Here is a 54102-nt window from a genome sequence, read left to right as displayed (position 1 = left end):
GATCACCGAAAGGGTGATGGCGAAAGGCCCGGCTGGAAACAGCCGGGCCTTTTTCTATGTGGCTTTGTAAGGCGACAGTTCCTCGGTCATCGCCGCCATCTCGGCCTGCATCGCCGGGCGTTCGCCTTCCAGATAGCGGGCGACGGGATCGCGCAGGGCGGGGTCGGCGATGAAATGGGCGGAATAGACGGGGGAGGGCAGGTAGCCGCGCGCGATCTTGTGGTCGCCCTGGGCGCCGGCTTCGACGCGGGATAGGCCACGCGAAATGGCGAAAGCGATGGCCTGATAATAGCAAAGCTCGAAGTGCAGGAACGGCACGTCTTCCAGCGTGCCCCACTGACGACCGTAAAGCGCGTCTCGGCCGATGAAGTTCAGAGCGCCGGCGATGGGCGTCTCGCCGCGAAACGCCATGACCAGGGCGATCCGGTCGGCCATGGTCGCGCCGATGCGACTGAAGAAGTCGCGTGTTAGATAGGGCCGGCCCCATTTGCGGGAGCCGGTGTCCATGTAGAAGGCGAAGAAGGCGTTCCAGTGGGCCTCGGTGATGTCGGCGCCGGTCAGGACGCGGATATCCAGATCGGCCTGGGCGTCGCGGCGCTCGCGCTTGATGGTTTTGCGGCGGTTGGCCGACAGGGCGGCCAGGAAATCGTCGAAGGTCCGATAGCCGTTATTGCGCCAGATAAACTGGATGTCCTGGCGCGGCAGCAGGTCCGCCTCGGTCATGGCGGACCAGTCGGCTTCGGTCGGGAAGTTGACGTGCAGGGAGGAGACGCCCAGCCGTTCGACCAAGGTCACCGCCCCCTGGATCAGGGCCTGACGCACGGTGGCGGCGTCGGCGTCGGGATAGTTCAGGAAGCGCGGGCCGGTCGCGGGCGTAAAGGGCACGGCGCCCAGTAGCTTGGGATAATACCGGCCGCCGGCCCGTTCGTAAGTGTCGGCCCAGCTGTGGTCGAAGACATATTCGCCCTGGCTGTTGCCCTTCAGATAGAGGGGCATGACGCCCAGCACCGCGTTGTCTTCACCCCTCAGGGCCAAGTGGCGTGGGGCCCAGCCCTGGCGCGGCGCGGCGCTGCCCGAGGCCTCGCACGCATGCAGGAAATCATAGGAGACAAAGGGATCGCCGGTGGGCCGCGCGCACGCGTCCCAAGCCTCACGGCCGATGTCGGCGATCCCTTCGTGAACCGAGATCTGAAAGATCAGCGGATCTCCACGATCGCATCGATCTCGACGGCGAAGCCGAGCGGCAGCTTGTACACGCCGACGGCCGAGCGGGCGTGCTTGCCTGCGTCGCCGAAGACCTCGACCATCATGTCCGAGCAGCCGTTGATGACGGCGGGAATGGCGGTGAAGTCGGGACCGGCCTGAACGAAGCCGCCCAGTTTAACGATGCGGACCACTCGGTCCAGATCGCCATCGCAGGCCGCCTTGATCTGGGCGATCAGGTTCAGACCGCACAGACGCGCGGCTTCCAGGGCCTGCTCCGGCGTCACGTCGACGCCGACCGTGCCCTTGATCCCGCCGTTCGCGTCGTTCGACAGCTGGCCCGAGATGGTGACCTGATTACCCGAGCGGACATAAGAGACATAGCTGGCCACCGGCTTGGCGGGTTCCGGCAGGGTGAGGCCGAGTTCGGCAATGCGGGCTTCGATGCTCATGGGGGCTCCTGTTTATCTGGGCGCGGTTTAGCGCGGGGCAAGGGCGGCGTCACCCGTTCGGCGCGCTTTAAAGGTTCGCCAACCGCGCCGTGTCATGGTGCGATCATGGATATGCATCTGACCCCCGACGTCGCCGCCTTCCATGCCGTGCTGCCGCGGTTGTCCCCCGACGACCGCGCGCGCGTGGACGCCGCCGCAATCCCGGCCGCGCAGAAGGCCGCCGAGGCCGCGCCGCATTGGGACTTCGAAATGCCGGCCAAGGCGGTTGATGCGCTGTTGGGCGCTGATGCGTCGGACGATGTGCGTCGCGGCCTGGTCGCCGCCTGGGCGCTGCAACTGCCCGACCGTGCGGCGGCGATGAACCTGCCGGCCGAGGTCATGGCCCTCTATCCCTACTGGATCGAACAGTTGGCGGGTTTTCTGGAGAAGGCCGAGGGCGACTATGTTTTCGACCACTGGTCCAAGGACGTGCGCTTCACCCTGGCGCTCAGCGTGCCGGGCGCGAAAAGTCAGGTGATCGACCTGTCGTCGCCGGTCGGGCCGGGCCAGATCGTCAAACACGTCCGCGACGGCTGGGGCGTTAAACCGCTGTTCCGCTATCTGGCGGCGGGCGCCAAGCGTGAGCCTTGGCTGGAGGTTCACACCGAGAGCCGCTGGCTGCGCGGCTTCAACGAGGATGGCTGGAACGAGGCCTGGGCGACAGGGGCGGAACTGTGCCGCGCGCGGCCCGAACTGGCCGGCATGATCGGCTCCAGCTGGTTCTACGACCCGCCCCTGACCGAGATCAGCCCTCGACTTGCGCACCTGCGGCTCAACCCGCTGAAGGGCGGCGCCTTCATGGTCCACCAAGGACCGGGCGAGATCCACACCGAACGGGCGGCGACGGCGTCGGCGTCGCGCAAGGCGCTGATCGACAGCGGGGAATACACTGCCCGGTCATGGCTGATGATCTGGCCCCGCAAGGAGCTGATCGCCTGGGCTGATCGGCGCAAGGCCGCCTGATCCCTCAGGCTGTCGCCATCCGCCACGCCGCCACGACCGGTTGAATGTCCAAGTCGGCCGCGCTTGCCAGTCGGATCAACCGATCGATGTCCTCCGGACGGCAACCATACGGCGTCGGGGCGTCGCTGACGTCGTGGCCATAGGCGATCAGCCAGCCCTTGGATGAAGCCGTCTGCGCCACCAGCGCCTCTAGGTCGTAGCCGGGCAGACGACGGCTCTCCAGGCCGATGGCCTGCAGCAGATTGCGATCCGAACGCCCGGCGTTGATCCCGTCGCGCACCCCACGCCCGCACAGGAAACGGCGGTCGATCACGGCTTTCGATCCCAGGGCGCAATCCCCGAACGGATAGGCGAAGGTCTGCATTTCGTATCCGTCCAGCCGCTCGGCCACCCAGGCGGCGTTGCGGGCCAGGCTGGCGTCCAGTTCGGTCGGCGACAGGGTCAGGGCCGAGACATGCTCATAGGTGTGGCATCCGACTTCGTGCCCGGCCTCATGGAGGGCTTGCAGATGCTCCACCTCAAACTGGGGCAGGTTCAGATTGCGACCGCCTGACAGGCCGCCGCAGACATAGTAGGTCGCTTTGACCCTGTGCTGGGCCAGAATCGGTCCGGCCTCGGTCCAGGCCGATGCCGGGATGTCGTCGAACGACAGGCTGAGGACGCCGCGCGCGGGCCGCACGTCGGCAGGACGGACATCGAGATAGCGGCCGGCGCGGCGACGCATCTTGTCGAGAAAGGCGCTCATGCCCGCCTTGTCGCACGGCGGGCTTAAGGCCGGGTTTCAGACCGTGACGGGTTGGGCGGTCAGACCGCGCACGCCGAAGACACGGCGATAGCGTTCGATCTCGACGGGATCTCCGACCGCTTTCGCGGGATTGTCTGACAGTTTGATGGCGGGGCGACCGCCGGCCTCGACCACCTTGCAGACCAGGGAGATCGGCTCCAGCTCCGGCGCATAGGCGGGCGAACAATCGCGGAGATCATTGGTCAGATTGGTGCCCCAGCCGAAGCTGAGCCGAGCGCGGCCGTGGAAATGGGCGTGGGTCGCCTCGATCCCGTCGATGTCCATCCCGTCCGAGAAGATCAGCAGCTTCTCCCTTGGGTCTCGCCCATGCGCGCGCCACCAGTCGATCAGGCGGTCGCCGGCCGGTATGGGCGGGGCCGAGTCCGGCCGGAAACCGGTCCAGTCCGCGACCCAGTCCGGCGCCTGCTCCAGAAACGCCTCGGTGCCGAAGGCGTCGGGCAACACGATCAGCAGATTGCCCGCATAGTGCCTGCGCCATTCGTCCAGCACCGCATACGGCACCTGGGCCAGCGCTGCGTCGTCGGGCGCCAGGGCCGCCAGAACCATCGGCAGTTCGTGGCCGTTGGTGCCGATGGCTTCCAGGTCGTTCTCCATGGCGTGCAGGACGTTGGACGTGCCGATGAAGGATTTGCCCAGCCCCTCCTTCAACGCCTGAATGCACCAGCGTTGCCACAGGAAGCCGTGCCGCCGCCGCGTGCCGAAGTCGGACAGGGCGAGGTCGGGCAGAGCGCGAAGCCGCTCGATCTTGGACCACAGCCGCGTCTTGGCGCGCGAATACAGGATGTCCAGTTCGAACCGGCCCAGCCGTCGCATTCCGACGCGGCAGCGCAGCTCGTTCAGGATCGCCAGCGCCGGGATCTCCCACAGCGTCACCTCGGCCCAGGCGCCGGAGAAGGTCAGCACATACTGCCCGTCCTGAACCGACAGGTCGTAGTCTGGCAGGCGATAATCGGTCAGCCAGGCGATGAAGTCGGGCGAGAATATCTGCTTCACGCCATAGAAGCTGTTGCCCGCCAGCCAGACCAGTTCCTTGTTGGTGAAGCTGAGGGATCGGGCATGATCCAGCTGTTCGCGCAGCGCGTCGATATCGATCTCGTCGGCCAGACGCACAGCCTTGGTGCGGTTGATGACCTGGAAGACGACCGGAACGTCGCGATGCTCGCGCCAGATCATCTGCAGCATCAGCAGCTTGTAGAAGTCCGTGTCCAGCAGACTGCGGACGATCGGGTCCAGGCGAAAGCCATGGTCATAGGCGCGTTTGGCGAGATCCATGCCCTGTCCTACGGCTTCAGCGCACGGCCCGCCACCACTGCGTCCTTGCCGAACTTTTCGCGCAGCACGTCGATGGCGCGCTCTGTCTTCAAGGCGCGCGTCTCACTGGTTTGGAACAGGCCGGCGGGCGCGTCCTCCGCGTCCTGCACGTCCGCCATGCCGATGCCGATCAGGCGATAGGGGCGGCCCAGCTCCGGCTTCAGCAGATCGCGCCCCGCAGAGAACAGGGCGCGCGCCGTCTGCACCGGATCGGGAAGGGTGACGCGTCGGGTCACGATCTTGAAGTCGGTGCGGCGCAGCTTGAGCACCAGCACCCGGCTGGCGACCCCGTCGCGCCGGGCTTTGGACGCCAGCTTCTCGCACAGGGGCCATAGCTCGGCCTCCAGCGCTTCGGCCGACGTCAGGTCTTCGTTGAAGGTGGTTTCGGCGCTCATCCCTTTGCGATCGCGCTCGGGGTTCACGGCGCGCGCGTCGCGGGCGTGGGCCAAATCGTGCAGGCGCAGACCGGATTCGCCGTAGCGTTTGACCAGGTCGCGCACGTCGGCCCGCGCCAGATCGCCGATGGTCGAATAGCCGTCGCTGCGCAATGCCTTGCCGAATACAGGCCCGACGCCGGGCAGGGCGGTGACGGGTCGCGGCGCGAGCAGGGCCTGGGCGTTGGCGGCGCCGACGACGGAGAAGCCGCGCGGCTTGTCCATCTCCGACGCCATCTTGGCCAGGAAGCGGTTGGGGGCCAGGCCGATGGAGACGGTCAGGCCGGTCTCGTCCTCGATCTGTTTCTGGAACCGGATCAGCTGCAGCGCCGGCGGGCCGCCGTTCAGTCGCTCTGTGCCCGACAGATCGACCCAGGCCTCATCCAGCGACAAGGGCTGGATCAAGGGCGTCATCTGTCCCAACGCCCCCAGAATGCGCTGCGATTCGAAGACGTATTTGGTGAAGTCCGGCCTGATCACAACGGCCTCGGGACAGGCCTTCAGCGCCTTGAACATGGGCATGGCGGAGCCGACGCCATACTGACGCGCGACATAGCAGGCGGTGGAGACCACGCCGCGCTTTCCGCCGCCGACGATCACCGGCTTGTCGCGCAACTCTGGCCGGTCGCGCTTCTCCACCGAGGCGTAGAAGGCGTCGCAGTCCATGTGGGCGATCGACAACTGGTCCAGTTCGGCGTCTGCGACCACGCGCCGAGATCCGCACGCCGGACAGCGGTTCTCGCGCGGCCCGGCGGGATCTTCGCCGGTCCACAGGCAGTCGCGACAGATGGCCTTGATGGCCACGCTTAAGGTCTCCGTAAGGTTGGCTTCACCCCAACTTAAGACTGGGCGCCTACGAATGCGACCAACGAGGCGTCCAGCGTTCGAGGGGCGCGCAGGTCAGGTGATGATGTCCAAGAAAGTCCTCATCGTCGAGGATAACGAGCTGAACATGAAGCTTTTTCATGATCTGCTCGATTCCCAGGGCTATGAGACCCTGCAGACCCGCGAGGGCTTGCAGGCGCTCGCCTTGGCGCGCGCCCATCATCCTGACCTGATCCTGATGGATATCCAGTTGCCCGAAATCTCGGGCCTGGAGGTCACCAAATGGCTGAAGGACGACGAGGAGCTGAACCACATCCCCGTCATCGCCGTCACCGCCTTCGCCATGAAGGGCGATGAGGAGCGGATCCGTCAGGGCGGCTGCGAGGCCTATATCTCCAAGCCGATCTCGGTCATGCATTTCCTCGAAACCATCCGGCAGCACCTCGGATGAGCGCCCGTATCCTCGTCGTCGACGATGTGGACGTGAACGTCCGCCTGCTCGAAGCCAAGCTGACCATCGAATATTACGATGTGCTGACCTGCAACGACGGCCTGTCGGCCCTGACCATCGCCGCCGAGCACCAGCCGGACCTGATCCTGCTTGACGTCATGATGCCTGGCATGGACGGGTTCGAGACGTGCCGACGGCTGAAGGCCCAAGCCGAGACGCGCCATATCCCCGTTGTACTGGTCACGGCGCTGGACGGGCGCGAGGATCGGATCAAGGGGCTTGAGGCTGGCGCCGACGATTTCCTGACCAAGCCCATCGACGACGTCATCCTGTTCGCGCGGGTCAAGTCGCTGACGCGGCTGAAGCACGTCATGGACGAACTGCGCGAGCGAGAGGAAAGCGGCCGTCGCTTGGGCGTCGATTCGGACAATGCCGCGCGGCTGCGTAGCGAGGGCGGGCGCGTTCTGATCGTCGACGACGACCAGCGTCAGGCCGAGAAGATCGCCCAGGAACTCGGCGGCGAACATCGCGTCGCCATCGAAACCGATCCCGAGGCGGCGCTGGTCGCGGCCAAGGGCGCGCTGGATTTGATCATCGTCAACGTCGCCGCCGCCAGCTTCGACGGCCTTCGGATCGTCGCCCAGGCCAAGTCGGGCGATGCCCGCCGCGCGCCGATCCTGGCGATCGTGGAGCCGACCGAACGGCCACGCATGATCAAGGCGCTGGAACTGGGCGCCGCCGACATCCTACCGCGCCCCGTTGATACCGAAGAACTGTCGGCGCGGGTTCGCACCCAGATCCGGCGCAAACGCTACACCGATTTCCTGCGCCAGAAGCTGGACAGCAGCATGGAAATGGCCGTCACCGACGCCCTGACCGGCCTGCATAACCGGCGCTACATGACTGGCCAGCTACAGGCGCTCGTGGGTCGTGCGGCCCAGGGCGGCGCTCAGGTGGCCGTGCTGGTTCTGGACATCGACCACTTCAAGTCGGTCAACGACAGCTTCGGCCACGACGCCGGCGACGAGGTGCTGGTGGAGTTCGCCGTGCGCCTGGCCACCAATGTCCGGGCCGTGGACCTGCCGTGCCGCATGGGCGGCGAGGAGTTCGTGGTGGTCATGCCGGGCGCCAGTCTGGAAGACGCCGGCCGCGTCGCCGAACGGATTCGCCGCGACGTCGCCTCCGCGCCGTTCCGCGTCATGGGCGGCAAGGAGCAGATCACCATCACCATCTCGATCGGCGTGGCCGCGACGACCGGCGACGGCGATACGCCCGAAGGCCTGCTGAAGCGCGCCGACGAGGGGGTCTATGAGGCCAAGGCCGCGGGCCGCAACCGGGTCATCGCCAAGGCGGCGTGAGCCCACCTCGAGACAACGAAAAACGCCCGGCTGGAGACCAGCCGGGCGTTTTCAATTCTCAGCGGATCAAGGACTTACTTGATCTTGCCTTCCTTGAACTCGACGTGCTTGCGCACGACGGGGTCGTACTTCTTGACGACCATTTTCTCGGTCATGGTGCGGGCGTTCTTCTTGGTGACATAGAAGAAGCCGGTGTCGGCCGTGGAGTTCAGGCGGATCTTGATGGAAGCCGGTTTGGCCATCGGAATTACCTCTGCGACGGCGAAAGCCGCTTAAAATAAGAGGCGCGGAACATACTCAGGATCGCCCCAAAGTCAACGGGCGCGATGCCACGTTGATGAGGCGGAACGCACATATAGTCTAACCGCATGAAAATCGCATCCGTGCTGGCCGCTGCGGCCCTGATGTCCTTGTCGTGCGTCGGCGTCGCTACGGCCGATCCGGCTCAGTCCCAGGACGATTTCCTGGCGCGGTTGAACGCCCTGTGCGGCCAACGATTCGAAGGCCGGGTCGTCACCACCGACGCCGCCGACGCCAAGTTCGCCAGCGAGCGGCTGGTCATGCAGGTCCGCGACTGTTCGCCGGATGAGGTGCGTATTCCCTTCGCCGTGGGGTCGGATCGTTCGCGCACCTGGGTCGTGACCAAGACCGACACGGGCCTTCGGCTGAAGCACGATCATCGACACGCGGACGGCACGACCGACGTGCTGCACTGGTATGGCGGCGACACGGTCAAAGCCGGCACGGCCGAGCGTCAGGAATTCCCTGTCGACGCCGAATCGATCGCCCTGTTCAATGAAAACGACGCGGCCGTCTCGACCACCAATGTTTGGGCGATGGAGGTTCATCCCGACCGAGTGTTCGCCTACGAACTGCGTCGTCCCAACCGGCATTTCCGCGTCGAGTTCGACCTGACCAAGCCGATGGCCGACTAGGGTCAGATGGCGCGCCAGGCCTGGATCGGCCGCACTGTGGCGCAGGCGGGGCCGCCGTCCTTGGCGCGCCCGGGCAGGACGACTTCCAGCACCTCGCCTTGGCGCGCCTGGGCCAGCAGATCGGGCGGAATGTCGTGGACGTCGATCTTGGCGCGTCGGCTCCATTCGCTGGCGTGCTGGCCTGCCGACGTGCCGATCGCGATATAGACGAACCGCCGCGTTGCGCCCTCGCGCCGTACGAAGGGGCCGGTCAGGCGGCCATCCTCGGACAGGGTGACGGGCGCGTCGAAGCTGATCGGGCCGTCGGCGGCGATGCGCGGCTCGACCGGCATGTTCGCCTTGTCCTGCAGGCTGTAGGCGACGCCCGCGACCGGATTGGCGATCGTCAGGCGCAGGGTGATCCCCGTTCCGGCCATGTCAGTCCCTGTGTTCGACCGTGTGCCGACCCCGCACCATCCGCACGAAGGGCAGGGGGCGGTTCGGGTGTTCCAAACGCTCGGCCAGTTCACCCAGCACAAACCGGGTGATGGCGGGCAGGTCCAGCGCGCGCGCCTCTTCCAACGGCAGCCAGGCGATCTCGTCCAGTTCACCCGACCCTGCGGTCGGCTCCGGGCTCAGCAGGGCCTCGGCCGGGGCCATGAAGAACCGGGCGTCGAACCGCCGGGTCCGGCCGGGAGGCGTAATGGCGCGCGCTATATAGGACAGGACCGACAGATCGGGCAGGGCGCCCGCTTGGCGATACTCACGCCACGGACCGGCGACGGAGGCGGGGGGCGCCGGCCGCCCTAGAATGAGCCCTGTCTCCTCGAACGTCTCGCGCACCGCCGTCAGGGCCAGGGCGCGCGCACGGCGAGCGGGCAGTTCGCCTTCCAGTCGCCGCGCAACCTCGCCCGACAACTTACCCGTCGAAGCGGCGGTGAAGTCGCTGCGATCGATCCGCCCACCCGGAAACACCCACTTCGACGCCATGAACACATGGCCCGGCGCGCGACGCCCCATCAGCACCTCGGGCCGATCGCCGCCGCGCGTCAGGATCAGCGTCGCCGCATCCTTCAGCCGCTGAGCCCCGCCGACACGCGGCGCGTCGGCCAGATCCTGAGCGGCGTCGAAGGGGGTCACTTGCGCTTGCCCTTCCTTACACCCCTCAGGCCGCCGGAGGGTTTGGAGCCGTTGCGGGGCTTGGGGCCGCCGGGGCGGTTCTTGCCGCGCATCGGCGGGCCGTCGCCGCCGCGTCCGCGAATGCCATACCGGGGCGCGGGGGCGTTGGGATCGCGGGGTTCGGGCTCGCTGAGCATTTCGAACACCAGGCCGCCGGTAACGGGCGTGGCTTCGCGCAGCTTGACCTCGACCATGCGGCCCAGGGTGAAGCGTTTGCCGGTGCGTTCGCCGACCAGGGCGTGGGCGCGGTCGTCATGGGTGAAGTATTCGCTGCCGAGCGTGGAGACTGGCACCAGGCCGTCCGCGCCCGTGTCCTCCAGACGAATGAACAGGCCGAACCGCGTCACGCCTGTGATCCGCCCGGCGAAGGTCGCGCCGACGTGCTCTTCCAGATAGGCGGCGATGTAGCGATCCATGGCGTCGCGCTCGGCGGCCATCGACCGGCGCTCGGTCATGGTCACGCCCTCGGCGATGGCCGGCAGTTCGGCGATCTCGCGGTCGGTCAGTCCGTCCTTACCCAAGCCCAGCGCCCGGATCAGGCCGCGGTGGACGATCAGGTCGGAATAACGCCGGATCGGCGAGGTGAAGTGGGCGTAGCGATCCAGGTTCAGGCCGAAGTGGCCGATGTTCTCAGGAGAGTAGATCGCCTGCATCTGGCTGCGCAGGACCACCTCGTTGACGACATCGGCGTGTTCGGTGTCGCGCGTTTCGTCCAGCAGCTTGTTGAACCGCTTGGTCGTGCCGGGCTCGCCCTTGTTCCAGGGCTTGCCGATGGTCGACAGGAAGTCAGCCAGGTTGAAGATCTTCTCCTGGCTGGGCGTATCGTGGACGCGGTAGATCAGCGGCGTCTTCTTCTGCTCCAGCGTTTCGGCGGCGCAGACGTTGGCCTGGATCATCATCTCTTCGATCAGCCGGTGCGCCTCCAGCGAAGCGCGCTTTTCGATGGAGGCGATGCCGCCCCCTCCTTGTTCATTGGCGGGCGCCATGCGGATGCGGCGTTCGGCCGATTCGATCTGCAGCGGGCTGCGCTTCAGCCGGCCCTTTAGCATGGCGTGATAGGCGTTCCACAGCGGATAGAGGATCGCCTCCATGATCGGGCCGGTCGTGTCGTCAGTTTGCCCATCAATGGCGGCCTGCGCCTGCTCGTAGCTGAGCTTGGCGTGCGACCGCATCAGGCCGCGCACGAACCGGTGGCCGGTCTTTCGGCCGTCCTTATTGAAGACCATGCGCACAGCGAGACAGGCGCGGTTCTCGCCCTCCTTCAGGCTGCATAGGCCGTTCGACAGCACCTCCGGCAGCATCGGCTCGACGCGGTCGGGGAAATAGGTCGAGTTGCCCTTGTCGCGCGCCTCGCGGTCCAGCTGGCTGCCGGGGCGGACGTAGGCGGCGACGTCGGCGATGGCGACCCAGACGATCCAGCCGCCTTCATTCTTCGGATCCTCGTCGCGCGCCGCATAGACGGCGTCGTCGTGGTCGCGCGCATCGGCGGGGTCGATGGTGATGAAGGGGACCTCGCGCAGGTCTTCGCGCCCCTTCAGCGTCGGCAGGGCCTGATCCTCGGCCTCGCGTTCGACCGCTTCGGAGAAGCCGGTCGGGACGCCGTGGGCATGGATAGCGATCAGGGAGGCGGCGCGGGGGTCGTCTTCCTTGCCGATGTGCTCCAGGATTTTGCCGCGCTTGGGGCCGTAGCGTTGGTCGCCCTTTTCAATCGCGGCCAGGACCAGGTCGCCGTCACGCAGGTCGCCGGACTGGGCCTGGGGCACCAGCAGGACGTCCTTGGAGCGGCGGTCGACCGGCTCGACGCGTGTTTCGCGCGCCGACTTGCGGATCACGCCAAGAACGCGGTTGGAGCCCACGTCCAGCTTCTTGATCAGCCGGGCTTCCCAACCCTCCGCGCCGCGCTGGAACTTCACCAGCACGCGGTCGCCCAGGCCAGGGGCGGCCTTGGACTTGTCGGGCATCAGAATGGCGCGCGGGGCGTCCGGACTGGCCTCGACAAGGCGCACATACAGTTCGCCGTCCCCGTCGCGTTCGATCACATCGGCGACGCCGACGGGGGGCAGGGCGCCGGCTTCGGAAAAGCTCTTGCGACCGCGTTTGCCCAGTCGCCCTTCGGCTTCCAGCTCGCGGATCATTTCGCGCAGGGCCCGGCGGTCACCGCCTTTCAGCCCGAAATGGCGCGCGATGTCGGTCTTCTCGGCCGATCCGGCCTCGCGCAGAAAGGCGACGAGGGTGTCTTTGTCGGGCAGACCGGCGGGCGGCCTATTGGATGATTTGGTCATTATGTCTTTCGTAGCGCGGAACCGCGCCCTTGAGTAAATCTTGAGGGGTCAAATCTTGCGTGAGTTGACCACGTGACGGCGGGGCTTCAGCTTCCGCCCGCCCCGAATGGAGTTTTCGATGTCCCTGACCGCCCCCGCCCTGAGCGCGACCGTCTCGTCGCCGCTGGATCTGATCGGCAAGACGCCGATGGTGGAGGTGACGAAGATCGACACCGGCCCGTGCCGCCTGCTGCTGAAGCTAGAGTCCCAGAACCCCGGCGGTTCGATTAAGGACCGGATCGCCATCTCGATGCTAGACGCCGCCGAGCGCGAAGGCTTCCTGAAAGAGGGCGGCACCATCGTGGAGGCGACGGCGGGCAATACCGGCCTGGCGCTGACGCTGGTCGGTCGGGCCAGGGGATATAAGGTGCTTCTGGTCATCCCGGACAAGATGTCCAAGGAAAAGATCCAGCATCTCAGGGCGATGGGCGCCGATGTTCGTCTGACGCGTTCGGACGTCCCGCATGGCCATCCGGAATATTACACAGACATGGCCGAGCGTCTGGCCCAGGGCATTCCCGGCGGCTTCTACGTCAATCAGTTCGCCAACGCCGCCAACGCCGAGGCCCATGTGAAGACGACAGGTCCCGAAATCTGGGAGCAGACGGGCGGCGACATCGACGCCTTCGTCGCCGGCATCGGCTCGGGAGGCACCATCACGGGCGTGGCGCAGTTTCTGAAGAGCGTTGGCTCGAAGGCCCAGATCATCTTGGCCGATCCGGTCGGCTCGACCCTCGCCGGCATCGTCAACGACGGCGTGCCGGGGCCGGAAGGCAGCTACTCCGTCGAGGGAATCGGTCAGAACTTCGTGCCCGACACGGCGGACATGAGCCTGATCGACAAGGCCTATTCGATCCCCGACGCCGAGGCGATCGCCACGGCGCGCGAACTGTTGCTGAAGGAAGGTATTCTGGCTGGATCGTCCTCGGGCACCCTGATCGCCTCGGCCCTGCGCTGGTGCCGCGAACAGACCGAGGCCAAGACCTGCGTCACCTTCGTCTGCGACACCGGGGCCAAGTATCTGTCGAAGGTCTATAACGACGCCTGGCTGGCCGATCAGGGCCTGGGCGAGCGCGAGCTGCACGGCGACCTGTCGGACCTGATCAACCGCAAATACGAGAAGGGCGATGTCGTCGTCGCCGGGCCGGGCGATACCCTGGACACCGCCTTCAAGCGGATGAAGGGCGCCGACGTATCGCAACTGCCGATCATCGAAGACGGCCGGCTGGTCGGGATCTTGGACGAAAGCGACCTGATCCGCATCATGAACACTGACGAGATCACGCGGAAGGAGCGGTTCGCCAAGCCGGTGGCCTCGGCCATGACCCGCGATCTGGACACGCTTCAGGTTAATGAGCCTCTGGACGCTCTGATCCCTGTCTTCGACCGCGACCGGGTGGCCATCGTGTTGGACGGAGAGCGGTTCGTCGGCCTGATCACCCGCACCGACCTGATCAACCACCTCAGCCTGAACCGGTAAGTCCATGAGCGACAAGAAGAACAGCCAGGGCTTTTCGACCCGCGCCATCCATGCGGGCCAACATCCTGACCCGACGACGGGCGCGGTGATGACGCCGATCTACGCCACCTCGACATACGCCCAGGAAAGCCCGGGCGTGAACAAGGGTTATGAGTATGCGCGGGGCAAGAACCCGACGCGCGAGGCGTTCGAGGCCTGTATCGCGGACCTCGAGGGCGGCACGCACGGGTTCGGCTTCGGCTCGGGCATGGCTGCGACCTCGACGGCGCTGGAGTTGCTGGATGCGGGCGATCACATCGTCACGGGCGACGACCTGTATGGCGGCTCGTGGAGGCTGTTCGAGCGGGTGCGTCGGCGAACCATGGGGCTGGACTTCGCCTATGTGGACCTGAGCGACATCGCGGCGGTCGAGGCGGCGATCACGCCCAAGACCAAGATGCTGTGGGTCGAGACGCCCACCAATCCCCTGATGAAGCTGGCCGATATCGCCGCCCTGTCGAAGGTGGCCAAGGCGAACGGTCTGCTGCTGGTCGTGGACAACACCTTCGCCACCCCCTTCTGCCAGCAGCCGCTGAGCCTGGGGGCGGACGTGGTGATGCACTCGGCGACCAAATACCTGAACGGCCATTCGGACATCATCGGCGGCGTGCTGGTGACGGCCGACGCCGAGTTGGCGACGCGGATCAAGTTCCTGCAGAACTCGGTCGGCGGCATCATGGGGCCGTTCGACGCCTTCCTGGCCAACCGGGGGCTGAAGACGCTGGCGCTGCGGATGAAGGCGCACTGCGAGAACGCGCTGACCATTGCGCGCTGGCTCGAGGCGCGCGCGGGGATCGCCAAGGTCATCTATCCCGGCCTGATCGCCCACCCGCAGCATGAGCTGGCCGCGCGCCAGATGAGCGGCGGTTTTGGCGGCATGGTGACGGTGATACTGGACGGCGATCTGGAGCGCACCAAGCGGGTGCTGGAGCGGGTTCAGGTCTTCACCCTGGCCGAGTCGCTAGGCGGGGTCGAAAGTCTAGTGAACCACCCGGCCATCATGACCCACGCCAGCGTGCCCAAGGAGGTGCGCGAGGCGGGCGGCGTGACCGACAACCTGATCCGGCTGTCGGTCGGGGTCGAGAATGTCGAGGACCTGATCGCCGATCTGGATCAGGCCCTGGGCTGATCTCAGCTGGAGGGAAGGGCTGTCTGGTGTCCGGTGACAGGTGGCAGCTTCTTCTTGGGGGCGGCGCGCTTGACCGGGGCCTTTGCGGGCTTGGGCAGGGCCGCGCGGCGAGCCATTTCGGTGTCGATGACCGGGATGATGTCGCTGGCGGCCATGACCTGGGTCGAGGCGCCGTGTTCGACCAGGCGGGCGGCGTTGGCGCGCAGCGTCGTCAGGTCGGCGTCGGTCATCGCGGGGATCATGTCGGCGAGCGGGGTCATGTCGGCATCCGTATGCAGAAGCCTCAGGGCTGGCGCGACAGGCGCCAGCCCTTCAGCTGATTGAAGGCGATTTCCACCGTCACGCGGTCGCCCAGCAGCGAGACGCCCGTCTGGGCGCCCAGCGAGGGCAGGACCGTGATCAGGTGGCCGTTGTCCAGGCGAACACGACGGCCGCCGAGCGGCATCAGTTTGATGACCTCGCCGTCGAAGGCGATCACGTCGGCCCTGGTTGGGGCCGGCTCATTCGTGTTGGACGCTTGGAGCGTGTCCTACTCCGCCGCCGTAAGGCGACCGGCGGACTCTTTGCCGGAGCGCGAATCGCGCTCGATTTCGTAAGAAATCTTCTGGCCTTCGTTCAGCGAGCCGACGCTCGAGGTTTCGACGGCCGAGGCGTGGACGAAGACGTCCTTGCCGCCGTCATCAGGCGCGATGAAGCCGTAGCCTTTGGTGGGGTTGTACCATTTTACAGTGCCGGTAGCCATTTGGAGACCTCCGTCTGGCGTTGACCGCAGGGAGGGATCCCTGGTCGGCCTGTCGGGTCTGAATGGGATCGGCTTTTGGACCTCGGTGCGTGATGCAAAGGGAGCAGCGGCGTTACGCAGAGAGATCGACCAAACCTAGATGGGCGCCCGACAACCGTTACGCAAGGGGCTGGCGATCAGAAGGCGTAGGCGACCTCGGCGACCAGGGCGTCCTCATATTGTTCGCCGAAGGTGTGGGCGTCCGTGTCGTAGTAGCGAAGGTCCAGCTCTAAGGCGTCGGTGAGGGCGTAGGTCACGCCGGCGTTCCAGCCGGTGTAATCGGGCGCGCCGTTCTGCTCGCGACGACCGACGGCGACTGTGCCGGTCAGCTGGGGCGTGAAGTCCCAGCCCAGGCGGCCCTCGACCCAGGTGAAGCTGTCGGTCGAGCCGGCGGCGTCGGGCGAATACTGGACCTGCAGTCGCGCGCTGGCCGGGCCGATCGAGCGGCTGGCGTTGCCGGTGATCTCCCAGGCGTCCTGATCATAGCCGGCTTCGGCGTCGAGGCGGTTCTTGTAGGCGACATTGAAGTCGAACCGATAGCCGAAGGCCTCTGGCTGATAGCCGACCACGAACTCGGCCTCGACGTTGGAGCCGCCGGCCTGGATCGTCTGGAAGCCGGGGCCGACGTAGAACAGGCCGTCCGCGCTTTCCCAGGTCGCCGAGCCGAAGGCGTAGCCGTCGTTGCCGGACTTGGACGCGTCCTTGGAGCGGTTGTCCGTGCCCGCGCCCAGTTCGAAGGACCAGGCGTCGCGCGCGGACGTCGGGGCGGATCCAGGCGCTGACTGGGCGGCGGCCGGCAGCGCAACGGCGAGCGCGGAGACGGAGAGGGCGGCGAGGATGGTCGTGCGGATCATGGGGGCTCCAGCGCGAGAGAAGCGGATTTGCGCCGCCTTTAGCGTGCTCCGGCCTTGATGGCGAATTCCTCCGTGGCCTGAGCGAACTCTTGTCGCAGGCGCGCGACCAGTTCGGCGGTCGGCAGGACGTCGTGGATGGCGCCCGCGCCCTGGCCGGCGGACCAGACGGTCTTCCAGGCCTTGGCCTCGTCGCCCATGTCCAGCTTGTGCTCTGGCAAGGTCTTCGGATCGATGCCGTTTTCGATCAGCGACTTGCTCATGAAGTTGGCGGGGATGCCGGACACGGCGGGCGTGTGGACGATGTCGGTCGCGCCGCTGTCGATGACCATCTGCTTGTAGGCGTCGGCGGCCATGGCCTCGGTCGTGTTGATGAAGCGCGTGCCCATATAGGCGAAGTCCGCGCCCAGCATCAGGGCGGCCGCCACGTCCTGACCCGTCGAAAGCGCGCCCGACAGGATGATGGTCCCCTTGAAGAAGTTGCGAACCTCATTGACCAGGGCGAAGGGGTTGATGATGCCCGCATGGCCGCCCGCGCCGTTGGCAACCAGGATCAGACCATCGACGCCCGCCTCGGCCGCCTTTCGCGCATGGCGAATGTTGGCGATGTCATGGAAGACCTGACCGCCGTAGCCATGGACCGCGTCGACCACGTCGCGCACGGCGCCCAAGGAGGTGATGATCAGCGGCACCTTCTCCTCGACCGACACCATCATGTCGGCCATCAGCCGGGGGTTGGTCGGGTGGACGATGTGGTTGACACCGAAAGCCGCGGCCTCGGGCTTCAGCCGGCCTTTGATTTCATGAATCCAGTCGCGATAGCCCTCGGTCGTGCGCTGGTTCAGCGACGGGAAGGTGCCGATCACGCCCGCATTGCAGGCCTCGACCACCAGATCCGGTCCGGACACCAGGAACATCGGCGCCGAAATGATCGGCAGGATCAGACCTTTTTGCAGCGAAGCGGGAATGGCCACGGGCGTCTCCTTTGGTTGTCTTTCGCTACGCTTAGCGGGCTGTCGCCGGGGAAGGCAATCGCGGGGATTTCAGACGGTGGCGCGAAAAAATGAGTCTAATTCGTCTAATCTCGGGTCGGGGGCGGGGTGAAATAGGGCGGTGGCCGGCGTCGGGTGAAAACCGGCCATCATACGGCGGTTCGGGCGTAGGGTCGGTCGATTGACGCTGGTCGCGGCGAAGGCGTTGAAAGGGCGAGAGAAGCCGTCCGGGATTAGGACGGCTGGCTGATCGCCTTCCTTCTCCCGTTGGGAGAAGGTGGCCCGGAGGGCCGGATGAGGGTCGGTCGGTTGGCCAGATCGCGCCATCCGACCCTCACCCTTTCGCGCAATGACGCCGGCTGACGCCGCCGTGCGCTCAAGCCCTCTCCCAATGGGAGAGGGAAGTGCAGCGGGGGAGGATTTTCATCTGAGCGGCAAGCGCCTAAATGCCCGGCATGACCCACTACACCGACAACCTCAGCCAGCTCGGCGCCCAAACCGCCGCTCCGACCAGTCCCGAGACGGCGGTGCTGGAGCGGGTGCCGAACCCGCATGCGGACACGCTATATCTGGCCCGGTTCACGGCGCCGGAGTTCACCAGCCTGTGCCCGGTGACGGGCCAGCCGGATTTCGCCCACATCGTCATCGACTATGCGCCGGGCGACTGGCTGGTCGAATCCAAGAGCCTGAAGCTGTATCTGACCAGCTTCCGCAATCACGGCGCCTTCCACGAGGACTGCACCGTCGCCATCGGCCGTAAGCTGGCGGACTTGCTGGAACCCAAGTGGCTGAGGATCGGCGGATACTGGTATCCGCGCGGCGGCATCCCGATCGACGTCTTCTGGCAGACCGGTGCGCCGCCCGAGGGGCTGTGGCTGCCGGACCAGGGCGTGCCGACCTATCGCGGGCGGGGATAGTCAGAGGTCGCGCGGCCGCCGTTCAGCGGCGGGCGCGTGGCGATCAGGCGCTTAGGGCCACAGGCGCAGCCTGGTCAGGCCAGGCGACAGGAGACAAGGCTTCCAGCGCCGGCTTCGCCAGCAGATAGCCCTGCATCAGATCGACGCCGAGATCGCGCAGGACATCATGTTCGGCCAGGGTCTCGATGCCTTCGCAGACGGGCTGGATGCCCAGGTCCCACAGCATGTTCAGCGTGTTGCGCACGATGGTGCGCTTGACCGTGTTGGTGTCGATGTCGCGCACCAGGGCCATGTCCAGCTTGACGATGTCGGGCTGGAACAGGCTGAGCAGGCCTAGACCCGCATAGCAGGCACCGAAGTCGTCGATGGCGGTCTTGAAGCCCATGGCGCGATAGGATCGCAGGATGTTCAGGATGTGGTCGGTGTCCATCACCTCGCTCTCGGTGAACTCGAAGATGATCCGATCCACCGGGAAGTTGGTGCGCATCGCCGCCGCCAGGGTGGCGCGGATGCAGGCGCGCGGCTCATAGACGGCGTTGGGCAGGAAGTTGATCGACAGGCTGGCGCCGCCCGCCGTCATATCCAGACCGGCGGCGAGATCGATGGCGGTCGTGCGGCACAGCTGATCGAAGGCATAGCGGTTGTCGTGGGAGATATGCGACAGAACCTGACCCGCGCCCCGGCCGTCCTTGCCCCGCACCAGGGCCTCGTAGGCGAAGACCGTCTGGGTCGTCACATCGACGATCGGCTGGAACGCCATGGTGATCGGCAGGTCAAACCCCGCCCCATCCTTACAGCCTGCGCAAGACATAAGCTTCTCCTACTGGCCGGCAAGTCTAAGGCGGCAGGCGTTAAAGACTGATGTCGAACAGGAAATTCGCTCTCGGGTTCCTTTAATGCGGTTGAAACTCCGCAGCGCGGGAACGGTCCGCTCTTGAAGTTTTTCGCTGCGCCGTCACGGGTAATGCGATGAACCACGCACTTCCGCTCGAAGCCTGGGGGCGCCGTCTGATGACGCGGGCCGAGGCGTGGGCGGATCGGTCGTGGGCGCGGCGCAAGGCCTATGAGTTCTTGTGGTTCGGGCTGAAGCAGGGGTGGGCGTGTCTGTTCGGGGGGGCTGATGCTGGCCTTGATCCTGGGGACGTTTCTGCTTTGGCCGGAGAGGGCGCCGGTGTCCCGTTACGATTTCCTGGCGGTCGGGGCGGTGGTGATCCAGGCGGCGATGCTGATCTTCCGGCTGGAGAGCTGGGAAGAGGCGCGGGTGATCTTCCTGTTCCATGTGGCGGGGACGATCATGGAGCTATTCAAGACCGCGCACGGGTCGTGGGTTTATCCAGAGGATAGTCTGCTGCGGATCGGGGCAGTGCCGTTGTTCTCGGGCTTCATGTATGCGGCGGTCGGCAGCTATATCGCGCGGGTGCAGCGCATCTTTCATATTCGGGTGCGGAGGTATCCGCCGCTGTGGACGACCTGGGTGCTGGCGGCGGCGATCTACGTCAACTTCTTCGTCCATCACTGGCTTCCGGACGTGCGCATCGCGCTGTTCATCGCGACCGCCGTTTTGTTCGGGCGGGGATGGTTCTATTTCACGGCGGACCGGAAGCGGCGGTCGATGCCGCTGCTGCTGGGTTATTTCCTGGTGGCGCTGTTCATCTGGTTCGCCGAGAACCTGGGCACGCTGGGGCGGGCCTGGGTGTATCCGGGGCAGGCGGACGGGTGGGAGATGGTGTCCCTGGCCAAGCTGGGCAGCTGGTTCCTGCTGATGATCATCTCGGTGGTGCTGGTCTCGTTGGTGCACCGACCGGAAGAGGAACCTAGCGGCCCTGCAGCGCTCCGCGCATGACGGCGGACTTGCGGCTCATGCGGGCCTTCACCAGGCGATAGATCACGGCGACGATCAGGATGGTCACGGCGAGGGCGCCGATCAGAAGGGTGGGGCCGTGGGCCTCGCTGAGGACTTCCATCTTCGCCAGGCCCTGGGCGGCGAGATAGCCCGGCGCCAGCATGGCCAGCACCCAGACGATCCCGGATGTGACATTGCCGAACTGGAAGGCGCGCTGACGCATCCTGAGCATGCCCAGGGTCAGCGGCACGAAGGCGCGCAACGGACCGAAGAAGCGGCCGACGAAGATCGACATGACGCCGTAGCGACGGCAGTACAGGCGCGTCCAGGCGATGCGGCGGCGGTGCGCCTTGAACATCGGGCGCTGGAGGAAGCGCACGCCCAGTCGACGTCCGGCCCAGTAGGAGATGGCGTCGCCGATCACCGCGCCGATGACGCAACCGACGATGACATTGACGGGGTCCAGCACGCCGGCCGCGATCAGGCCGCCCGCCGCGACCAGCAGGCCGGTGGCGGGCACGAAGGCGCCGACGACGGCCAGCGATTCGACGAACACGACCAGGCCCAACATGACGCCGGCCCACATATGGTTGCGGGCGACGAAATCGCCCACGGCTTGCAATAGGGAATCCATACGAAGGCCTTGGGGGAGGAAGGCGGGGTAGGTCGAGGTCAAACCGACGTAGGGCGACCTTATGTCACCCGCTTACGGCAGGCGTGTGACCTTGGCGGCCAGGTCGGGACGGGGGCGTTCCAGCGCGGGTTCGTTCAGGGTGCCGATGTGGATAAAGCCGGCGACGCTCTCGCCCTCGGTCAGGCCGAACAGGGCGGTTGCCTGGGGGTCGTAGCTGTACCAGTCGGTGATCCAGCTGGACGAATAGCCGAAGCCGGAGGCGGCGTGTTCCAGGTTCATGCAGACGGCGCCGGCCGACAGGTGCTGCTCCCAGATCGGCTTGGATCCTTCGACCGGCGTCGAGACGACCAGGATGGTGACGGGCGCGGCGGTCAGTTTGGCGAGCACGGCCTGATCTTTGGCCGGGCCGTTGCGCAGTTCGACCAACACGGCGAGGCGGGCGGCGATGTCGGCGCGCGATTGCGGACCCAGGACCACGAACCGCCACGGAAACAGCTTGCCGTGGTCGGGCGTGCGGGCGCCCAGCGTCAGGATCTCGTCCAGTTCGGCCTCGGACGGGCCGGGCGCGACCAGGGCCTGGGCCGGGGCGGAGCGCCGCTGGGCCAGGCGGTCGCGGAAATCTTTCGACGGAACGGGCGGGGGCAGGGGTTCGTTGAGGGCGACCATGCCGTCTAGCTAGGCTTTCATCCCCGTCTTCGCCATAGGTGTCCTGTGCGCAAATCCGACGAACCGAAATGGGCCGAGGGGCTGGCGAAACCGCCGGCGTGGCGCAGCGACGGAACCGAGACGGTGTTCGACAGCCCTTGGATGGCGCTGACCCGGCATCCGGCGACGGCGCCGACCGGGATGAAGGCTGACTATGCCGTCGTGCGGTTCAAGAACGTCGGGACCGGCGTTTTGCCCGTGCACGACGACGGGACGGTGACCCTGGTGGGCCAGCAGCGGTTCGCCCACGCTAACTACAGCTGGGAAATGCCCGAGGGCGGTGCGCCGCTGGATGAGGATCCTTTCAACGGCATCCGGCGCGAACTGGCCGAAGAGGCGGGATTGCAGGCCGAACACTGGCTGCCGGCGCTGAAGGTCGAGATGTCGAACTCCATCACCGACGAGATCGGCATGACCTGGATCGCCTGGGGCCTGTCGCCCGCGCCGATCGATCCCGATCCCACCGAGATCATCGCCGTGGCGCGGGTGCCGTTCCTGGATCTGCTGGACGAGATCGGGCGGGGAACGGTGCGCGACAGCCTGACGGTGGCGACAGCCTATAAAGCCTATCATATGGCGATGAACGGCGAACTGCCCGAGGCGCTGGCGCGCGCCTTGCTGGGGCGCGTATGATGTCGCCGAAGGAGCTGGTCATGGCCAAGCTGGAAGTCGTTGCGGAAACCGAAATCGACAGCGTGTGGCGTCAGCTGCGCGCCTCGGCCGAGGCGGCGTCGCGCGAGGAGCCGCAGCTGGGCTCGCAGATGAATGCGGTGATCCTGTCGCACGACGACCTGGCGGGCGCGCTGAGCTTCCAGATCGCGCGCAAGCTGGCGGACGGCGAGATGAGCGCCATGTCGGTGCGCGAGGTCTGTCTGTCGGCGTTCAAGGCCGATCCGTCGATGGTCGAGGCGGCCGAGGCGGATCTGCAGGCTGTGGCCGAACGCGACCCGGCGATCCGCAACCTGTTGCAGCCCTTCCTGTATTTCAAGGGCTTCCAGGCCCTACAGGGCTGGCGCGTGGCCCATTGGCTGTGGGGACAGGGGCGCGAGACGCTGGCCTTCCACTTCCAGAGCCGGATCTCCGAACTTTTCCAGCTGGACATCCATCCGGCCGCGCGGCTGGGCAAGGGGCTGTTTCTGGATCACGGCACGGGAATTGTCATCGGCGAGACAGCGGTGGTCGGCGACGATGTGTCGATGCTGCATGGGGTGACCCTGGGCGGCACGGGCGCCGAGCGCGGCGACCGCCATCCCAAGATCGGCAAGGGCGTCCTGCTGGGCGCCGGGGCCAAAGTGCTGGGCAATATCCACGTCGGCGACTACGCCAAGGTGGCGTCCGGCTCGGTGGTGCTGAAGGCCGTGCCGTCTGGCTGCACCGTGGCGGGGGTGCCGGCCCGGCTGGTCAACTGCCCGACCAACGCCGAACCGGCCCGCACCATGGATCACACCCTGGCCGATGTGGTGTACGACTTCGTCATCTGAGCCGACGCTTCACAGGGCGATCCTGAGCGAGGCGCGGACGCTGCGCGGGGCGCCGGGGTAGATCCACAGGGCGCTGTAGGAGCTGGCGGCGTAACGCTCGTCGAACAGGTTGTCGACCTCAACGCGGGCGGTGACCTGGGGCGTCAGGTCGTAGTCCAGCGCCGCCTTGGCCTTCCAATAGGCGGGCAGTTCGGGCGCGCCGAGCGCCAGGCCGCCGGCCCGGTCGCCGACGTAGGCCGCGCCGGTCATGAATGACCAGGTCGTGCCGTGGATGGTGGGGAAGCGACCGATCACGAACAGCGAGCCGGAATGTTCGGGCACGTTCAGCACGGCGTCGGTGGCGAATGCGCTGTCGTCGGCCTTCGCGTCGGTCCAGCCGTAGTTGGCGACCACCTGCCAGGCGTCGTCGATCTTCAACGCGCCGTCCAGCTCGATCCCGCGCGTCGTCAGCTTGCCCACCGGAGCCAGGAAGTTGGGATCGACGGGATCGGTCGTCAGAATGGCCGACTTCTCGATGTCGAAGACGGTGGCGGCGAGGTCCAGTCCGTCCCAGGCCCCGGCCAGGCCGATCTCATAGCCCTTGCCATCCTCGGGCGCGAAGCCGGAGCCGTCGCGGCCCGTGCCCGAGTTCAGCACGAACGATTGACCATAGCTGGCGTGGGCGGTCAGGTTGTCGTTCAGGCGATAGCGGGCGGCGAAGCGGTATTTCAAGGGCGTGTCGCTGGCCTCGCCGACGGCGCCGGTGCGGTTGTTTCGGATGGTCTGGTCGTAGTCGTCGAACCGCAGCCCGGCCAGCAGGCTGAGACGATCGTTCACCTCCCACAGATCCTGTGCGTACAGGGTGACGACGTCGCGCGTTTCCAGATTGTCGGTGAAGGGCAGGGGCGTCGGCGGCGTGACCGCGCCATAGACGGGATTGAGGACATCGATCGGATAGGGATTGGCCGCAGTCGGATTGATGCGCAGCCACTTCTCGCCATAGGTCAGCTGATAGGCCTTCACCCCGAAAGCGAGGTTGTGAACGCCCAGCCCCGTCTCGACCACGCCGTTCAGCTCGAGCCGGGCCGACAGGTCCTCGACCGAAAAGTCGCGTCCGCGACGCTGACGCCACAGCTGGTCGCCGACCAGGCGCGACTGATCGCTGGACAGACCCTTCAGCGAGCCGCCGCGCCAGGCGACGCCGCCGTTCAGGCTCCAGTCGTCATTGATCCGGTATTCGCCGGTGATCTGATGCCGTTCGTTCCGGAAGCGGGTCACGCCGTCGCCGGGCTCGCCGTAGTAGTTCGAGGGTGGCAGGAACAGGGCGTCGCCGTTGATCGCCGGCATCCCCCGGTCGAACAGGGTCGTGAAGGTGGTGAACTCGCCCACATAGGTCAGGCGCAGGTCGTCGGTGGGACGCCAGGTCAGGGACGGCGCCACCACGGTGCGGTCCAGGCCGACATAGTCGCGCCAGCCGTTCGAGGTCTCGCCCGCCACCACAAGCCGTCCGGCCAGGGTGTCGTTGATCGGGCCGGTCACGTCCAGCTCGCCGCGACGCAGGCCGAATGATCCCACCGTGGCGGTGAAAGCGGCGGCGGCGGCGAAGCGCGGGGTCTTGGAGACGATATTGATGCGGCCCGCCGGATCAATATCGCCGAATAGGGCGCCGGACGGCCCCTTCAGCACCTCGATCCGCTCGGACGTCGCCGGGTCGCGGGGCGGGGCCATGCCGCGATTGGCCAGAAAGCCGTCGACATAATATTCCGCCCCGCCGTCGGGCGTGCCCAGGAAGCCGCGGATGGCGAAGTTGTCCATGACGCCGCCGCGATTGTTCTGCTGGCTGACGCCGCTGACCAGTTCCAGCGCATCAGCCAGGCGCGTCGCGCCCACGGCCTTGATCAGATCGTTCTCGATAGAGCGGCTGGACGGCGACATGGCCTCGGTGATCGATCCTGCGCCCAGGGTCAGATCACGCGGCGCCGAGCGGCGGCCCAGAACGACGATCTCCCCCACCGTCTCAGGCTCGACCGCCTCGACAGCGACGGGGGCGGGGGCGTTGGCGGCGACCAGCAGGCACGCGCTGGCGCAGCTCAGAAGGAGGGACAAGGCAGGCTCCGTTTGAAATGTTATACTGTATCGGCTATCCGCTTCCGCCTGATGATGTCAACCGCTGCAACGCTTGTTCCCGCCTCCGCTTCTTCGACTGCCGCGCCAAGCCGCGCGGTCGGTCGGATCCGATCCATCGACGCCCTGCGCGGGCTGGTCATCCTGCTGATGCTGGTCGATCACGCGCGGGAGTTCTTCTTCATCCACGCCCAGGTCTCGGACCCGATGAATGTGGAGACGACCTCGCCGGCGTTGTTCTTCACCCGGCTGTCGGCCCATCTGTGCGCGCCGGTGTTCGTGGCGCTGACGGGGTTGGGGGCCTGGCTGTACGGAAACAAGCAGGCGCGCGGCGGAAACGGAGCCGGCGCGGCATCGGCCTTCCTGCTGAAACGCGGTCTGTTTCTGGTCGTGCTGGAGCTGACGGTGGTCAACTTCGCCTGGACCTTCTCGATGACGCCCGAGTTGATCTATCTGCAGGTGATCTGGGCCATCGGCCTGTCGATGATCGCGCTGGCGGCCCTGGTGCATCTGCCGCGCCCGGTGTTGATCGCCGCGGGGCTGGTCATCGTTCTGGGTCACAATCTGCTGGACCCGATCACCATCGCGGCGGGACAGCCGGGACATGCGATCTGGGCCGTGCTGCATGATCGCGGATTTATAGACTTACCTTGGAGCGGTCAGGCGAGGACCTCCTATCCGCTGCTGCCGTGGATCGGCGTGGCGGCCCTGGGCTACGCCATCGGGCCGTGGTTCGCAGGCGAGCAGAAGACGCGGCTGAGGCGGCTGGTGCTGATCGGAGTGGGCGCGCTCGCCCTGTTCGTCGTGCTGCGGGCGATCAATGTCTATGGGGATGCGCCGTGGGCCGTGCAGGCGACGCCGATCCAGACGGTGATGAGCGTTCTGAACCTGACTAAATATCCGCCGTCGGCCGACTTTTTGCTGCTGACGCTGGGGATTGGCGCGCTGATCCTGGCGGGGCTGGAAAGAGCGCCGGAGCGGTTGGTCGGCGTGCTGGCGGTCTTTGGCGGAGCGCCGCTGTTCTTCTATCTGATCCACCTCTATGGGCTGCATCTGCTGAATCTGGCGGCCCTGATGCTGTTCGGCGCCAATCAGGGCGAGGGCTTCGGCGTGCCCGGCGTCGGCTGGGTATGGCTGCTGGCGGCCGTGGTCGCCGTGCCCTGCTGGTTCGCCTGCCGCTGGTTCGGCGGGGTCAAGCGGCGCAGTTCGCAATGGTGGATGAAGTATCTCTGAGACGGGAAAATGCGCGGCGCCAGTTTCCCTGAACCGCCGATGTCTCTAGGGTCCGCCGCCAACGTCCAGACCATGAGGCCCCCCGTGAAAGACACCGACCTGAAGCGCATCGAGGCGCACCTCAAGCGCACCTTCAACACCGGCGGCATCATCGTGAAGGCCCGCCCCAAGCAGAATGACTCGGCCGAGGTCTATGTCGGCGACGAGTTCATCGGCATCGTTTTCGAGGATGAGGACGAGGAAGGCTCGTTCATGTTCGAAATGGCGATCCTGGCCGAAGACCTTCCGGCCTAAAACGCCGACCGATCCAACCGCCCGGCGTGAATGCGCCGGGCGGTTTTCGTTTGCGCCGACCCGTTCAGCGATGCGGGCCGGTCAGCGCGTCGGGGCCGCGCGTTCGAGGCCATACAGCGCCTCGACGATGTCCTCGGCCTTTTGCTGGACCAGTTGCTGGGCGTCGTGGACGCCGCGATTGTAGAAGGCGCCGCCGATCTCCGTGCCGATGAAGTCCAGCAGCATCTCGGCCGGAAGCTGGCCGAGTTCCTGATCCAGTTCGCGGGCGAAGTAGTCGCGCAGTTTGGCGGTGATCGCCGCGCGTTCTTCCTTGGAGAACTCGATCGGTTTCATGCGACCTCCGCCAGGGCTTCTTCGGCGGCGACCCAGGCGGCTTCGGCGGCGGCCAGATCGGCCTCGGTCTTGGCGCGGGCGCGGGTCAGGCCTTCGAGGGCTTTGGGATTGCTGACCGAGGCGGTGGCCATGTCGTCGTCGATGCGGGCGATCTCGGCCGTCAGGCGGGTCATGGTCTCCTCGGCCTTCTTGACCGCATGGCGCAGGGTCGAGGGCGAGGGGCCGGATCGCTTCTTGTTGCCCCTATCGTTCGCGCCGCGGGCGCTCTCTGCTTGAGGGGCGCCTGAGTTCGCCTTGGCCTCCTCCTTCTTGATCTGGCTAGGCTTGGCGATGGCCTGTTTCGCGCGGTCGAGGACGAACTTGGCGTAGTCGTCCATGTCGCCGTCAAAGGGTTTCACCGTGCCGTCGGCGGCCAGCCACAGGCGATCCGCCACCATTTCCATCAGCGAGCGGTCGTGGGTGATCAGGATGACGGCGCCGTTGTAGTCGTTCAGCGCGTCCAGCAGCGCGCGACGGCTGTCGATATCCAGGTGGTTGGTCGGTTCGTCCAGGATCAGGACGTGGGGCGCGTCCATCGCCACCATGTTCAGCAGCAGCCGCGCGCGCTCGCCGCCCGACAGGCTGTCGACCGTGGTTTCCTGCTTTTCATAACCCAGGCCGAACTGGGCCAGTTTGGAGCGGCGGGCGCTTTCGGGCGCATCCGGCATGGCGCGGCGGATGATTTCCAGCGGCGTGTCGGTCGGGTCCATGGCCTCGATCTGGTGCTGGTGGAACCAGCCGACGCGCATCTTCCTGTCGCGGTGAAGCTCGCCCTCGGACACGTCCAGAGCGCCGGCGATCATCTTGGCGAAGGTCGACTTGCCGGCGCCGTTGACGCCCAGCAGGCCAATGCGGTCGTCCAGGTCCATGCGCAGGTTCAGATTGCGCAGGATCGGCTTGCCCGGCTCATAGCCGACATTGGCCCGCTCCAGCCGGATCAACGGCGGCGCCAGCGGACGCGGCGGCGAGGGCAGGGTGAAGGGGGCGACGCGTTCCTCGATCGTGGTGGCGACCGGCTGCATCTTCTCCAGCCGCTTCATGCGCGACTGGGCCTGGGCGGCCTTGGAGGCCTTGGCCTTGAAGCGATCGACGAAGGCCTGAAGGTGGGCGCGCTCGGCGTCCTGCTTGGCCTTGGCCGACAGCTGCAGCCGGGCCTTTTCGGCGCGGGCCTTTTCGAAGGCGTCGTAGTTGCCGGTGTAGAGGGTCAGGGTGTGGTTCGCGAGGTGCAGGATATGGGTGCAGACCTCGTTCAGCATCTCGCGGTCGTGGGAGATGATGAGGGCGGTGTGCGGGTATTTCTTCAGCCGCGCCTCCAGCCACAGAGCGCCTTCCAGGTCGAGGTAGTTGGTCGGTTCGTCCAGCAACAACATGTCCGGCTCGGCGAACAGGGCGGCGGCCAGGGCGACGCGCATCCGCCAGCCGCCCGAGAACTCCGACATCGGCCGGGCCTGGTTTTCCTGGTCGAAGCCCAGACCGACCAGGATTTCGGCGGCGCGCGCGGGCGCAGCGTCGGCGTCGATCTCGATCAGGCGGGACCAGATCTCACCCATCTCTTCCGGTTCGGCGGTCTCAAGCCGGCCCAGCAGGGTGTGGCGTTCGACGTCGGCCTCAAGGATGGTGTCGATGACGCTGACGGGGGTCGCCGGATGCTCCTGATCGACCGAGCCGATACGGGCGGTCTTGGGCAGGCTGATCTCGTCGCCGGCGGCGTGAAGTTCGCCCAGGATCAGCTTGAACAGGGTCGACTTGCCGATGCCGTTGCGGCCGACCAGGCCGACCTTGGAGCCGGGCGGCAGGCTGACGGAGGCGTCCACGAGAAACTTGCGGCCCCAGGCGTTGAAGGTCAGGTCGGTGATCTGGAGCATTGCGGCGAAGGTTCTTCGATTGGTCGGCGTCCCTCAATCGGCAGGTCGCCATGCGGCGTGCGTCAGGGATGCAAAAAGGGACGGTTGGAAACGCGGGAGGTGGTCGCTATAAGCCCGCGACACTCAATCTCCCAACAAGAAGTCAATTCCCATGACCGAACGTACCTTCTCGATCATCAAGCCCGACGCCACGCGCCGCAACCTGACCGGCGCGATCAACGCCGTGATCGAAGGCGCCGGCCTGCGCATCGTGGCCCAGCGTCGCGTCAAGCTGACGACCGAACAAGCCAAGAAATTCTACGAAGTGCACGCCGAGCGCCCGTTCTACGGCGAGCTGGTCGAGCAGATGACGGCCGAGCCGGTCGTCGTTCAGGTGCTGGAAGGCGACAACGCCGTCGCCGCCTATCGTGAAGTCATGGGCGCCACCAACCCGGAACAGGCCGCCGAAGGCACCATCCGCAAGCAGTTCGCCCTGTCGATCGGTGAAAACTCGGTCCACGGTTCGGACAGCCAGGACAACGCCAAGATCGAGATCGCCCAGTTCTTCACCGACGACCAGATCGTCGGCTAAGGCGCTCAAGTTGCGAGGAACCGCGTTCCGAGCGTAGCGCGAGCACAAGGCGCTCAAGTTGCGAGGAACCGCGTTCCGAGCGTAGCGCAAGAAAGAGGAGCTATGTGAGAGCGAAGCCTCTCGCATAGCGTGACTATATAGGCCCGCGCCCGGAACCGGACGCGGGCCTTGTCGTTTGGTTGTTATTATCTCGTTCGTCTCCCGGAGAAGACCCATGAAGACCATGATCAAACTGGCCCCCGTCATCGGCGTCGTGGCCCTGCTGGCCGCCTGCGGCCAGACGATGGAACAACGCGCCGCCACCGGCGCCTTGGGCGGCGCCGTCGCCGGTCAGGTCATCGGCGGCAACACGGGTTCGACCGTGGCCGGCGCCGCCATCGGCGCCGTCGCCGGCGCGGCGACCAAGCCCCGCTAAATCAGGCTCAGTCTGGGGCGAAAGCCCGGATGACAAAAAGGCCCGGAGCGTTCGCTCCGGGCCTTTTCTACGTCTGACGTCCGGCGCCCTTACCAGATGCGGGCGCGGGCCTCGGGCGCAATATACTCCTTCTGGTCCGGCGAGACGCCGAAGGCCGCATACCAGGCTTCGATATTGCGCGGCGAGGTCGCAGCGCGCACCGGGCCGGGCGAGTGCGGATCGGTGGTCAACTGCTCCTTCAGCGCCGCCTCGCGCGACTTCTCGCGCCAGACCTGCGCCCAGCCCAGGAAGACGCGCTGATCGCCCGTCAGGCCATCGATGACCGGCGCCGGCTGGCCGTTCAGAGACTTGTGATAAGCGTCCAGGGCCAGCAGCAGGCCGCCCAGGTCGGCGATGTTCTCGCCCATCGTCAGGTCGCCGTTGACGTGCACGCCGGGGATCGGCTCCAGCTTGTCATAGATGTCGCCCAGCACCTTGGCGCGCGCCTCGAAGCGGGCGGCGTCTTCCGGCGTCCACCAGTCGCGCAGCACGCCGTCGCCGTCCGACTTGCGGCCCTGATCGTCGAAGCCGTGGGTGATCTCGTGGCCGATGACCGCGCCGATGCCGCCGTAGTTGACGGCCGGGTCCGCGTTCGGATCGAAGAAGGGCGCCTGCAGGATGGCGGCCGGGAAGACGATCTCGTTGCGCGGCGGGTTATAGTAGGCGTTCACCGTCTGGGGCGTCATGCCCCATTCCAGTGGATCGACCGGCTTGCCGATCTTGCCACGCTTGTAGGCCCATTCAAAGGCCGACGAGCGTTCGACGTTGCCGTACAGGTCGTCGGCCTTCAGCTCTAGGCCGTCATACGAGCGCCATTTGTCGGGATAGCCGATCTTCACGCCGAACTTGGACATCTTGTACAGGGCTTGTTCGCGCGTGGGCTCGCTCATCCAGTCCAGGGTCTTCAGCCGCTCGGTCATGGCGTCGCGGATGTTGCCGACCAAGGCCTCCATCTGGGCCTTTGACGAGGCGGGGAAGTGCAGGCGAACGTATTCCTGGGCCAGGACCTCGCCCAGCTGGCCGTCGACCAGGGCCACGCCCCGGTTCCAGCGGGGACGGTTTTCGGGCTGACCGCGCAGCGTCTTGCCGCGGAAGTCGAAGCGGGCGTCGACGAAGGCCTTGGACAGATAGGGGCTGGCCTGATCGACGACGTTGAACGCCTGCCAGGCCTTCAGGGTCTCGATTGGGGTGTCGGCGAACACCTGGGCGATAGCGGGAATGGCGGTGTTTTCCATCAGCACCAAGGTGTCGACATCCGACACCTGGGCGCCGGCCAGGAAGCCGGCCCAGTCGAAGCCGGGAGCCAGGGTCGCCAGGTCCGAGGCCTTGGCCGGGTTGTACAGCTTGTCGATCTGGCGACGCTCGACCGTCGTCCACTGCTTGTCGGCGACCTTGGTTTCGAAGGCCAGGATGTCGGCGGCGGTTTTGGCCGGGTCGGCCCAGCCGATGGCGGTCAGGGTGGTCGCCAGATAGGCCAGATAGGCCTCGCGCTGGGCGGCGAAGTCGGCCTTCAGATAGTAGTCGCGGTCCGGCAGGCCCAGCGATCCCTGACCCAGGTAGGCCGAGTTCAGATTGGGGTTCTTCAGGTCTTCGAACACGTCGATGCCGAACAAGGAGCCGCCGAAGCCCGAATGGCTCTCGCCCATCAGGCGCGCCATGCCGGCGTGGTCGGTGACCGCCTTGACGGCGGCGAGGTCGGCGGCCAGCGGCGTCGCGCCCAGCTGCTCGATCTTCACCTCGTCCATGAAGCTGGCGTACAGGGCGCCGACCTTGCGGGCGTTCTCGTTGGCGGGATTGGCGGCGCTGGTTTCGATGATCGATTTCAGCTGGGCCTGGGCGTTCTCATACAGGACGTCGAACGGGCCGAATCGCGACTTGTCGGCCGGAATCTCGGTCGTGCGCAGATAGGTCCCGTTGGCGTATTCGTTGAAGTCGTCGCCGGGCTTCACCGAGGTGTCGCGACCGGCCAGATCAAAGCCCCAGGCGCCGAAGGGGCTGTGGGCCGCGCCGGCTGTGCCGTGCGAATGCTGGGCCGAAGCGTCCTGGGCCGAGGCCGCGCCGCCGGTCAGAGCGACGACGATACAGGCCGAACAGGCGGCCATCAGACGAATGCGAGTCATGGATGAAGAAGGTCCCGATTGAGGTCGGGCGCACCATTGCGCCGGTGCGGCGGTCTGTCGCATGACGTTTTTGTAATCTTCGCGCCGCTAAGGGCGGAGAAGGTCTCGGCAGAAATCGGACAGCACCTGCGGGTAAAGCTGATGCTCCGCCGTCTTGACCCGTTCGGCCAGGGCCTCAGCCGTGTCGCCCTCTACGATCGGCACGCGCGCTTGGCCCAGGATCGGGCCCTCGTCCACGCCCTCGGTCACCAGATGGACCGTGCAGCCGGCCTCGGCGTCGCCGGCGGTGATGGCGCGGGCGTGGGTGTCCAGACCCGGATAGAGGGGCAGCAGGCTGGGGTGGATGTTCAGCATCCGCTCGCGCCAGCCGCCGACCAGCCAGGGCGTCAGAACGCGCATATAGCCGGCCAGAGCCAGAACCTCGGCGCCAGCGTCGCGCAGGACGGCGTCCACCGCCCGCTCATGCGCCTCACGGTCCTTGCCGAACGGTTTGTGCGCCACGGTCGCCGTCGCCACGCCCTTGGCCGCCGCGATCGCCAGGCCGCCCGCGCCTTCGACGTTCGACAGCACCAGCACGACCTCATAGCCGCTGTCCGGCGCCTGACCGGCGTCGATCAGAGCCGCCATGTTGGAGCCCGCCCCCGAGATCAGGACGGCGACGCGGACGGGCGGGGCGGCTTGGGGCGACATGGCGCCTCGCATGACGGGGCGGGCGACCATTGGCAAGTTTCAAACGCGATCCGCCCTTGTTGTCGGCTGGATTCGGGCGTTAGCGTGTAACGCCGACCGCATGGCGAGGGGTCGTGGGTCGGCGCGTACAGGGGACTATCGCATGAAGAGATTGATCTGCCTCGCGGCCATCGCCGCGATGCTGGGCGCGCCCGTGGCGGCGCTGGCCCAGGAAAGCGGGACCAACAGCAGCAGCAACAATGGCGGGGGCGCCGCGATGCGATCCGCAACCGACCGGTTCCGCAACGCCAACGCCGAGGCGATCGAAAAGGACTGGGCGCGCGCACCGGTCGAGGAGACCGAAGTCACGACGGCCCATTCGGTCAACGCCCACGGCAAGACGCTGCGCTACAAGGCGACGGCGGGCACGCTGACGATCCGCGATGACTCGGGGATGCCGACCGCCAGCCTGTTCTACACCGCCTATAGGCTGGACGGTCAGCCGGTTGGGACGCGGCCGGTGACCTATCTCTACAACGGGGGACCAGGCTCGCCGACCGTGTGGCTGCATATGGGCTCGTTTGGGCCGATGCGGGTCCAGACCGATGAGCCGACCGTGGTGCGGCCGGCGCCCTTCGCCTTCGGCCCGAACGACCAGACTCTGCTGGATCAGACGGACCTGGTTTTCATCGACATGGTAGGCGCGGGCTTCTCGCGTCCGTTGGGCGAGACGCCGGGTTCGACCTTCTGGGGCGTGGACGGAGACGCCGACGCCTTCGCTCGCGCCATCATGCGCTACACGACCAAGTTCAGCCGTTGGTCCAGCCCGAAATACATTATCGGCGAATCCTACGGCACGCTGCGCACCGGTGCGGTGGCGTTCCAGCTTGAAGATCGCGGGATGTCGCTGAACGGCGTGGTGCTGCTGTCGTCGATCATGAACTATGGCGTGCGTCAGCCAGGCTATCCGCAGAACTTCGTCACCCTGTTGCCGACCTATGCGGCGACGGCCTGGTATCATCGCAAGCTGACGAATCCGGCCGCGACGGTCGAGGAACAGGTCCAGCGGGCACGCGACTTCGCGTTGGGACCGTATGCCTCTGCTCTGGCCAAGGGGCACATGATCTCTGACGCCGAGCGCGCCGATATCGTGCGTCAGATGAGCGACCTGACCGGCCTGTCGACCACCTTCATCGACAACGCGAATATGCGCGTGGATCTCGGCGCCTTCCGCAAGGAACTGCTGCGCGACCGGCGCCAGACGATCGGGCGGCTGGACACCCGCTACATGGGTCTGGATGAAGATGCGGCGGGCGGCGAGCCGGAGGATGATCCGTCCAGCTCGGCCGTGACGGGGGCCTATTTCGGCATCTTCCGCGACTACGTGGCCAATGAACTGAACTACAAGACCGACGTCGAATACCGAATGTCGGCGCGGGGCCTGCCGGGCTTCAACTGGAACTGGAGCCACCGTCCGCCGGTGGGAGGGCCGCAAACCACGCCGAACACGGCCATCGATCTGGCCACGGCGATGCGACGAAATCCGTATCTGAAGGTGATGTCGCTGAACGGCTATTATGACGCCGCCACGCCCTTCTTCTCGACCGAGTTCGATCTGGCGCAGATGATGCTGGAGCCCAGCCTGCGGCCGAACCTGGAGTTCACCTACTATGAGGGCGGGCACATGATGTACCTCAGCCACGACGCTCTGGTGAAGCTGCACGCCGACCTGTCGCGCTTCTACGCCGAGACGGCGAACGGCGGGGTCCGGTAAGCCCCGCGGGACCTGGGGGCGGCTTAGGCCGCTTCCAGTTGTCCGCAGACGAAGGCGACTTCGCCGGCGTTGAGCAGGGCCGCCAGCACCGGTTCGGCGTTCTCGGGCGCGACGATCAGGATGAAGCCGACGCCGCAATTGAAGGTGCGGCGCATCTCATGGTCGCTGATGCCGCCGGTTTCGGCCAGCCACTGGAAGACGGCGGGCATGGGCCAGGCGTCCCAGTCGAAGCGGGCCTGCAGACCCTCGGCGATGCAGCGGGGCGGGTTTTCGATCAGGCCGCCGCCGGTGATGTGGGCCGCGCCCTTGACCAGGCCCGCCTTCATGATCGGCAGCACCGGCTTCACATAGATGCGGGTGGGCTCCATCAGGGCCTGGGCCAGCGAACGGTCCTTGGCGAAGGGGGCGTCGTCGCCCCAGGCCAGTCCGGACTTCTCGACCACCTTGCGCACCAGAGAATAGCCGTTGGAGTGCGGGCCGGTGGAGGCCAGGCCGATGATGACGTCGCCGGCCGCCTGGCGATCCAGATAGGGCAGGGCGTGACCGCGTTCGACGGCGCCCAGGCTGAACCCGGCCAGATCGTAGTCGCCCTCGGTGTACATGCCCGGCATTTCGGCGGTCTCGCCCCCGACCAGGGCGCAGCCGGCCTGGCGACAACCCTCGGCGATGCCGGCGACGACGCGGCGGGCGGCGTCGATCTCCAGCCGGCCGGTCGCGTAATAGTCGAGGAACAGCAGGGGTTCGGCCCCTTGGGCCAACAGGTCGTTGACGCACATGGCGACCAGGTCGACGCCAACGCCGTCATGACGGCCGGTCTCGATGGCGATCTTCAGCTTGGTGCCGACGCCGTCCGTGGTGGTGACGATCAGCGGATCTTCGAAGCCGGCGGCCTTGAGGTCGAACAGGGCGCCGAACCCGCCCAGCGAGGGCTCCGATCCGGGGCGCGCCGTCGATTTGGCCAGCGGCTTGATATGTTCGACCAGCATTTCGCCCGCGTCGATGTCCACGCCCGCATCGGCGTAGGTCAGACCGTTTTCGAGAGGCTTTTGGGTGTCGCTCATGGGATCTCGGGCCTGAATCGGGGCGGAAATGCAGCGCGGCTCTTGCCACAGGTAGGATGCGCGGGGCTATAGCATCGGAATGACGCCGATCACCACCACCGAGGCGCTGGCCGATTTTTGCGCCCGCGTAGCCACAGCCCCCTTCATCACGGTCGACACCGAGTTCATGCGGGAAACGACCTATTGGCCGAAGCTCTGCCTGATCCAGGCGGCCTCGGCCGATCACTCCGCCATCATCGACCCGATGGCGGAGGGGCTGGATCTGGAGCCGTTCCTGGAGTTGTTGCGCGACGAGAAGATCGTGAAGGTCTTCCACGCCTGTCGCCAGGACGTGGAAATCTTCGTGCGCCTGGGGGCCATGCCCAAGCCGATGTTCGACACCCAGGTCGCCGCCATGGCCGCCGGCTTCGGCGAACAGGTCGCCTATGATTCGCTGGTGCGGCAGATGCTGCGCATCGAGGTGGACAAGGGCAGCCGCTTCACCGACTGGGCGCGCCGGCCGTTGTCGGAGAACCAACTCGTCTATGCGCTGGGCGACGTGACCCACCTTGCGGCGCTTTATCCCAAGCTGCGCGACCGGCTGCAGAAGGAAGGCCGGCTGGAGTGGGTGATGTCGGAGATGGAGAGCCTGACCGATCCGGCCCTCTACGACACCAATCCGGAAAACGCCTGGAAGCGGCTGAAGCCCAAGAAGTTCTCGGCCAAATATCTGGCGGCGTTCAAGGCCGTCGCCGTCTGGCGCGAGCGGGCGGCGCAGGAGCGCGACCAGCCGCGCGGCCGCATCCTGAAGGACGAGGGCATCGACGAGATCGCCCAGCAGACGCCGACGGATGTCGAGGCCTTCAATCGCCTGCGCTCGGTGCCCAAGGGTTTCGGCGGTTCGCGCCTGGGTCTGGAACTGGCTGAGGAGCTGAAGCGGGTTCTGGCCGATCCCGAATCGCATGCGCCCGAGATGGAGCGCCCCGCCCACCGCCAGCCGGCCCCACCGTCGGTGGTGGAACTGTTGAAGGTGCTGCTGAAGGCCAAGAGCGACAACGCCGGCGTGGCCTCCAAGCTGATCGCCACCGTGTCGGACCTGGAAAAGATCGCCATCAGCGACGATGCCGACATCGACGCCATGAAGGGCTGGCGCCGCCAGATCTTCGGCGAGGATGCGCTGAAGCTGAAGCGCGGCGAGATCGCCCTGGTGCTGAACGGCGCGCGGGTGGAAGTCGTCGAGATCGAGTAGGGGCCGCTTAGCCTAAATCTTCAGCCCCAGGTCCATCGCCTCGGCGAGGGCCTTGGCGCGCTTCTTGGTCTGTTCCCCCAAGAGGACGTCGGCGTAGCCTTCGGTCGCGGTCAGACGCAGGTCGCCGCCTTTGACCTTGGCGGTGGCGTTGGCCATCAGCTGGGGTGAGCGCCCGGACAGGTCGCAGGCCAGACGGATCGCCAGGCCGATGGCGCGGGCGCGTTTGGCGGCGGCGGCGTCGAGCAGGCGGTCGATGACCTCGGGCTGCGGCGTGGCGGGCGCGCCGCCGTACCGGGCGTTCATCGCGCTGGCCAAAAAGGCGCGTTCGGTATGGCTGATGCCGGCGACGGGCGCGCGCAGCACCTGGTCGAAGACAAGCTCCAGCCTGTGATCCGGGTGCAGCCGCGCGCCCAGGTCCGCCAGACGGCAGGCGGCGCTGACCAGAACGGCGTCGCGTTTTTCGCCGAAAACCTCGGGAAGGGCGGCGACGATTTCGGAAATCCAGCCGTTCAGCGCGCCGGGCAGGGCGGGGGCCACACCCTGGCGACCGCCCAGGGCGGTGCAGCCGGCCAGCAGCGGATCGGCCGTGCGCGTCGCCTCGTCCAGCGTCTCGAACAGCAGGCCCTCGCGCACGCCCCAGGCCGACATCTCGATCTGTTTGAGACCGAGATGTTTGATCAACGCCTCCAGCACCAGGCCGGCGTAGGGCAGGGTCTCGGCGCGCTTCTTCGATACGCCGGGCAGTTTGGCCAGGCTGGCCGCCGACTGTTGCGCGACCAGACGCGCGGTCTCCAGCGCCTCATCGGCCGACATCTGATATTGATGCACGACCTTCAGCGGATAGGATTTCAGGCCCATCTGGACCTGGGCCAGGGTCCGCCAGGCGCCGCCCACGGCGTAGAGGCGCTCGCTCTTGAACTGGCCTGCGACCGGTTTCAGGGCCTGATCGATACGGGCCTTGATGCGCTCGGCGTCGAAGGCCTTGCCGTCAGCCAGAGCAAAGGGACCCAGCGGCAGGGTCAGGCCGTTCTCGACGCCGTCTCCGTTCAGCCGGGTCAGCTCAAGACTGGCGCCGCCCATGTCGGCCGAGACGCCGTGGGCCAGGGGCGCGCCGGCCAGCACGCCCATGGCCGCGTATTGGGCCTCTTCCTCACCCGACAGGACGCGGATCTGGAGGCCGGTCTCGGCGGCGACCCGCTCACAGAACTCCGGCCCGTCCAGGGCTTCGCGCACGGCGGCGGTGGCGGCGATCAGGGTCGCGTCAGGCCGCACGCCTTCCAGCACGGCCGCGAAACGGCGCAGCGCCGTCATCGCCATGACAACGCCCTCGGGCGACAGTTTGCGTGTCGTCGGCAGGTCGCGGCCCAGGCCGGCCAGAACCTTCTCATTATAGACGGTCCAGATCGCACGGCCTTCCAGCCGGTAAAGAACCAGGCGAACCGAGTTCGAACCGATGTCGATCGCGGCGATGTCGCGGTCGGTAAGCGTGATGTCGGGCATCAGCGTCCCGGACGCTCGTAGCGCAGGACGGCGGGCAGGCTCTTGGCCTTGCGGCCGCGCCCGGACAGGCTGGGGTTGGTCATGAAGTATTTGTGGGCCGAGAAGGGCCGCTCAGGATCGGCGGGGGTGACGCGTGTATAGCGCCCTTCGGCGTCCAGCACCCAGCTTTGTGCGTCGTCCTTCAGATTGGCGACCATGATCTGATCCAGCACCTGGTCGTGGACGGTGGCGTTGCGGATCGGCGTCATCAACTCGACCCGGCGATCCAGGTTGCGCGTCATCCAGTCGGCCGAGGAGATGAAGACCTTGGCCTTGTCATGCGGCAGATCCTTGCCGTTGGCGAAGCAGACGATGCGGCTGTGTTCCAGGAAGCGGCCGACGATCGACTTGACCCGGATATTCTCCGACAGACCCGGCACGCCGGGACGCAGGCAGCAGATGCCGCGTACGACCAGATCGATACGCACACCCCACTGGCTGGCCCGGTAAAGGGCGTCGATGATCTCGACGTCGACCAGGGCGTTCAGCTTGACCCAGATGGCAGCGGGCTTGCCCATGGCGGCGGCCGACATCTCCTTGCCGATCAGTTCGATCAGCGTGGCCTTCATGTTCAGCGGCGAGACGACCAGGGCTTCGAGGTGGTCCGGCGTCGCATAGCCCGTGATGTAGTTGAACACCCGCGTCGCATCGCGCCCCAGCACCGGGTCGCAGGAGAACAGCGAAAGGTCGGTGTAAACCTTGGCCGTAACGGGGTGGTAGTTGCCGGTGCCGAAGTGGCAGTAGGTGCGCAAGCCCTCGCCCTCGCGCCGGACTACGACGCTGACCTTGGCGTGGGTCTTGTATTCGACGAAGCCGAAGACGACATGGACGCCGGCCCGCTCCATCGCCCGCGCCCAGCGCAGATTGGCCTCTTCGTCGAAGCGGGCCTTCAGTTCGACCAGGGCGGTGACGTTCTTGCCGTTCTCGGCCGCCTCGATCAGGGCGGCGACGATGGGGCTGTCCTTGGAGGTGCGGTACAGCGTCTGTTTGATGGCGATGACATTGGGATCGCGCGCGGCCTGACGCAGGAACTGAACCACCACGTCGAAGCTCTCGAACGGGTGGTGGATCAGCAGATCCTTTTCGCGAATGGCCGCGAAGACGTCGCCACCATTGTCGCGGACACGTTCGGGATAGCGCGGCTCATAGCCCTTGAACTTCAGGTCCGGGTGGCCGCCGGGGATCAGGTCCGACAGCTGGGCCAGACCAAGCATGCCGTCGACTAGAACCACGTCCTGGGGCGCGGCCTCCAGCTCGCCGACGATGAAGTCGCGCAGATCGACAGGCATGGACGCCTCGATCTTGACCCGCACTACCGAGCCGAGACGACGCTGCTTCAGCGCCTCCTCGAACTCCAAGACCAGGTCCTCGGCCTCTTCCTCGATCTCGATGTCCGAGTCGCGGATCAGGCGCAGAACGCCCTTTTCCTGAACCTCGCAGCCGGGGAACAGGTGGTCGATGAACAGCAGCAGCACGTTTTCCAGCGTGATGAACCGCTTGTGCCCCGGCGTGGAGCGGCCGTCGGTCGGCAATTCCCAGAACCGGCGCACTTGGGTCGGCACCGGCACCAGGGCGTAGAAGGTCTTGGTCTCGCCCTTGCGCTTTAGTTTCAGCGCCAGGGAGAAGCCGAGGTTGGGCAGGAAGGGGAAGGGGTGCGCCGGGTCGATGGCGAGCGGCGTCAGGACGGCGAAGAGCTGGTTCAGGAACTCGGGTTCCAGACGCTCCTTCTCGGTCTTGGTGATCTTCTGGCGATCGACGATTTCGATACCGGCGACCGTCAGTTCCCTCTTGAGCTGACGCCAGCGCAGCTGCTGTTCGGCCATGAGCTCGCCGGCAGCGATGTTGATCTGCTCCAGCTGTTCGGCGGGGGTCAGGCCGTCGGCGGACAGGACGCGCAGCCGTTCGCGCAACTGACCCTTCAGGCCGGCGACGCGGGTCATGAAGAACTCGTCCAGGTTATTGGCCGAGATGGACAGGAACCGCAGCCGCTCCAGCAGGGGGTGGTTGGGGTTGGCCGCTTCTTCCAGAACCCGTTCGTTGAACGCCAGCCACGAGGTTTCGCGATTGAAGAACCGGCTGGGCGAGGCCATCAGCTCTTCGCTCAGCGCCAGTTGAGGGGCGCGAGAGGCGGGAACCTCTTCGCCTCGGGTGTCGTCATGGATCGCGGCGTCGGTCATGATCCGGTTCTCGCGCGCGTGTGTGACGGCCGCAAGCGGGCACCGAGAAAATGTCGCGGGTCAGTCGCCGGCGGCGTCCATGGCGTCCAGCACCTGACGCGCCAGAACGCGTGTGACCGGGCGGTGGAGTGCGTCCAGACGTTCGACCACCGCAGCGGCGGTCTCGGCCGAGCGGTCCAGGCGTCGAACCAGATAGTCGATCACGTCGTCGGATGGGGTGATGCTGCGTTCGGCGAAGCGGGCGCGCAGGATGGCCGACAGGACCGCGTCGTCGGGCGCGGCGATGGCGACGGCCCGCACGGCGTCCAGCCGCGATCGCAGATCGGGCAGATCGACTGACCATTGGCGCGGGGCCGAACGCGACACCAGCAGCAGAGCGCCGCCGCCGGAGTTGGCCAGGTTGATCAGATGAAACAGGCTTTCGTCGTCGGCGTCCGCCGCGCGGTCCAGCAGGACCGGCCGGCCTTCCAGTTCCAGCGGATCGATCAGCGCAGCCTCGGCGCCGTTCAGCGGCACAGCGCCGACACGCTCGGCCCAGTCGGCGGCGAGGCGGCTCTTGCCCGACCCTGGCGGGCCGTGCAGCGCCAGCACCGCGCCCACGCCGTCGGGCCAGCGGGCCAGAACGCGCACGGCCTCGGCATTGCTGTCGGACGTCACGAAGGCTTCGCCCGCAACCGGCCGCTCCAGCGGCAGACGCAGCTGTTCGGTCGTGGTCGGGGGCAGGGCGCTCAGCGCGGACATGCGCCTGTCATAGCAGAGGCCGGCGTTAACCGCGTCAGGCCCGCGCTGTTGGTTGCGGGGAGCGAACCGCGCCCCTGTGGATGAAATCAGGCGAATTCGGCCAGGGCGGGGTTCAGCTTGCCGGCCTTGAACTCCGTCACCGTGTAATCGGCCAGGCCGTGAACCTGGAACGGATCGTCCTTCAGCAGGGTCTCCAGCTCTTGCTTGGTTCCGCCGCTGCGCACCACCAGAATGCCGCCGGTGCGCGGGACCATCGGCCCGGCGGCGATGATCAGGCCGCTGGCGACATGCTGATCCAGCCACGCGCGATGCTCGACCGTCCGCGCCTCGATGGCTTCGATGGGCTGGGTGTAAGTGATGGTGACGATGAACATGGCGGCCTCGGGCGGGATGGAAGCGTCAGATATCATGCGCGGCGGCAGGCTTTGCAACGGCTGAAACCTTGACTTTCCGGGGCGATGATGCGCCCTACGCCGCTTCGATTTCGGGCGCCGACGGCGTCGGATTCCACCGCCCAGAGACTCCAGACGGTTCGTTTCATGCACGCCTATCGCTCTCACACCTGCGGCGCCCTGCGCGCCTCCGACGCCGGTTCCGCTGTTCGCCTGTCGGGCTGGGTTCACCGCAAGCGCGACCACGGCGGCCTGCTGTTCATCGACCTGCGCGACCACTACGGCCTGACGCAGCTGGTGCTGCACCCCGAGACGCCGGGCTTCGCCGCCGTCGAACGTCTGCGCGCCGAGAGCGTGATCAAGGTCGATGGCGAGGTGGTCGCCCGCGACGCCTCGGTGGTGAACCCCAACCTGCCCACGGGCGAGGTCGAGGTGCGCGTCCAGGGCGTCGAGGTGCTGTCCGAAGCCGCCGAACTGCCGATGCCGGTCTTCGGCGATCAGGAATATCCTGAGGATATCCGCCTGGCCAACCGCTTCCTGGATCTGCGCCGCGAGCGACTGCACAAGAACATCGTGCTGCGCTCCAAGGTGATCTCCTCGATCCGCCGCCGCATGGTCGATCAGGGCTTCCTGGAGTATCAGACCCCGATCCTGACGGCCTCGTCGCCGGAAGGCGCGCGCGACTTCCTGGTGCCGTCGCGACTGCATCCGGGCAAGTTCTATGCGCTGCCCCAGGCGCCGCAGCAGTTCAAACAGCTGCTGATGGTGTCGGGCTTCGATCGCTATTTCCAGATCGCGCCGTGCTTCCGCGACGAAGACCTGCGCGCCGACCGTTCGCTGGAGTTCTATCAGCTCGACGTCGAGATGAGCTTCGTGACGCAGGAAGACGTCTTCGCCGCCATCGAGCCGCTGATGCACGGCGTGTTCGAGGAGTTCGGCGAGGGCAAGCCGGTCTCTGCCATCGACGGCGTCCATACCTTCACCAACGACTTCGGCGAGACGTTCGAACACAAGGGTTTCGAGCGCCTGACCTATGCCCAGTCGATGGCCTGGTATGGCTCGGACAAGCCGGACCTGCGCAATCCGATCAAGATGCAGGTGGTGACGGATCATTTCCGCGACGGCGGCTTCGGCCTGTTCGCCAAAATCCTGGGCGCGGACGACAAGAACGCAGTTTGGGCCATTCCGGCGCCGACCGGCGGCAGCCGCGCCTTCTGCGACCGCATGAACAGCTGGGCGCAGGGCGAGGGCCAACCGGGCCTGGGCTATATCTTCTGGTCCGAAGACCAGGGCGCTTGGGGCGGCCCGATCGCCAAGAACCTGGGTCAGGAACCGACCGAGGCCCTGATGTCTTCGCTGGGTCTGGGGCAGGGCGACGCCGCCTTCTTCGTCGCCGGCCTGCCTGCGACCTTCGCCAAGTTCGCCGGCCTGGCCCGCACCCGCGTCGGTACGGAGTTGAAGCTGGTGGACGAAGACCAGTTCAAATTCTGCTGGATCGTCGACTTCCCCATGTTCGAATGGTCGGAGGAAGAGAAGAAGGTCGACTTCAGCCACAACCCCTTCTCCATGCCGCAGGGCGGGCTTGAGGCGCTGGAAGGTCAGGATCCGCTGACCATTCGCGCCTATCAGTACGACATCGTCTGCAACGGCTATGAGCTGTGCTCGGGCGCGATCCGGAACCACAAGGCCGAGATCATGCTGAAGGCGTTCGAGATCGCCGGCTATGACGCCTCGGTGGTCGAGGAGCAGTTCGGCGGCATGCTGAACGCCTTCCGCTTCGGCGCGCCGCCGCACGGCGGCCTGGCCCCCGGGATCGACCGCATCGTCATGCTGCTGGCCGGCGAGACGGCCATCCGCGAGGTCATCGCCTTCCCGCTGAACCAGCAGGGCGAGGATCTGCTGATGAACGCCCCGACCGAGGCCGAGGAGCGCCAGCTGAAGGATGTCCACATCCGCACGGCGCTGCCGATCAAGGTGTGATCGGCGAGGTCTGATCAAAGACGAAGAAGGGGGACGCTTCGCGGCGTCCCCCTTTTTTTGCGCTCGCGCCCAGGGCGAGCACGATTGCCTGCAACCGCAAACCGGGATTTACGTTCGGATCGGACGTTAATCTTTCGGTAACCAAATGCGACGCGCCATTCGACTGGGTATCTTCATCGGCACCGTGCTGGGCATGAGCGCCTGTGCGACCCAGTATGACGCCAACGGCCGGACGGTTTCGGGCGCTTACGGCTCGGTCGAAGCCGGGCGCACGGGCTGAGCGCAAAGGAAAACGTGGCGCTGGTCGCGATCCTGCCCTAATGTAGCGCTGCGGACGCCGTCTGTCGCGCCGCGTCGGTCCCCAAAACCCCCTAGATGTTACTCATCGCTATTGCTGTCGTTCTGCTCCTGGTGGTGCTCAACGGCTTGTTCGCCATGACTGAATTGGCGGTCGTCTCCTCGCGGAAATCCAAACTACAGGCGAGGGCGGAACGAGGCGACCGGGGGGCCAGGGCGGCGCTGAAACTGTCGGAAGAACCGACTCAGTTCCTGTCCGCGGTTCAGGTGGGCATCACCCTGATCGGCATTCTGGCGGGCGCCTATGGTCAGGCGACCATCGCGGGCGAACTGGATCGCATTCTCGAAGTCGCCTTCCCGGCGCTGGCTCAATATACCGAATTCTTCGCCACGGCCCTGGTGGTCGTGTGCATCACCTATGTCTCGCTGATCATCGGCGAACTGGTGCCCAAGCGCCTGGCGCTGATCTTCCCCGAAACGGTAGCGTCCAAGATGGCCGGGCCGATCTCCAAGCTGGCGATCGTGTTGAAGCCGTTCGTTCTGCTGCTGACCGCCTCCACCTCGGGCATCCTGAAGCTGTTGGGCGTCAAGGATCGCGATGGCTCGGACGTGACCCAGGAAGAGGTGGCGACCATCCTGGCCGAAGGCACTTCGGCCGGCCTGATCGAGCCCGAAGAGCAGGTGATGATCGAGGAAATCCTGCGCCTGGGCGACCGTCCGGTGCGGGTCGCGATGACCCCGCGCCACGACGTGTTCTGGATCGCCCTGGACGACCCCGAAGAGATGCTGCGCGAAGAGATTCGCACCTGCCCCTATTCGCGGATCGTGGTGGCGCGCGAGAGCGACGTCGATAATCCGCTGGGCGTGGTTCACAAGAAGGATCTGCTGGACAGCCTGCTGACCAACGGCAAGTTCGACATCGAACCGCTGGTCGCCGAACCGGCTTTCATTCCCCAATCGACCTCGGTGTTGAAGGCGCTGGAGATCCTGAAGGGCTCGCGGGTCCACATGGCCTTTATCGTCGACGAGTACGGCGCCTTCGAAGGCGTGGTGACAGCGACCGACATCCTGGAAATGATCGCCGGCGACTTCAACGAAGGCCATGACGAAGAGCAGGCCTGGATCCATCAGCGCGCCGACGGCAGCTGGCTTGTCGATGGTCAAACGGACCTGGACGAATTGGCCGACAAGCTGGGCGAGGACTTTGGCGAGCATGAAGGCTTCCACACCGTCGCTGGCCTGATTCTGCACCAGATCTCGCGCGTCCCGGACGAAGGTGAAGTGCTCCAGGTCGGCCGATTCGAGGTCGAGGTCGTGGATATGGACGACCGCCGCATCGACAAGCTGATCTTCAAGGAACTGGTGAAGGCACAGGACGAGCGGGACGCCATCGCCGCGCATCTGGAAGACTGATCGCAAGTGTCACATCGCCCTTGAAATGGCGGGCGGTGTCGGGCATACGCCCCCCTCTGGCGAACGCACGGACCTTTCGGGTTTGCGCGGTTGTCTAGGAGTTTAGCTCAGCTGGTAGAGCACCGGTCTCCAAAACCGGGGGTCGTGGGTTCGAGTCCCCCAACTCCTGCCAATCCCCCCTGTCGCTTCCGGATGGGACTTCCCATCTGGGGCGACAGGAACAATTGTGTGAAGAGCAACTGATGGCCAAGGCCAAAACTCCCGGCAAGCGGCCTCAAGGCAGCGCGAAGCCCCAGATGGGCGCCAAGCCTCAGGCGGCCGGCGCCGCCGCCATCACGGTCGATTCGCCCGAGCCCAAGAAGCCCCGCACCAGCCCCGGCCAGTTCCTGAGCCAGGTGCGCGCCGAAGGCCGCAAGATCGTCTGGCCCAGCCGCAAGGAGACCTGGATCACCTCGGTGATGGTCTTCATCATGGTCATCATCGCCTCGATCTTCTTCTGGATCGTGGACACTGGCCTCGGCTACGCCTTCCGCTACATCATCGCTCTCGGATCCTGAGAAAGACGCGCCCATGACCGATGCAGCGCCCGCAAAGCCCGCCAATCCGCGCCACAAGTGGTACATCGTCAACGCCTACTCGAACTTCGAGAAGAAGGTCGCCGAGCAGCTGCGTGATCAGGCCAAGCAACAGGGCCTGGAAGACGCCTTCTCCGAAATCCTGGTTCCGACCGAGGACGTCGTCGAGATCCGTCGCGGCCGCAAGGTGAACTCGGAACGCAAGTTCTTCCCCGGCTATGTGCTGGTGAAGATGGAAATGACCGACCAGGCCTATCACCTGGTCAAGAACACGCCGAAGGTCACGGGCTTCCTGGGCGCCGCGGGCGGCACCAAGCCCCTGCCGGTCTCCGAGCGTGAAGTTCAAAACATCATCGGCGCCGTGGAAGAGGGCGTCGAGCGTCCGAAGCCCACCATCCGCTTCGACATCGGCGAGAAGGTCAAGGTCATCGACGGCCCGTTCGCCAGCTTCGACGGTTCGGTCGAGAGCGTGGACGAAGAACACGCCCGCCTGCGCGTCGCCGTGTCCATCTTCGGTCGCGCCACGCCGGTCGAACTGGAATACGCCCAGGTGGAGAAGGTCGCGGGCTGAGGCTCACGCACCTGTCGATATTTAAGCCGCGTCCGAAAGGGCGCGGCTTTTTCGTTTGGCTGATCGCCTTCCAGACGCCGTCATCCTCGGGCTCGACCCGAGGATCAGACGTAGATCGGGCTGGGCGTCACCCCAGGCGCAAAGCGGCGGAGGATCCGGTCCTCGGGTCAAGCCCGAGGATGACGGAACAGGTGAGAGGGCAAATCCCTGCGTTGCCTTTCCATCCCCCCTCTGTTACACGCGCGCCTTCGCTCGGCGGGCCTTGGGTTCGTGGAGCGTCAAATCCGTGGGAGGCAGCCATGCCGCAACCACGGCTCACCGGTCCCGGATCACGTCCGGGGTCATTCATAGGAGAGACCAATGGCCAAGAAGATTCTCGGCTATATCAAGCTGCAAGTGCCGGCCGGTTCGGCCACGCCTTCGCCCCCGATCGGCCCGGCTCTGGGTCAGCGCGGCGTGAACATCATGGGCTTCTGCAAGGAGTTCAACGCGCGCACCGAGAAGGAAGCCAAGGGCACCCCGCTTCCGACCGTGATCACCGTCTATCAGGACAAGTCGTTCACCTTCATCACCAAGACGCCGCCGGCGACCTGGTACCTGAAGCAGGCCACGGGCCTGAAGTCGGGTTCGAAGCTGGTCGGCCGTGAAGTCGCCGGCAAGATCACGCAGGCGCAACTGCGCGAGATCGCCGAAAAGAAGATGAAGGATCTGAACGCCAACGACATCGACGCGGCGGCCAAGATCATCGAAGGCTCCGCCCGCGCGATGGGCCTCGAAGTGGTGGAGGGCTAAACCATGGCCAAGCAAACCAAGGCCTTCAAGGCCCGCACCGGCGTGACCCAAGACCTGCTGCCGTTCTCCGACGCCATCAAGCTGGCCAAGGAAAACGCCAAGGCCAAGTTCGACGAGTCGCTGGAAATCTCGGTCAACCTGGGCGTCGACCCGCGTCACGCCGACCAACAGGTCCGTGGCGTCGTCAACCTGCCGTCGGGCACCGGCCGTGACGTTCGCGTCGCTGTCTTCGCCAAGGACGCCAAGGCCGCCGAAGCCACCGCAGCCGGGGCCGAACACGTCGGCGCCGAAGATCTGTACGAAAAGATCGCCGGCGGCTTCATGGAGTTCGACCGCGTGATCGCGTCGCCGGACATGATGGCCCTGGTCGGCCGTCTGGGTAAGGTGCTGGGCCCGCGCGGCCTGATGCCGAACCCCAAGGTCGGCACCGTGACCCCGAACGTGGCCCAGGCCGTCAAGGACGCCAAGGGCGGCGCCGTCGAGTTCCGCGTCGAGAAGGCGGGCATCGTCCACGCCGGCATCGGCAAGGTCTCGTTCACCCAAGACGCCCTGGAAGCCAACGTGAAGGCCATCGTGGACGCCCTGGTGCGTTCCAAGCCGTCGGGCGCCAAGGGCACCTATGTGAAGCGCATCAGCCTGTCCTCGACGATGGGCCCGGGCTTCAAGGTCGACCCGGCCTCGCTGGGCGCCTAAGTCGAAAGACAAGCCATACGGAAGAACGGCGGGGAGCGATCTCCGCCGTTTTTTTCTTGCCCGGATCAGTAGGCGGCGGTGAAGCGGGCGCGGCTGTGCTTGGGGTTCTCCAGTTCGTCGACCATGGCGATGGCGTAGTCGGAGAAGCCGATCTTGCTGTCGCCATTGGCGTCCACGACCAGTTGGTCGGTCCCGGTGCGATAGCGGCCCAGGCGCGGCGTTTCCTCGATCAGGGCGGCGGGGGAGAAGAACGTCCAGTCGATGTCGGTCTCCTGACGCAGGTCGTCCAGGAAGGTCAGGCCGCCCTTGGCGATGGGCTTCCATTCGGCCGGAAACTGCGGCGTGTCGAACAAGAGGACGCCGGGCGCGACCTCCAGGCTGGCGGCGCCGCCGGTGACGAGCAGGCGCGGGACGCCGGCGGTCTTCAGCGCGCCAAGGATCGTAGCGGCGGGAACATCGAAGTGCAGGGCGCTGATGACCGCGTCCGAGCCTTTGATCAGGTCGGCGAGCGCGGCGGCGTCCGAGGCGTCGCCGGCGACAGGCGTGACGCCGGTGGCGCTCAGAATCGCTTCCGGCTTGCGGGCGATGGCGCTGACCGTGTGACCGCGAGCGGCCAGTTCCTTGGTGATTTCCGAGCCGGCGCGACCGCTGGCGCCGAGGACTGCGACTTTCATGGAAGGCTCCTTTGGGTATCCAATGGATACCAGGTGCGATATGGGATGCGCCTATGCAAGACGGCACCTCTCAGACACCTGGTTACCTTCAAGAAACCTGGCTGCGAGGCGATGTGTTCGCAGCGAACTGTCCGACGCGGCAACTGCTGGACCGCATCGCCGACAAATGGAGCACCCTGATCCTGATCGTGCTGGGAGAGGGGCCGATCCGCTTCAACGCCCTGAAGCAGCGGGTCGATGGGGTGTCGCAGAAGATGCTGAGCCAGACGCTGAAGTCGCTGGAGCGCGACGGGCTGGTGTCACGCTCGGTCGTGGCCACCGTGCCGGTGTCGGTGACCTATGCGGTCACGCCGCTGGGCCGGACCCTGATGGCGGCGATGCAGTCGATGATCGACTGGGCCGAGACCCGGATGCCGGACGTCGCGGCGGCGCAAATGGCCTACGATCAGCGATCCCCCGACACCCACTGACTTTTTTATCGCCTGCGGCGAACGGCCACGCTCGACCCGCGTTCCTGTCGCGACCTTGAAGGGGGCGACATGTTCGGACTGGAAAAACTGATGGGCGAAAAGCCCGGTGTGGGCGGCCACGACCCGTGGAAGGGTCGTCTCGCGTTCGGCGCCATCGTGCTGGTGGCGGCCTATTTCGCGGTCCAGCTGATCGTGACGCTGCAGACGCTGTGGCTGCTGATCTTCGGGGCTATCGTGGTGTCGGTGATCCTGCGCGCCCTGGCCGATCCCATCGTGCGCTGGCTGAAGGCGCCGGACCCGCTGGCCGTCTTCCTATCGCTGCTGATCGTGGTCGCGGTCCTGGCGGGGATATTGACCCTGTTCGGAACCCAGATCACCGAACAGGTCGTGGCCCTGTCCGCCGTGGTGCCGCAAGGCTGGGAGCAGGTTCAGTCCTGGATCCAGGCCCAACCCTATGCCGCACAGCTGTTGGAGCAACTACAAGGGCTGGGCGGCCGTGCCGGTCAGGCGTTGCAGGTCGCTCAGAAGTTCGCCCTGGGCTTCGCATCGGGCGTCACCACTCTGGTCCTCGTCGTGGTCGCAGGCGTCTTCCTGGCGATCGAGCCCGCCAAGTCGCGCGAGGGGCTGCTGTCAATGCTGCCCATGGATCGGCGGCCGCGAATGCGCGAAGTGCTGAACAGCTGCGGGAAGGCGCTGAAAGGCTGGCTGAAGGCGCAGCTGTTCTCGATGGTTCTGGTCGGGACACTGACAGGGATAGGTTTGGCCATCATCGGCGTGCCGTCGGCGCTGGGGCTGGGTCTGCTGACGGGACTGGCGCAGTTCGTGCCGATCGTCGGGCCCATCGTCTCCACCGTGCCGGCCGTGCTGGTCGGCGCCACGCAAGGGTGGCAGACGGCCCTGATGACGCTGGCGCTGTATGTCGTTGTGTCCCAGCTGGAGAGCAACTTCATCACGCCGATGGTGCAGAAGAACGTCGCGAACCTGCCCGTCGTGCTGGGCATCTTCGCCGTCGTGGGCATCGGCACCCTGTTCGGGCCGCTGGGCGTGCTGTTCGCCACGCCGCTGGCGCTGGTGCTGCACACCTTGATCACCATGCTGTATCGTCAGGACGTGCTGGGCGATCCCAAGGCCAAGGCGCCCGGCGAGAAATAAATGGGACCGTCCGTGGTCTGACAACTTGACGCAGCCGTCGTGATCCCGTTTCGAGGGCGGCCGCGACCAGCAGACCTGGAACCAGACGTGAAGATTGGGCGAGCGCCAGCACGAATCGTCAGGACCGCTCAAGCGATGGGCGAGGGCTGAGGCGTGGCGCAGGCCCGGTCGAAACGCACCACCCGCTCCGAGACCCGGCAGGTCGCGGCCCTGCCGTGGCGGCTGGAGGACGGCGAGCGTCGCATCCTGATGATCACCTCGCGCGAAACGCGACGCTGGGTGATCCCCAAGGGCGGGCGGATGGTCGGCAAGAGCGATCCCGAGGCGGCCGCTCAGGAGGCGATGGAGGAGGCGGGGGTGAAGGGCGACGTCGACACACAGTCCATCGGTGTCTTCCGCTACGCCAAGGGGTTGAAGGACGGGGGCGTGCGCCCGTGCGTGGTGTCGGTCTATCCGCTCGAAGTGTTGATCCAGATGGGCGCCTGGCCCGAAGCGCATCAGCGCGAGCGCCGTTGGATGAGCCTGAGCGAGGCGGCGGATCTGGTTCATGAGCCCGACCTGGCCGCGCTGATCCGCGACTTCGACGCCACGCCGCTCGAAGATTGAGCAACCGTCGGTCGAATTCGACTGGCCTGCAGGCCTGAGCTTCCCGATAAGAGGGCGGGGGAGGCCATCATGATCATCTCACGCACACTGGCGCTGGCCGCGTCGCTGGGTCTGGCGCTGGGTCTGAGCGCGACAGGCGCGCGCGCGCAGACGGCGGCTCAATCGGAAACAGTTGTCGTCACGCGCGTCGAGCCTGCGCCGCAGGATGCCGGCCTGGCCCGCCGCAGCGCCCTGGCGCGCGAACTGATCGATCTGTCCGTCGGACCGAACTTCATGAAGGAGTTCGAGCGCGTCATGGTCGCGCAGATGGGCGAACTGGATAAGAAGGGCGGCGAAGAAGCGATTTGGGTCCGCACCAACATGCCGTCTATGGCTAGCAGAATGATCGAGCGGTTCATGGATGACTTGGCCCCGATTTACGGCTCCGTCTTCACTGAAGAAGAACTTGTCGCTCAGATCGCATTCTATCGCACGGCTGTCGGGCGCTCTGTCGCAGCCAAGACGATATCCTTGAGCATGGCCTCACAGGAGGTCGAGACCGCAGCGATGACGAACCTTCTAGAGGAGTTCGAGAGCAAATACTGCGCCCGGTTCGACTGCGGCGAGGCCGAACAGACCGGCGCCAAACCCAGCCGGCGTTAAGCCGGGTTGATTTCCAACGACGGCGCCTGTAAGAGCGCCGCTTCCCGTCGGAGGTTCATCTTCTGACGGTCCTGTCCGAGAACTTCGGGGCGTGGGGGTCACCCATGCCATAACTGTCAGAGAGCCCTCTGACGCCGTGGGGAGATGGGGACGCGACCTTGCGCTGTCAGCCCGCATTCCGGGATGGACGCCGTCAGACGCATCCTTCGGACAATACGACCGGCCCGACGTTTCGCAGCGATGCGACGCGCTTTGGCCAATCCGTCGTCGGGAATAAGCCCGGCGGCGAATACCAAGACTGGAGACCGCAATGGATCGCGCTCAAAAAGCCGAGTCTATCGAATCGCTCAAGGGCGTTTTCGCCGACGCCGGCAGCGTGGTCGTGACCCACAACCTGGGTCTGACCGTTGCGGAAATGGAAGATCTGCGTGGCCGTCTTCGTAAAGAAGGCGGCGCGTTCAAGGTGGTCAAGAACCGCCTGGCGCTGAAGGCGCTCGAAGCCGAGGAAGGCAGCGACTACCACAACCTGTTCAAGGGTCCCGTGGGCATCGCCTATTCCGAGAACCCCGGTACGGCCGCCAAGGTCGCCACCGAGTTCGCCAAGGCCAACGATCGCTTCAAGATCGTCGGCGGCTTCATGGGCTCGACCATCGTCGACCAAAAGGGCGTGGACGCACTGTCCAAGCTCCCGACGCTCGACGAGGTTCGCGGTCAACTCATCGGCCTGCTCAACGCGCCTGCGACCCGTATCGCCGGCGTGCTGCAAGCACCCGCCGGTCAGCTGGCTCGCGTGTTCAACGCCTACGCCACCAAGGAAGCCGCGTAAGCGGCCCAGCCTTTCATCTCTGCATCACTCTCTAAAACCAATCCTCCGAAGGAAAACTGACAATGGCTGACCTCGCCAAGATCGTCGAAGACCTGTCCGCTCTGACCGTCCTCGAAGCTGCTGAACTCTCCAAGCTGCTGGAAGAAAAGTGGGGCGTCAGCGCCGCTGCTCCGGTCGCCATGGCTGCTCCGGCCGCCGGCGGCGGCGCTCCGGCTGAAGCTGCCGAAGAGCAAACCGAATTCACCGTCGTCCTGGTCGACGGCGGCGACAAGAAGATCAACGTGATCAAGGAAGTCCGCGGCGTCCGTTCGGACCTGGGTCTGAAGGAAGCCAAGGACCTGGTCGAAGGCGCTCCGCAGAACGTCGTCGAGAACGTCTCCAAGCAAGCCGCCGACGAAGTCGCCAAGAAGCTGACGGAAGCCGGCGCCAAGGTCCAGATCAAGTAAGATCTGACTTTCGGCATTTGCTGAAGATCGGAAAGGCCCGGCGGGAAACCGCCGGGTCTTTTCTTTTGGGGCCTACCGCGCGGAGCGCTGTTGAGGCCCTTGGCGGACATCTTAGTTATCTGACTGCGCGGACGGATAGGTAAGCTTCCTGTTCAACATGCTGAGCGTCGCTAAATATCTGGTCGGTCAATCCGCGAACGGGTTCGTAGGGCCGCCAGCCATTGCGCCTGTTGCGGTAGGCCATCGCTTCTTCTTGTGTTGATGCATAGAAGGCTTCGACAAAGCGAGCATCGGGATCCCGGAGACGATCCCACGCCTCACTGACGGCAGCGCACTCTTGTGAGTTCGCTGTTTCCCAAATCTCAAATCTCAGCAGAGCCATCGGCCGGTTCTTAGCGGAGCGAACGTGCGGCGAAAAAGGCCCACAGGGCGTCGTTGTCGGCGACCCAGCTGTGGCCGCCGCCGGCGGTGATGCGGCCCACCACGTCCGCGCCGTCGCGGCAGGCTGAGTAGCCCTCTTCATAGATCTTGTCGGCGATCCAGCGGGTGTCTCGCACATGGGTGCAGCCGTTCAGCTGGGCCCAGCGCTGTTCGGCGGCGTGCATGGTGTAGCTCCAATAGCCTGCGCCGCCGCCCTGGATCGGATTGGTCGTGTCGGCGTCGCCGGCGAAGGCGATGACCGGCATGGGGCGCGAAGGGCGGCAGGTGGCGGGATCCGGCTCCTCCGGGCGGTCCTTTCGGGGATTGCCGGCGCGCAAGCCGACGACCGGGGCGATGGCGGCGAAACGGTCGGCGGCGACGCAACCCAGCCAGGACGCCATCCGGCCGCCGCCCGACAGGCCCGTCGCATAGACGCGGCTGTCATCGACGCAGCCCTGGTCGGCCAGATAATCGATGGCCCCCGTCAGATAGGCGACGTCGTCGGCATCGCCGGGACCGGGGACTGCGCCGGTGACGGTCGGCACGCCGGGGATGTTCCAGACGAAACCTTGATCGATCGGAATGCCGGCATCGGGCGCGGCGACGATGAAGCCGTGCCGATCCGCCGCCTCAGCCAGGCCGGAAGACGCCAGCATCTTCTCTCCCGTGCCGCCGCTGCCGTGCAGCAGGAAGACCAGAGGCGCCGGCTTTGCGGGGTCGAAACCAGCAGGCAGGTGGATCCGCATGGTGCGTCCGCTGAGGCCGATGGCGACGGCCTGGGTCGCGCCCGCCTGTCCGACGTTGCAGGGGCCGGCCGCCTGAGCCGACGGGCTGAAGATCATCAG

The 54102-nt window shown here is 66.0% G+C and carries 59 protein-coding genes, 1 tRNA gene and 1 pseudogene (2 of these 61 cut by a window edge); 31 read left to right on the top strand and 30 right to left on the bottom strand.

The window, feature by feature from the left end; all coding sequences use genetic code 11:
- On the top strand, positions 1–2 hold a 2-nt sliver of the coding sequence (gene clpA / locus BVE01S_RS00840) for an ATP-dependent Clp protease ATP-binding subunit ClpA (protein ID WP_066623019.1). The gene continues 2299 nt to the left of window position 1, outside the view; just 2 of its 2301 coding nucleotides fall inside the window; its start codon lies off the left edge, out of view; only part of the stop codon is in view: it crosses the left edge, with 2 bases visible at positions 1–2.
- Positions 3–54: 52 nt separating this feature from the next.
- Here clpA and BVE01S_RS00835 read toward each other — a convergent pair whose 3' ends face one another.
- Positions 55–1200, bottom strand: a complete 1146-nt coding sequence (locus tag BVE01S_RS00835; RefSeq protein ID WP_066623016.1) for a GNAT family N-acetyltransferase — start codon at positions 1198–1200, stop codon at positions 55–57.
- Complete coding sequence (locus BVE01S_RS00830; RefSeq protein WP_017504644.1) at positions 1197–1655, bottom strand: RidA family protein; 459 nt, start codon at positions 1653–1655, stop codon at positions 1197–1199. Before BVE01S_RS00830 ends, BVE01S_RS00835 begins: the two co-directional genes overlap by 4 nt.
- 105 nt (positions 1656–1760) lie before the next feature.
- On the opposite strand from BVE01S_RS00830, the gene BVE01S_RS00825 reads away from it, so the two are divergent.
- Positions 1761–2657 (top strand): hypothetical protein, encoded by an 897-nt coding sequence (locus BVE01S_RS00825; RefSeq protein WP_066623015.1) that lies wholly within the window; start codon positions 1761–1763, stop codon positions 2655–2657.
- A 4-nt stretch (positions 2658–2661) separates the two neighbouring features.
- Here BVE01S_RS00825 and BVE01S_RS00820 read toward each other — a convergent pair whose 3' ends face one another.
- From BVE01S_RS00820 to BVE01S_RS00810, 3 genes are read right to left on the bottom strand one after another with little or no spacing between them, the layout of a single operon-like run.
- Positions 2662–3402 (bottom strand): polysaccharide deacetylase family protein, encoded by a 741-nt coding sequence (locus BVE01S_RS00820; RefSeq protein ID WP_066623014.1) that lies wholly within the window; start codon positions 3400–3402, stop codon positions 2662–2664.
- A 36-nt stretch (positions 3403–3438) separates the two neighbouring features.
- Positions 3439–4734, bottom strand: coding sequence for a nicotinate phosphoribosyltransferase (locus tag BVE01S_RS00815; protein WP_066623011.1), 1296 nt, complete (start codon positions 4732–4734; stop codon positions 3439–3441).
- A gap of 8 nt (positions 4735–4742) precedes the next feature.
- Positions 4743–6011, bottom strand: coding sequence for a DNA polymerase IV (locus BVE01S_RS00810; RefSeq protein ID WP_084375228.1), 1269 nt, complete (start codon positions 6009–6011; stop codon positions 4743–4745).
- 106 nt (positions 6012–6117) lie between these two features.
- On the opposite strand from BVE01S_RS00810, the gene BVE01S_RS00805 reads away from it, so the two are divergent.
- On the top strand, positions 6118–6483 hold the full coding sequence (locus BVE01S_RS00805; protein WP_164952723.1) for a response regulator: 366 nt from the start codon (positions 6118–6120) through the stop codon (positions 6481–6483).
- Positions 6480–7841: a PleD family two-component system response regulator gene (locus tag BVE01S_RS00800; RefSeq protein WP_066623007.1), complete on the top strand. Its 1362-nt coding sequence runs from the start codon at positions 6480–6482 to the stop codon at positions 7839–7841. The genes BVE01S_RS00805 and BVE01S_RS00800 overlap by 4 nt, the downstream gene beginning before the upstream one ends.
- A 74-nt stretch (positions 7842–7915) precedes the next feature.
- Here BVE01S_RS00800 and rpmG read toward each other — a convergent pair whose 3' ends face one another.
- On the bottom strand, positions 7916–8083 hold the full coding sequence (gene rpmG / locus BVE01S_RS00795; protein WP_003164451.1) for a 50S ribosomal protein L33: 168 nt from the start codon (positions 8081–8083) through the stop codon (positions 7916–7918).
- Between the two features lie 126 nt (positions 8084–8209).
- Here rpmG and BVE01S_RS00790 point away from each other — a divergent pair, with 126 nt between their 5' ends.
- Complete coding sequence (locus BVE01S_RS00790) at positions 8210–8776, top strand: hypothetical protein (RefSeq protein WP_066623002.1); 567 nt, start codon at positions 8210–8212, stop codon at positions 8774–8776.
- A gap of 2 nt (positions 8777–8778) precedes the next feature.
- Here BVE01S_RS00790 and BVE01S_RS00785 read toward each other — a convergent pair whose 3' ends face one another.
- Genes BVE01S_RS00785 through rnr form a run of 3 tightly spaced genes read right to left on the bottom strand, consistent with a single transcriptional unit; the run spans position 8779 to position 12216 of the window.
- Positions 8779–9192, bottom strand: coding sequence for a DUF5990 family protein (locus tag BVE01S_RS00785; protein ID WP_066623000.1), 414 nt, complete (start codon positions 9190–9192; stop codon positions 8779–8781).
- A gap of 1 nt (position 9193) precedes the next feature.
- Positions 9194–9895 (bottom strand): NUDIX hydrolase, encoded by a 702-nt coding sequence (locus BVE01S_RS00780; RefSeq protein ID WP_066622998.1) that lies wholly within the window; start codon positions 9893–9895, stop codon positions 9194–9196.
- A complete protein-coding gene (rnr, locus tag BVE01S_RS00775) occupies positions 9892–12216 on the bottom strand; it encodes a ribonuclease R (protein ID WP_066622995.1) in 2325 nt (774 codons plus the stop codon). The genes BVE01S_RS00780 and rnr overlap by 4 nt, the downstream gene beginning before the upstream one ends.
- 118 nt (positions 12217–12334) lie before the next feature.
- On the opposite strand from rnr, the gene BVE01S_RS00770 reads away from it, so the two are divergent.
- Together BVE01S_RS00770 and BVE01S_RS00765 are read left to right on the top strand one after the other, a co-directional pair.
- Positions 12335–13735, top strand: coding sequence for a pyridoxal-phosphate dependent enzyme (locus BVE01S_RS00770; RefSeq protein ID WP_066623341.1), 1401 nt, complete (start codon positions 12335–12337; stop codon positions 13733–13735).
- Between the two features lie 4 nt (positions 13736–13739).
- On the top strand, positions 13740–14903 hold the full coding sequence (locus BVE01S_RS00765) for a cystathionine gamma-synthase (protein ID WP_066622993.1): 1164 nt from the start codon (positions 13740–13742) through the stop codon (positions 14901–14903).
- Positions 14904–14905: 2 nt separating this feature from the next.
- Here BVE01S_RS00765 and BVE01S_RS00760 read toward each other — a convergent pair whose 3' ends face one another.
- The 5 genes from BVE01S_RS00760 to BVE01S_RS00740 form a co-directional block, all read right to left on the bottom strand.
- Positions 14906–15163, bottom strand: a complete 258-nt coding sequence (locus BVE01S_RS00760; RefSeq protein ID WP_055754797.1) for a hypothetical protein — start codon at positions 15161–15163, stop codon at positions 14906–14908.
- Positions 15164–15186: 23 nt separating this feature from the next.
- The gene (locus BVE01S_RS00755) at positions 15187–15381 is read right to left on the bottom strand and encodes a S1 domain-containing protein (protein ID WP_055754798.1); all 195 of its coding nucleotides are present in this window, start codon (positions 15379–15381) and stop codon (positions 15187–15189) included.
- 51 nt (positions 15382–15432) lie between these two features.
- Positions 15433–15645, bottom strand: coding sequence for a cold-shock protein (locus tag BVE01S_RS00750; RefSeq protein WP_008260450.1), 213 nt, complete (start codon positions 15643–15645; stop codon positions 15433–15435).
- Between the two features lie 176 nt (positions 15646–15821).
- Entirely contained in the window at positions 15822–16538 is a 717-nt protein-coding gene (locus BVE01S_RS00745; RefSeq protein ID WP_066622992.1) for a TorF family putative porin, read from the bottom strand.
- A gap of 38 nt (positions 16539–16576) precedes the next feature.
- Positions 16577–17509, bottom strand: a complete 933-nt coding sequence (locus BVE01S_RS00740) for an NAD(P)H-dependent flavin oxidoreductase (protein ID WP_066622990.1) — start codon at positions 17507–17509, stop codon at positions 16577–16579.
- A gap of 473 nt (positions 17510–17982) precedes the next feature.
- Between BVE01S_RS00740 and queF the strand changes: the two genes are divergently transcribed.
- Positions 17983–18444, top strand: a complete 462-nt coding sequence (gene queF / locus BVE01S_RS00735; protein ID WP_055805377.1) for a preQ(1) synthase — start codon at positions 17983–17985, stop codon at positions 18442–18444.
- Between the two features lie 43 nt (positions 18445–18487).
- On the opposite strand, the gene BVE01S_RS00730 is transcribed toward queF, so the two are convergent.
- The gene (locus BVE01S_RS00730; RefSeq protein WP_066622984.1) at positions 18488–19255 is read right to left on the bottom strand and encodes an EAL domain-containing protein; all 768 of its coding nucleotides are present in this window, start codon (positions 19253–19255) and stop codon (positions 18488–18490) included.
- Between the two features lie 200 nt (positions 19256–19455).
- Between BVE01S_RS00730 and BVE01S_RS00725 the strand changes: the two are divergent.
- Positions 19456–20287: pseudogene (locus tag BVE01S_RS00725) on the top strand (DUF817 domain-containing protein).
- Here BVE01S_RS00725 and BVE01S_RS00720 read toward each other — a convergent pair.
- Both BVE01S_RS00720 and BVE01S_RS00715 read right to left on the bottom strand, forming a co-directional pair.
- Positions 20259–20921, bottom strand: a complete 663-nt coding sequence (locus BVE01S_RS00720; protein WP_066622981.1) for a DedA family protein — start codon at positions 20919–20921, stop codon at positions 20259–20261. The pseudogene BVE01S_RS00725 and the gene BVE01S_RS00720 sit on opposite strands and share 29 nt — an antisense overlap.
- A 72-nt stretch (positions 20922–20993) precedes the next feature.
- The gene (locus BVE01S_RS00715; protein ID WP_066622979.1) at positions 20994–21587 is read right to left on the bottom strand and encodes a nitroreductase family protein; all 594 of its coding nucleotides are present in this window, start codon (positions 21585–21587) and stop codon (positions 20994–20996) included.
- Between the two features lie 45 nt (positions 21588–21632).
- On the opposite strand from BVE01S_RS00715, the gene BVE01S_RS00710 reads away from it, so the two are divergent.
- Together BVE01S_RS00710 and cysE are read left to right on the top strand one after the other, a co-directional pair.
- Positions 21633–22259, top strand: coding sequence for an NUDIX domain-containing protein (locus tag BVE01S_RS00710; protein ID WP_066622976.1), 627 nt, complete (start codon positions 21633–21635; stop codon positions 22257–22259).
- 20 nt (positions 22260–22279) lie between these two features.
- Positions 22280–23107, top strand: a complete 828-nt coding sequence (cysE, locus tag BVE01S_RS00705) for a serine O-acetyltransferase (protein ID WP_026108345.1) — start codon at positions 22280–22282, stop codon at positions 23105–23107.
- A 9-nt stretch (positions 23108–23116) separates the two neighbouring features.
- Here the strand turns inward: cysE and BVE01S_RS00700 are convergent, their stop codons facing one another.
- Entirely contained in the window at positions 23117–25192 is a 2076-nt protein-coding gene (locus BVE01S_RS00700; protein WP_066622974.1) for a TonB-dependent siderophore receptor, read from the bottom strand.
- A gap of 54 nt (positions 25193–25246) precedes the next feature.
- Here BVE01S_RS00700 and BVE01S_RS00695 point away from each other — a divergent pair, with 54 nt between their 5' ends.
- Both BVE01S_RS00695 and BVE01S_RS00690 read left to right on the top strand, forming a co-directional pair.
- Positions 25247–26443 carry an acetyltransferase domain-containing protein gene (locus BVE01S_RS00695; protein WP_244878334.1) on the top strand — a complete coding sequence of 399 codons (1197 nt, stop codon included), beginning with the start codon at positions 25247–25249 and terminating at the stop codon, positions 26441–26443.
- Between the two features lie 84 nt (positions 26444–26527).
- Complete coding sequence (locus BVE01S_RS00690) at positions 26528–26737, top strand: DUF3126 family protein (RefSeq protein WP_017504669.1); 210 nt, start codon at positions 26528–26530, stop codon at positions 26735–26737.
- Positions 26738–26818: 81 nt separating this feature from the next.
- Here the strand turns inward: BVE01S_RS00690 and BVE01S_RS00685 are convergent, their stop codons facing one another.
- Together BVE01S_RS00685 and BVE01S_RS00680 are read right to left on the bottom strand one after the other, a co-directional pair.
- Entirely contained in the window at positions 26819–27070 is a 252-nt protein-coding gene (locus BVE01S_RS00685) for a DUF2164 domain-containing protein (protein WP_066622966.1), read from the bottom strand.
- Entirely contained in the window at positions 27067–28974 is a 1908-nt protein-coding gene (locus BVE01S_RS00680) for an ABC-F family ATP-binding cassette domain-containing protein (protein ID WP_055754807.1), read from the bottom strand. The genes BVE01S_RS00685 and BVE01S_RS00680 overlap by 4 nt, the downstream gene beginning before the upstream one ends.
- Before the next feature lie 151 nt (positions 28975–29125).
- Between BVE01S_RS00680 and ndk the strand changes: the two genes are divergently transcribed.
- Positions 29126–29545 carry a nucleoside-diphosphate kinase gene (gene ndk, locus BVE01S_RS00675; protein ID WP_017504672.1) on the top strand — a complete coding sequence of 140 codons (420 nt, stop codon included), beginning with the start codon at positions 29126–29128 and terminating at the stop codon, positions 29543–29545.
- A 214-nt stretch (positions 29546–29759) separates the two neighbouring features.
- Positions 29760–29960, top strand: a complete 201-nt coding sequence (locus tag BVE01S_RS00670) for a YMGG-like glycine zipper-containing protein (RefSeq protein WP_017504673.1) — start codon at positions 29760–29762, stop codon at positions 29958–29960.
- 89 nt (positions 29961–30049) lie between these two features.
- Here the strand turns inward: BVE01S_RS00670 and BVE01S_RS00665 are convergent, their stop codons facing one another.
- Positions 30050–32119, bottom strand: a complete 2070-nt coding sequence (locus BVE01S_RS00665) for a M13 family metallopeptidase (RefSeq protein WP_066622963.1) — start codon at positions 32117–32119, stop codon at positions 30050–30052.
- An 87-nt stretch (positions 32120–32206) separates the two neighbouring features.
- Positions 32207–32839, bottom strand: a complete 633-nt coding sequence (gene purN, locus BVE01S_RS00660) for a phosphoribosylglycinamide formyltransferase (RefSeq protein WP_240612079.1) — start codon at positions 32837–32839, stop codon at positions 32207–32209.
- A 112-nt stretch (positions 32840–32951) separates the two neighbouring features.
- Between purN and BVE01S_RS00655 the strand changes: the two genes are divergently transcribed.
- Complete coding sequence (locus BVE01S_RS00655) at positions 32952–34562, top strand: S10 family peptidase (RefSeq protein WP_066622961.1); 1611 nt, start codon at positions 32952–32954, stop codon at positions 34560–34562.
- 23 nt (positions 34563–34585) lie between these two features.
- On the opposite strand, the gene purM is transcribed toward BVE01S_RS00655, so the two are convergent.
- The gene (purM, locus tag BVE01S_RS00650; RefSeq protein WP_066622959.1) at positions 34586–35623 is read right to left on the bottom strand and encodes a phosphoribosylformylglycinamidine cyclo-ligase; all 1038 of its coding nucleotides are present in this window, start codon (positions 35621–35623) and stop codon (positions 34586–34588) included.
- Positions 35624–35702: 79 nt separating this feature from the next.
- Between purM and rnd the strand changes: the two genes are divergently transcribed.
- Positions 35703–36851, top strand: a complete 1149-nt coding sequence (rnd, locus tag BVE01S_RS00645) for a ribonuclease D (protein WP_066622957.1) — start codon at positions 35703–35705, stop codon at positions 36849–36851.
- 12 nt (positions 36852–36863) lie between these two features.
- Here rnd and BVE01S_RS00640 read toward each other — a convergent pair whose 3' ends face one another.
- From BVE01S_RS00640 to BVE01S_RS00625, 4 genes are all read right to left on the bottom strand, one after another.
- On the bottom strand, positions 36864–38351 hold the full coding sequence (locus BVE01S_RS00640; RefSeq protein WP_066622954.1) for a Ppx/GppA phosphatase family protein: 1488 nt from the start codon (positions 38349–38351) through the stop codon (positions 36864–36866).
- Positions 38351–40567 carry an RNA degradosome polyphosphate kinase gene (locus BVE01S_RS00635; protein WP_066622951.1) on the bottom strand — a complete coding sequence of 739 codons (2217 nt, stop codon included), beginning with the start codon at positions 40565–40567 and terminating at the stop codon, positions 38351–38353. Before BVE01S_RS00635 ends, BVE01S_RS00640 begins: the two co-directional genes overlap by 1 nt.
- A 60-nt stretch (positions 40568–40627) precedes the next feature.
- Positions 40628–41308 carry a P-loop NTPase family protein gene (locus tag BVE01S_RS00630; protein ID WP_066622948.1) on the bottom strand — a complete coding sequence of 227 codons (681 nt, stop codon included), beginning with the start codon at positions 41306–41308 and terminating at the stop codon, positions 40628–40630.
- Positions 41309–41394: 86 nt separating this feature from the next.
- A complete protein-coding gene (locus tag BVE01S_RS00625; protein WP_233156372.1) occupies positions 41395–41718 on the bottom strand; it encodes a YciI family protein in 324 nt (107 codons plus the stop codon).
- A 129-nt stretch (positions 41719–41847) separates the two neighbouring features.
- On the opposite strand from BVE01S_RS00625, the gene aspS reads away from it, so the two are divergent.
- From aspS to rplA, 8 genes are all read left to right on the top strand, one after another.
- Positions 41848–43680: an aspartate--tRNA ligase gene (gene aspS / locus BVE01S_RS00620; RefSeq protein ID WP_066622945.1), complete on the top strand. Its 1833-nt coding sequence runs from the start codon at positions 41848–41850 to the stop codon at positions 43678–43680.
- A gap of 145 nt (positions 43681–43825) precedes the next feature.
- Positions 43826–43960, top strand: coding sequence for a hypothetical protein (locus tag BVE01S_RS17340; RefSeq protein WP_276309702.1), 135 nt, complete (start codon positions 43826–43828; stop codon positions 43958–43960).
- Positions 43961–44055: 95 nt separating this feature from the next.
- On the top strand, positions 44056–45390 hold the full coding sequence (locus tag BVE01S_RS00615) for a hemolysin family protein (protein WP_153923662.1): 1335 nt from the start codon (positions 44056–44058) through the stop codon (positions 45388–45390).
- A gap of 96 nt (positions 45391–45486) precedes the next feature.
- Positions 45487–45562, top strand: a tRNA-Trp gene (locus BVE01S_RS00610).
- A gap of 70 nt (positions 45563–45632) precedes the next feature.
- Complete coding sequence (gene secE, locus BVE01S_RS00605; protein WP_017506693.1) at positions 45633–45947, top strand: preprotein translocase subunit SecE; 315 nt, start codon at positions 45633–45635, stop codon at positions 45945–45947.
- A 13-nt stretch (positions 45948–45960) separates the two neighbouring features.
- Complete coding sequence (gene nusG, locus BVE01S_RS00600; protein WP_017506694.1) at positions 45961–46536, top strand: transcription termination/antitermination protein NusG; 576 nt, start codon at positions 45961–45963, stop codon at positions 46534–46536.
- Between the two features lie 360 nt (positions 46537–46896).
- Complete coding sequence (gene rplK / locus BVE01S_RS00595; protein ID WP_055754816.1) at positions 46897–47328, top strand: 50S ribosomal protein L11; 432 nt, start codon at positions 46897–46899, stop codon at positions 47326–47328.
- A 3-nt stretch (positions 47329–47331) separates the two neighbouring features.
- Complete coding sequence (gene rplA / locus BVE01S_RS00590) at positions 47332–48021, top strand: 50S ribosomal protein L1 (RefSeq protein WP_017506695.1); 690 nt, start codon at positions 47332–47334, stop codon at positions 48019–48021.
- A 65-nt stretch (positions 48022–48086) separates the two neighbouring features.
- Here the strand turns inward: rplA and BVE01S_RS00585 are convergent, their stop codons facing one another.
- Positions 48087–48695 (bottom strand): NAD(P)-dependent oxidoreductase, encoded by a 609-nt coding sequence (locus BVE01S_RS00585; protein ID WP_066622942.1) that lies wholly within the window; start codon positions 48693–48695, stop codon positions 48087–48089.
- Positions 48696–48748: 53 nt separating this feature from the next.
- On the opposite strand from BVE01S_RS00585, the gene BVE01S_RS00580 reads away from it, so the two are divergent.
- The 6 genes from BVE01S_RS00580 (at position 48749) to rplL (ending at position 52837) form a co-directional block, all read left to right on the top strand.
- Positions 48749–49165 carry a winged helix-turn-helix transcriptional regulator gene (locus BVE01S_RS00580; RefSeq protein WP_066622939.1) on the top strand — a complete coding sequence of 139 codons (417 nt, stop codon included), beginning with the start codon at positions 48749–48751 and terminating at the stop codon, positions 49163–49165.
- A 69-nt stretch (positions 49166–49234) separates the two neighbouring features.
- Positions 49235–50317, top strand: coding sequence for an AI-2E family transporter (locus BVE01S_RS00575; protein WP_066622937.1), 1083 nt, complete (start codon positions 49235–49237; stop codon positions 50315–50317).
- A 153-nt stretch (positions 50318–50470) separates the two neighbouring features.
- Positions 50471–50923: an NUDIX hydrolase gene (locus BVE01S_RS00570; RefSeq protein WP_066622935.1), complete on the top strand. Its 453-nt coding sequence runs from the start codon at positions 50471–50473 to the stop codon at positions 50921–50923.
- 69 nt (positions 50924–50992) lie between these two features.
- Entirely contained in the window at positions 50993–51565 is a 573-nt protein-coding gene (locus BVE01S_RS00565) for a DUF2059 domain-containing protein (RefSeq protein WP_066622933.1), read from the top strand.
- Positions 51566–51875: 310 nt separating this feature from the next.
- Complete coding sequence (gene rplJ / locus BVE01S_RS00560; RefSeq protein ID WP_055754822.1) at positions 51876–52391, top strand: 50S ribosomal protein L10; 516 nt, start codon at positions 51876–51878, stop codon at positions 52389–52391.
- 62 nt (positions 52392–52453) lie between these two features.
- A complete protein-coding gene (gene rplL, locus BVE01S_RS00555; protein ID WP_055754823.1) occupies positions 52454–52837 on the top strand; it encodes a 50S ribosomal protein L7/L12 in 384 nt (127 codons plus the stop codon).
- A gap of 115 nt (positions 52838–52952) precedes the next feature.
- On the opposite strand, the gene BVE01S_RS16680 is transcribed toward rplL, so the two are convergent.
- On the bottom strand, positions 52953–53219 hold the full coding sequence (locus BVE01S_RS16680; RefSeq protein ID WP_146112045.1) for a hypothetical protein: 267 nt from the start codon (positions 53217–53219) through the stop codon (positions 52953–52955).
- 10 nt (positions 53220–53229) lie between these two features.
- Positions 53230–54102, bottom strand: the 3' portion of a protein-coding gene (locus BVE01S_RS00550) for a CE1 family esterase (RefSeq protein ID WP_066622930.1). It continues 39 nt past the right edge of the window; the window shows 873 of its 912 coding nt (coding positions 40–912); its start codon lies off the right edge, out of view; its stop codon occupies positions 53230–53232.

The sequence above is a fragment of the Brevundimonas vesicularis NBRC 12165 genome, assembly GCF_001592205.1.
Classification (GTDB): domain Bacteria; phylum Pseudomonadota; class Alphaproteobacteria; order Caulobacterales; family Caulobacteraceae; genus Brevundimonas; species Brevundimonas vesicularis.
This window is presented reverse-complemented; position numbering and strand designations above follow the sequence as displayed.

Excerpts from the sequence above, each read along its gene's own strand:
- BVE01S_RS00715 (WP_066622979.1), bottom strand. The coding sequence starts at position 21,587 with ATGGTCGCCCTCAACGAACCCCTGCCCCCGCCCGTTCCGTCGAAAGAT.
- purM (WP_066622959.1), bottom strand. The coding sequence starts at position 35,623 with ATGAGCGACACCCAAAAGCCTCTCGAAAACGGTCTGACCTACGCCGAT.
- BVE01S_RS00805 (WP_164952723.1), top strand. The coding sequence starts at position 6,118 with ATGTCCAAGAAAGTCCTCATCGTCGAGGATAACGAGCTGAACATGAAG.
- BVE01S_RS00575 (WP_066622937.1), top strand. The coding sequence starts at position 49,235 with ATGTTCGGACTGGAAAAACTGATGGGCGAAAAGCCCGGTGTGGGCGGC.
- aspS (WP_066622945.1), top strand. The coding sequence starts at position 41,848 with ATGCACGCCTATCGCTCTCACACCTGCGGCGCCCTGCGCGCCTCCGAC.
- BVE01S_RS00655 (WP_066622961.1), top strand. The coding sequence starts at position 32,952 with ATGAAGAGATTGATCTGCCTCGCGGCCATCGCCGCGATGCTGGGCGCG.
- BVE01S_RS00770 (WP_066623341.1), top strand. The coding sequence starts at position 12,335 with ATGTCCCTGACCGCCCCCGCCCTGAGCGCGACCGTCTCGTCGCCGCTG.
- rpmG (WP_003164451.1), bottom strand. The coding sequence starts at position 8,083 with ATGGCCAAACCGGCTTCCATCAAGATCCGCCTGAACTCCACGGCCGAC.
- BVE01S_RS00615 (WP_153923662.1), top strand. The coding sequence starts at position 44,056 with ATGTTACTCATCGCTATTGCTGTCGTTCTGCTCCTGGTGGTGCTCAAC.
- BVE01S_RS00730 (WP_066622984.1), bottom strand. The coding sequence starts at position 19,255 with ATGTCTTGCGCAGGCTGTAAGGATGGGGCGGGGTTTGACCTGCCGATC.
- BVE01S_RS00580 (WP_066622939.1), top strand. The coding sequence starts at position 48,749 with ATGCAAGACGGCACCTCTCAGACACCTGGTTACCTTCAAGAAACCTGG.
- rplJ (WP_055754822.1), top strand. The coding sequence starts at position 51,876 with ATGGATCGCGCTCAAAAAGCCGAGTCTATCGAATCGCTCAAGGGCGTT.
- BVE01S_RS00565 (WP_066622933.1), top strand. The coding sequence starts at position 50,993 with ATGATCATCTCACGCACACTGGCGCTGGCCGCGTCGCTGGGTCTGGCG.
- BVE01S_RS00760 (WP_055754797.1), bottom strand. The coding sequence starts at position 15,163 with ATGACCCCGCTCGCCGACATGATCCCCGCGATGACCGACGCCGACCTG.
- BVE01S_RS00625 (WP_233156372.1), bottom strand. The coding sequence starts at position 41,718 with ATGATATCTGACGCTTCCATCCCGCCCGAGGCCGCCATGTTCATCGTC.
- purN (WP_240612079.1), bottom strand. The coding sequence starts at position 32,839 with ATGGTCGCCCGCCCCGTCATGCGAGGCGCCATGTCGCCCCAAGCCGCC.
- rnr (WP_066622995.1), bottom strand. The coding sequence starts at position 12,216 with ATGACCAAATCATCCAATAGGCCGCCCGCCGGTCTGCCCGACAAAGAC.
- BVE01S_RS00670 (WP_017504673.1), top strand. The coding sequence starts at position 29,760 with ATGAAGACCATGATCAAACTGGCCCCCGTCATCGGCGTCGTGGCCCTG.
- BVE01S_RS00635 (WP_066622951.1), bottom strand. The coding sequence starts at position 40,567 with ATGACCGACGCCGCGATCCATGACGACACCCGAGGCGAAGAGGTTCCC.
- BVE01S_RS00680 (WP_055754807.1), bottom strand. The coding sequence starts at position 28,974 with ATGCTCCAGATCACCGACCTGACCTTCAACGCCTGGGGCCGCAAGTTT.
- BVE01S_RS00820 (WP_066623014.1), bottom strand. The coding sequence starts at position 3,402 with ATGAGCGCCTTTCTCGACAAGATGCGTCGCCGCGCCGGCCGCTATCTC.
- BVE01S_RS00695 (WP_244878334.1), top strand. The coding sequence starts at position 25,247 with ATGTCAACCGCTGCAACGCTTGTTCCCGCCTCCGCTTCTTCGACTGCC.
- BVE01S_RS00665 (WP_066622963.1), bottom strand. The coding sequence starts at position 32,119 with ATGACTCGCATTCGTCTGATGGCCGCCTGTTCGGCCTGTATCGTCGTC.
- BVE01S_RS16680 (WP_146112045.1), bottom strand. The coding sequence starts at position 53,219 with ATGGCTCTGCTGAGATTTGAGATTTGGGAAACAGCGAACTCACAAGAG.
- BVE01S_RS00630 (WP_066622948.1), bottom strand. The coding sequence starts at position 41,308 with ATGTCCGCGCTGAGCGCCCTGCCCCCGACCACGACCGAACAGCTGCGT.
- BVE01S_RS00685 (WP_066622966.1), bottom strand. The coding sequence starts at position 27,070 with ATGAAACCGATCGAGTTCTCCAAGGAAGAACGCGCGGCGATCACCGCC.
- rplL (WP_055754823.1), top strand. The coding sequence starts at position 52,454 with ATGGCTGACCTCGCCAAGATCGTCGAAGACCTGTCCGCTCTGACCGTC.
- BVE01S_RS00830 (WP_017504644.1), bottom strand. The coding sequence starts at position 1,655 with ATGAGCATCGAAGCCCGCATTGCCGAACTCGGCCTCACCCTGCCGGAA.
- rplA (WP_017506695.1), top strand. The coding sequence starts at position 47,332 with ATGGCCAAGCAAACCAAGGCCTTCAAGGCCCGCACCGGCGTGACCCAA.
- BVE01S_RS00585 (WP_066622942.1), bottom strand. The coding sequence starts at position 48,695 with ATGAAAGTCGCAGTCCTCGGCGCCAGCGGTCGCGCCGGCTCGGAAATC.
- BVE01S_RS17340 (WP_276309702.1), top strand. The coding sequence starts at position 43,826 with ATGCGACGCGCCATTCGACTGGGTATCTTCATCGGCACCGTGCTGGGC.
- BVE01S_RS00640 (WP_066622954.1), bottom strand. The coding sequence starts at position 38,351 with ATGCCCGACATCACGCTTACCGACCGCGACATCGCCGCGATCGACATC.
- BVE01S_RS00815 (WP_066623011.1), bottom strand. The coding sequence starts at position 4,734 with ATGGATCTCGCCAAACGCGCCTATGACCATGGCTTTCGCCTGGACCCG.
- cysE (WP_026108345.1), top strand. The coding sequence starts at position 22,280 with ATGGCCAAGCTGGAAGTCGTTGCGGAAACCGAAATCGACAGCGTGTGG.
- BVE01S_RS00825 (WP_066623015.1), top strand. The coding sequence starts at position 1,761 with ATGGATATGCATCTGACCCCCGACGTCGCCGCCTTCCATGCCGTGCTG.
- BVE01S_RS00785 (WP_066623000.1), bottom strand. The coding sequence starts at position 9,192 with ATGGCCGGAACGGGGATCACCCTGCGCCTGACGATCGCCAATCCGGTC.
- secE (WP_017506693.1), top strand. The coding sequence starts at position 45,633 with ATGGCCAAGGCCAAAACTCCCGGCAAGCGGCCTCAAGGCAGCGCGAAG.
- BVE01S_RS00720 (WP_066622981.1), bottom strand. The coding sequence starts at position 20,921 with ATGGATTCCCTATTGCAAGCCGTGGGCGATTTCGTCGCCCGCAACCAT.
- queF (WP_055805377.1), top strand. The coding sequence starts at position 17,983 with ATGACCCACTACACCGACAACCTCAGCCAGCTCGGCGCCCAAACCGCC.
- ndk (WP_017504672.1), top strand. The coding sequence starts at position 29,126 with ATGACCGAACGTACCTTCTCGATCATCAAGCCCGACGCCACGCGCCGC.
- BVE01S_RS00800 (WP_066623007.1), top strand. The coding sequence starts at position 6,480 with ATGAGCGCCCGTATCCTCGTCGTCGACGATGTGGACGTGAACGTCCGC.
- BVE01S_RS00750 (WP_008260450.1), bottom strand. The coding sequence starts at position 15,645 with ATGGCTACCGGCACTGTAAAATGGTACAACCCCACCAAAGGCTACGGC.
- nusG (WP_017506694.1), top strand. The coding sequence starts at position 45,961 with ATGACCGATGCAGCGCCCGCAAAGCCCGCCAATCCGCGCCACAAGTGG.
- BVE01S_RS00745 (WP_066622992.1), bottom strand. The coding sequence starts at position 16,538 with ATGATCCGCACGACCATCCTCGCCGCCCTCTCCGTCTCCGCGCTCGCC.
- BVE01S_RS00790 (WP_066623002.1), top strand. The coding sequence starts at position 8,210 with ATGAAAATCGCATCCGTGCTGGCCGCTGCGGCCCTGATGTCCTTGTCG.
- BVE01S_RS00765 (WP_066622993.1), top strand. The coding sequence starts at position 13,740 with ATGAGCGACAAGAAGAACAGCCAGGGCTTTTCGACCCGCGCCATCCAT.
- rplK (WP_055754816.1), top strand. The coding sequence starts at position 46,897 with ATGGCCAAGAAGATTCTCGGCTATATCAAGCTGCAAGTGCCGGCCGGT.
- rnd (WP_066622957.1), top strand. The coding sequence starts at position 35,703 with ATGACGCCGATCACCACCACCGAGGCGCTGGCCGATTTTTGCGCCCGC.